The 57,671-nt window shown below is 73.5% G+C and carries 43 protein-coding genes and 1 pseudogene (1 of these 44 running past the window's edge); 17 read left to right on the top strand and 27 right to left on the bottom strand.

The window, feature by feature from the left end:
- Positions 1 to 102: the final stretch of an HAD family hydrolase gene (locus ACIBBH_RS37980; protein ID WP_399412793.1), read on the top strand. 588 nt of this gene lie to the left of the window's left edge; only the last 102 of its 690 coding nucleotides appear in the window; its start codon lies beyond the left edge, outside the window; its stop codon occupies positions 100 to 102.
- A 23-nt stretch (positions 103 to 125) separates the two neighbouring features.
- Here ACIBBH_RS37980 and ACIBBH_RS37975 read toward each other — a convergent pair whose 3' ends face one another.
- Complete coding sequence (locus tag ACIBBH_RS37975; RefSeq protein ID WP_399412791.1) at positions 126 to 374, bottom strand: DUF2630 family protein; 249 nt, start codon at positions 372 to 374, stop codon at positions 126 to 128.
- A 250-nt stretch (positions 375 to 624) separates the two neighbouring features.
- Between ACIBBH_RS37975 and ACIBBH_RS37970 the strand changes: the two genes are divergently transcribed.
- From ACIBBH_RS37970 to ACIBBH_RS37960, 3 genes are all read left to right on the top strand, one after another.
- The gene (locus tag ACIBBH_RS37970) at positions 625 to 1,344 is read left to right on the top strand and encodes a TetR/AcrR family transcriptional regulator (RefSeq protein WP_399412789.1); all 720 of its coding nucleotides are present in this window, start codon (positions 625 to 627) and stop codon (positions 1,342 to 1,344) included.
- Positions 1,345 to 1,489: 145 nt separating this feature from the next.
- On the top strand, positions 1,490 to 2,833 hold the full coding sequence (locus ACIBBH_RS37965) for an FAD-dependent oxidoreductase (protein ID WP_399412787.1): 1,344 nt from the start codon (positions 1,490 to 1,492) through the stop codon (positions 2,831 to 2,833).
- A 127-nt stretch (positions 2,834 to 2,960) separates the two neighbouring features.
- Complete coding sequence (locus ACIBBH_RS37960) at positions 2,961 to 4,352, top strand: nucleobase:cation symporter-2 family protein (RefSeq protein WP_399412785.1); 1,392 nt, start codon at positions 2,961 to 2,963, stop codon at positions 4,350 to 4,352.
- On the opposite strand, the gene ACIBBH_RS37955 is transcribed toward ACIBBH_RS37960, so the two are convergent.
- On the bottom strand, positions 4,269 to 4,625 hold the full coding sequence (locus tag ACIBBH_RS37955) for an ArsR/SmtB family transcription factor (protein ID WP_399412783.1): 357 nt from the start codon (positions 4,623 to 4,625) through the stop codon (positions 4,269 to 4,271). The genes ACIBBH_RS37960 and ACIBBH_RS37955 overlap by 84 nt on opposite strands.
- 135 nt (positions 4,626 to 4,760) lie before the next feature.
- Between ACIBBH_RS37955 and ACIBBH_RS37950 the strand changes: the two genes are divergently transcribed.
- The 3 genes and pseudogenes from ACIBBH_RS37950 to ACIBBH_RS37940 form a co-directional block, all read left to right on the top strand.
- On the top strand, positions 4,761 to 5,840 hold the full coding sequence (locus ACIBBH_RS37950) for an NADH:flavin oxidoreductase/NADH oxidase (RefSeq protein WP_399412781.1): 1,080 nt from the start codon (positions 4,761 to 4,763) through the stop codon (positions 5,838 to 5,840).
- Positions 5,841 to 6,154: 314 nt separating this feature from the next.
- Positions 6,155 to 6,313 carry a hypothetical protein gene (locus ACIBBH_RS37945; RefSeq protein WP_399412779.1) on the top strand — a complete coding sequence of 53 codons (159 nt, stop codon included), beginning with the start codon at positions 6,155 to 6,157 and terminating at the stop codon, positions 6,311 to 6,313.
- A 104-nt stretch (positions 6,314 to 6,417) separates the two neighbouring features.
- A pseudogene (locus ACIBBH_RS37940) lies at positions 6,418 to 6,711 on the top strand (pectate lyase); the annotation flags it as partial.
- A 66-nt stretch (positions 6,712 to 6,777) separates the two neighbouring features.
- On the opposite strand, the gene ACIBBH_RS37935 reads toward ACIBBH_RS37940, so the two are convergent.
- Entirely contained in the window at positions 6,778 to 7,542 is a 765-nt protein-coding gene (locus ACIBBH_RS37935) for a PaaX family transcriptional regulator C-terminal domain-containing protein (RefSeq protein ID WP_399412777.1), read from the bottom strand.
- 76 nt (positions 7,543 to 7,618) lie between these two features.
- On the opposite strand from ACIBBH_RS37935, the gene ACIBBH_RS37930 reads away from it, so the two are divergent.
- Positions 7,619 to 9,274 carry an acyl-CoA dehydrogenase family protein gene (locus ACIBBH_RS37930; RefSeq protein WP_399412775.1) on the top strand — a complete coding sequence of 552 codons (1,656 nt, stop codon included), beginning with the start codon at positions 7,619 to 7,621 and terminating at the stop codon, positions 9,272 to 9,274.
- A 170-nt stretch (positions 9,275 to 9,444) separates the two neighbouring features.
- Entirely contained in the window at positions 9,445 to 11,451 is a 2,007-nt protein-coding gene (locus ACIBBH_RS37925; protein WP_399412799.1) for a HEAT repeat domain-containing protein, read from the top strand.
- Between the two features lie 42 nt (positions 11,452 to 11,493).
- On the opposite strand, the gene ACIBBH_RS37920 is transcribed toward ACIBBH_RS37925, so the two are convergent.
- Positions 11,494 to 12,069 (bottom strand): hypothetical protein, encoded by a 576-nt coding sequence (locus ACIBBH_RS37920; protein WP_399412773.1) that lies wholly within the window; start codon positions 12,067 to 12,069, stop codon positions 11,494 to 11,496.
- A gap of 285 nt (positions 12,070 to 12,354) precedes the next feature.
- Here ACIBBH_RS37920 and ACIBBH_RS37915 point away from each other — a divergent pair, with 285 nt between their 5' ends.
- The 4 genes from ACIBBH_RS37915 to ACIBBH_RS37900 all read left to right on the top strand — a co-directional run bounded on the left by ACIBBH_RS37915 (position 12,355) and on the right by ACIBBH_RS37900 (position 16,318).
- Positions 12,355 to 13,440 (top strand): WD40/YVTN/BNR-like repeat-containing protein, encoded by a 1,086-nt coding sequence (locus ACIBBH_RS37915; RefSeq protein ID WP_399412771.1) that lies wholly within the window; start codon positions 12,355 to 12,357, stop codon positions 13,438 to 13,440.
- A gap of 123 nt (positions 13,441 to 13,563) precedes the next feature.
- A complete protein-coding gene (locus ACIBBH_RS37910; RefSeq protein ID WP_399412769.1) occupies positions 13,564 to 14,241 on the top strand; it encodes a uracil-DNA glycosylase in 678 nt (225 codons plus the stop codon).
- Complete coding sequence (locus ACIBBH_RS37905; RefSeq protein WP_399412767.1) at positions 14,238 to 15,233, top strand: N-acetylglucosamine kinase; 996 nt, start codon at positions 14,238 to 14,240, stop codon at positions 15,231 to 15,233. The genes ACIBBH_RS37910 and ACIBBH_RS37905 overlap by 4 nt, the downstream gene beginning before the upstream one ends.
- 161 nt (positions 15,234 to 15,394) lie before the next feature.
- The gene (locus tag ACIBBH_RS37900) at positions 15,395 to 16,318 is read left to right on the top strand and encodes a sirohydrochlorin chelatase (RefSeq protein WP_399412765.1); all 924 of its coding nucleotides are present in this window, start codon (positions 15,395 to 15,397) and stop codon (positions 16,316 to 16,318) included.
- Positions 16,319 to 16,417: 99 nt separating this feature from the next.
- Here ACIBBH_RS37900 and ACIBBH_RS37895 read toward each other — a convergent pair whose 3' ends face one another.
- Both ACIBBH_RS37895 and ACIBBH_RS37890 read right to left on the bottom strand, forming a co-directional pair.
- A complete protein-coding gene (locus ACIBBH_RS37895) occupies positions 16,418 to 17,452 on the bottom strand; it encodes a lactonase family protein (RefSeq protein WP_399412763.1) in 1,035 nt (344 codons plus the stop codon).
- A 520-nt stretch (positions 17,453 to 17,972) separates the two neighbouring features.
- Positions 17,973 to 19,460: an FUSC family protein gene (locus ACIBBH_RS37890; protein ID WP_399412761.1), complete on the bottom strand. Its 1,488-nt coding sequence runs from the start codon at positions 19,458 to 19,460 to the stop codon at positions 17,973 to 17,975.
- 251 nt (positions 19,461 to 19,711) lie between these two features.
- Here ACIBBH_RS37890 and ACIBBH_RS37885 point away from each other — a divergent pair, with 251 nt between their 5' ends.
- The 3 genes from ACIBBH_RS37885 (at position 19,712) to ACIBBH_RS37875 (ending at position 25,176) form a co-directional block, all read left to right on the top strand.
- Positions 19,712 to 20,188 carry an Lrp/AsnC family transcriptional regulator gene (locus ACIBBH_RS37885; RefSeq protein WP_399412759.1) on the top strand — a complete coding sequence of 159 codons (477 nt, stop codon included), beginning with the start codon at positions 19,712 to 19,714 and terminating at the stop codon, positions 20,186 to 20,188.
- A 346-nt stretch (positions 20,189 to 20,534) separates the two neighbouring features.
- Positions 20,535 to 23,675 carry a carboxyl transferase domain-containing protein gene (locus tag ACIBBH_RS37880; RefSeq protein ID WP_399412757.1) on the top strand — a complete coding sequence of 1,047 codons (3,141 nt, stop codon included), beginning with the start codon at positions 20,535 to 20,537 and terminating at the stop codon, positions 23,673 to 23,675.
- Between the two features lie 67 nt (positions 23,676 to 23,742).
- Positions 23,743 to 25,176 carry an MFS transporter gene (locus ACIBBH_RS37875; RefSeq protein ID WP_399412755.1) on the top strand — a complete coding sequence of 478 codons (1,434 nt, stop codon included), beginning with the start codon at positions 23,743 to 23,745 and terminating at the stop codon, positions 25,174 to 25,176.
- A gap of 546 nt (positions 25,177 to 25,722) precedes the next feature.
- On the opposite strand, the gene ACIBBH_RS37870 is transcribed toward ACIBBH_RS37875, so the two are convergent.
- On the bottom strand, positions 25,723 to 26,496 hold the full coding sequence (locus tag ACIBBH_RS37870) for a LysR substrate-binding domain-containing protein (protein WP_399412753.1): 774 nt from the start codon (positions 26,494 to 26,496) through the stop codon (positions 25,723 to 25,725).
- 58 nt (positions 26,497 to 26,554) lie between these two features.
- Here ACIBBH_RS37870 and ACIBBH_RS37865 point away from each other — a divergent pair, with 58 nt between their 5' ends.
- Complete coding sequence (locus ACIBBH_RS37865) at positions 26,555 to 26,950, top strand: DUF5997 family protein (RefSeq protein WP_399412751.1); 396 nt, start codon at positions 26,555 to 26,557, stop codon at positions 26,948 to 26,950.
- Between the two features lie 65 nt (positions 26,951 to 27,015).
- Here ACIBBH_RS37865 and ACIBBH_RS37860 read toward each other — a convergent pair whose 3' ends face one another.
- The 20 genes from ACIBBH_RS37860 to ACIBBH_RS37765 all read right to left on the bottom strand — a co-directional run bounded on the left by ACIBBH_RS37860 (position 27,016) and on the right by ACIBBH_RS37765 (position 57,045).
- A complete protein-coding gene (locus ACIBBH_RS37860) occupies positions 27,016 to 27,900 on the bottom strand; it encodes a peptidoglycan-binding protein (RefSeq protein WP_399412749.1) in 885 nt (294 codons plus the stop codon).
- On the bottom strand, positions 27,900 to 29,447 hold the full coding sequence (locus ACIBBH_RS37855; RefSeq protein ID WP_399412747.1) for a DUF6519 domain-containing protein: 1,548 nt from the start codon (positions 29,445 to 29,447) through the stop codon (positions 27,900 to 27,902). The genes ACIBBH_RS37860 and ACIBBH_RS37855 overlap by 1 nt, the downstream gene beginning before the upstream one ends.
- Before the next feature lie 54 nt (positions 29,448 to 29,501).
- Entirely contained in the window at positions 29,502 to 31,706 is a 2,205-nt protein-coding gene (locus tag ACIBBH_RS37850) for a hypothetical protein (protein WP_399412745.1), read from the bottom strand.
- The gene (locus ACIBBH_RS37845) at positions 31,706 to 35,521 is read right to left on the bottom strand and encodes a putative baseplate assembly protein (protein WP_399412743.1); all 3,816 of its coding nucleotides are present in this window, start codon (positions 35,519 to 35,521) and stop codon (positions 31,706 to 31,708) included. The genes ACIBBH_RS37850 and ACIBBH_RS37845 overlap by 1 nt, the downstream gene beginning before the upstream one ends.
- Positions 35,518 to 38,622 carry a putative baseplate assembly protein gene (locus tag ACIBBH_RS37840; protein WP_399412741.1) on the bottom strand — a complete coding sequence of 1,035 codons (3,105 nt, stop codon included), beginning with the start codon at positions 38,620 to 38,622 and terminating at the stop codon, positions 35,518 to 35,520. Before ACIBBH_RS37840 ends, ACIBBH_RS37845 begins: the two co-directional genes overlap by 4 nt.
- Positions 38,619 to 39,002, bottom strand: a complete 384-nt coding sequence (locus tag ACIBBH_RS37835) for a GPW/gp25 family protein (protein WP_399412739.1) — start codon at positions 39,000 to 39,002, stop codon at positions 38,619 to 38,621. Before ACIBBH_RS37835 ends, ACIBBH_RS37840 begins: the two co-directional genes overlap by 4 nt.
- 55 nt (positions 39,003 to 39,057) lie before the next feature.
- Entirely contained in the window at positions 39,058 to 39,393 is a 336-nt protein-coding gene (locus tag ACIBBH_RS37830) for a hypothetical protein (RefSeq protein ID WP_399412797.1), read from the bottom strand.
- Positions 39,394 to 39,425: 32 nt separating this feature from the next.
- The gene (locus ACIBBH_RS37825) at positions 39,426 to 39,962 is read right to left on the bottom strand and encodes a phage baseplate assembly protein V (protein WP_399412737.1); all 537 of its coding nucleotides are present in this window, start codon (positions 39,960 to 39,962) and stop codon (positions 39,426 to 39,428) included.
- A gap of 33 nt (positions 39,963 to 39,995) precedes the next feature.
- Positions 39,996 to 41,135: a hypothetical protein gene (locus ACIBBH_RS37820; protein WP_399412735.1), complete on the bottom strand. Its 1,140-nt coding sequence runs from the start codon at positions 41,133 to 41,135 to the stop codon at positions 39,996 to 39,998.
- Positions 41,128 to 41,493, bottom strand: a complete 366-nt coding sequence (locus ACIBBH_RS37815) for a hypothetical protein (RefSeq protein ID WP_399412732.1) — start codon at positions 41,491 to 41,493, stop codon at positions 41,128 to 41,130. The genes ACIBBH_RS37820 and ACIBBH_RS37815 overlap by 8 nt, the downstream gene beginning before the upstream one ends.
- Positions 41,494 to 41,500: 7 nt before the next feature.
- A complete protein-coding gene (locus ACIBBH_RS37810) occupies positions 41,501 to 42,217 on the bottom strand; it encodes a hypothetical protein (protein ID WP_399412730.1) in 717 nt (238 codons plus the stop codon).
- Entirely contained in the window at positions 42,214 to 42,915 is a 702-nt protein-coding gene (locus ACIBBH_RS37805) for a hypothetical protein (protein WP_399412728.1), read from the bottom strand. Before ACIBBH_RS37805 ends, ACIBBH_RS37810 begins: the two co-directional genes overlap by 4 nt.
- On the bottom strand, positions 42,912 to 49,874 hold the full coding sequence (locus ACIBBH_RS37800; protein ID WP_399412726.1) for a DUF4157 domain-containing protein: 6,963 nt from the start codon (positions 49,872 to 49,874) through the stop codon (positions 42,912 to 42,914). Before ACIBBH_RS37800 ends, ACIBBH_RS37805 begins: the two co-directional genes overlap by 4 nt.
- Positions 49,871 to 50,143, bottom strand: a complete 273-nt coding sequence (locus tag ACIBBH_RS37795; RefSeq protein WP_399412724.1) for a hypothetical protein — start codon at positions 50,141 to 50,143, stop codon at positions 49,871 to 49,873. Before ACIBBH_RS37795 ends, ACIBBH_RS37800 begins: the two co-directional genes overlap by 4 nt.
- Complete coding sequence (locus ACIBBH_RS37790) at positions 50,134 to 52,125, bottom strand: ATP-binding protein (protein ID WP_399412722.1); 1,992 nt, start codon at positions 52,123 to 52,125, stop codon at positions 50,134 to 50,136. Before ACIBBH_RS37790 ends, ACIBBH_RS37795 begins: the two co-directional genes overlap by 10 nt.
- Before the next feature lie 33 nt (positions 52,126 to 52,158).
- Positions 52,159 to 53,055 carry a DUF4255 domain-containing protein gene (locus tag ACIBBH_RS37785; RefSeq protein WP_399412721.1) on the bottom strand — a complete coding sequence of 299 codons (897 nt, stop codon included), beginning with the start codon at positions 53,053 to 53,055 and terminating at the stop codon, positions 52,159 to 52,161.
- A 61-nt stretch (positions 53,056 to 53,116) separates the two neighbouring features.
- Positions 53,117 to 53,872 (bottom strand): hypothetical protein, encoded by a 756-nt coding sequence (locus tag ACIBBH_RS37780; protein WP_399412719.1) that lies wholly within the window; start codon positions 53,870 to 53,872, stop codon positions 53,117 to 53,119.
- Positions 53,865 to 54,602 carry a hypothetical protein gene (locus tag ACIBBH_RS37775; protein ID WP_399412717.1) on the bottom strand — a complete coding sequence of 246 codons (738 nt, stop codon included), beginning with the start codon at positions 54,600 to 54,602 and terminating at the stop codon, positions 53,865 to 53,867. The genes ACIBBH_RS37780 and ACIBBH_RS37775 overlap by 8 nt, the downstream gene beginning before the upstream one ends.
- A 25-nt stretch (positions 54,603 to 54,627) precedes the next feature.
- Positions 54,628 to 55,152: a phage tail protein gene (locus tag ACIBBH_RS37770; protein WP_399412715.1), complete on the bottom strand. Its 525-nt coding sequence runs from the start codon at positions 55,150 to 55,152 to the stop codon at positions 54,628 to 54,630.
- A gap of 33 nt (positions 55,153 to 55,185) precedes the next feature.
- Positions 55,186 to 57,045, bottom strand: coding sequence for a phage tail sheath family protein (locus tag ACIBBH_RS37765; protein WP_399412713.1), 1,860 nt, complete (start codon positions 57,043 to 57,045; stop codon positions 55,186 to 55,188).
- Positions 57,046 to 57,671: the final 626 nt, after the last annotated feature.

Below are 57,671 nucleotides of genomic sequence, written 5' to 3'. Positions count from 1 at the left end.
GGCGGTGCGGCGGCCCTCGGGTGCCGGGTGCACTTCGTGGACCACCTGCCGGTGTCCGAGCGGCCGGACGCGCTGCTGCCGGTGCTGGACCTGGTGGGCTGAGCCCCGCCGGGCCTGCGCGCGATTCAGCCCTCGTAGCCCTCGACCTCGGACTCGGAGCGGACCCGGGCCTCGTCCGGGTTCTCCCCGAACTCGGCCTTGGCGCGGCGCTGCCGCAACAGGTCCCAGCACTGGTCGAGTTCGCGCTCCAGATGGCCGAGCCGCTGCTGTTCCGTGTCGCTGTCGATCTCTCCGGCCGCGAGCGCCTCCCGGAGCCTGTGCTCGTCCTCGACCATCTCCGCGATCCTGGCCAGGATCCGCTGGTCCTGTTCCATGTCCGCACGCTCCTTCGCTCGGCACCCGTGCCCAACTCTAGGGACGGGACGGTCGTCGTGCGACGGAAGAGGCGAGGAGGCGAGGGGTCTGTGCACGCTGGGGCACGTACCGGGCACACCGCGCCGTCCGCCTGAGACGATCCCCCGCGTCGCCCCAGACGGACGGCAGCCCTGAGCAGGCGCCGCGCGGAGCGGTGCCTGTCCGTTGAGTATAGTTGGCTGGCAGCCAGTCAACACAGGAGTTTCCAGCATGTCCCCGCGCAGCGCCTCGGTCAATGAAGAGTTGCGGCGGCGTTCCCGGGAGCGGCTGCTGCACGCCGCGGTCGAGCTGGTCGGCGAGCACGGGTACGAGGCCACGACCCTGGGCGACATCGCGGACCGGGCGGGTTCGGCGCGCGGACTGGTGTCGTACTACTTCCCCGGCAAACGCCAGCTCGTGCAGTCCGCGGTGCACCGGCTGATGCACCGCACGCTGGAGGAGGCGCTGGAGCGCGAGCCGCGTACCGACGACGGGTGCGAGCGGCTGGCGCGGGCCATCGACGCGATCCTGGGCCTGGCCCGGGACCGGCCCGTGCTGATGCGCCAGCACATGGCCGGGCTCCTGCAGGCCGAGGGCCTCGTGCAGTGCCCGGAGCAGCGGCGCCTGTCCGAGCTGCTGAGCGACACGGTCGCCCGGTACGGCTCCCCGGACGTCCGAGCCGACTATCCCCTGCTGCGCGCGCTGCTGATGGGGGCGGTGTACGCGGCGCTGGTGCCGGGGCTGGCGATGCCGATTCCGATGCTGCGGGAGGAGCTGTTCAAGCGCTACCGGCTCGACTGGGAGCTGGGCGTCCCGCCCGGGGCCGGGGCGCCGGCCGAGGGAGCGTGCGAGAAGGACCTGTCGCGGTTCTTCGCCACGGAGGAGCGGCCGTGTGCCGCGCCGCGGGCGCGGGCCGGGGAACGGGCGGACGAGGAGCCGGAGGCCCGCTAGACCGGAACGCGTCCCGCCCGGCCTCGCCTCCCGCCCGATCCCGTCGGCCGACCGGCCTCGCTGCTCGCCCGATCCCGTCCGCCGCCCTGCCGCGTCACCCTGTCGGCCTCTGTCAGAGAAGCCCCCGTGGTGCAATGCTGGAGCCATGCGTGTCGCCGTCGTCGGCTCCGGGCCGAGCGGGTGTTACACCGCCCAGAGCCTGGTCCAGCTGGATTCCGAGGTGTTCGTCGACGTCCTGGACCGGTTGCCGTGCCCGTACGGCCTGGTGCGTTACGGCGTGGCCCCGGACCACGAGAAGATCAAGTCGCTGCAGGGCAGCCTGCGCACGGTCCTGGAGCACGATCGGGTGCGGTTCCTCGGGGGTGTGCGGGTCGGCGGCCCCGGCGGGCTGCCCGTCGAGCGGCTGCGGGAGCTGTACCACGCGGTCGTGTACTGCGTGGGCGCCGCCACCGACCGGCACCTCGGCATTCCCGGCGAGGACCTGCCGGGCAGCTGGTCGGCGACCGAGTTCGTGTCCTGGTACAGCGCGCACCCGGACGCGGTCGAGGCCGGTTTCCTCACCGGCGCCCGGTCGGCCGTGGTCATCGGCGTGGGCAACGTCGCGGTGGACGTCACCCGGATGCTGGCCCGCGGCGCGGCGGAGCTGAGCCCGACCGACATGCCGCAGGCGGCGCTCACCACGCTGGCGGCGAGCGGGGTGCGGGAGGTCCAGATGGTGGGCCGGCGCGGTCCCTCGCAGGCCCGCTTCACCACCAAGGAGCTGCGCGAGCTGGGCGGCCTGCCGGGCACCGAAGTCGCCGTGGATCCGGCCGAGCTGGCGCTCGACCCGGCGTACGTCGACCCCTCCGGGCTGCCCGCGGCCCAGCGGCGCAACGTGGAGGTGCTGCGCGGCTGGGCGGCACGGCCGCCCGGGGACGCGGCCCGCCGCATCCGGCTGCGCTTCTGTCTGCGGCCCGTCGAACTCCTCGCCGAGGGAGGGCGCGTGGGCGCGGTGCGCTTCGAGCGGACCGCACCGGACGGGCAGGGCGGCGTCACGGGCACCGGCCTGTTCGAGGACGTCGAGGCGCAGTTGGTGCTGCGCTCGGTCGGGTATCGCGGGGTGCCGCTGGAGGGACTGCCGTTCGACGCGTCGAGCGGCACCGTGCCGAACATCGAGGGCCGGGTCCTGCGCGGGTCCGCCGTGTCGCCGGGCGAGTACGTGGCCGGCTGGATCAAGCGCGGCCCGACGGGCGTCATCGGCAGCAACCGCCCGTGCGCCAAGGAGACGGTGACGTCCCTGCTCGCGGACGCCCCCGTGCTCGTACACAAGGCGGTGCCGGACGATCCCGTCGCGGTGCTGCGGACGGCCGGGACCGAGCCCGTGCCGTGGGCGGGATGGCAGGCGATCGAGCGGGCCGAGGCGGAACTCGGGGCCTCGCTCGGGCGGAGTGTGGTCAAGCTGGCCGACTGGGAGTCACTGCTGGCGGCGGCGCGGACGGCGGCCCCGTAGCAGAGTCGGCGGCATCCGGGTGGGCAGGACACACACCGGCAACAGCCCGTAAATCAACAAACTGTGCAAGCCCCTTACGGTCTTGTGCTGTTCGGATGTCCTCCCCCACCGCCGCTCTGGAGTGCCCATGGCCACGACCACGCCCGTGCACCCCGTCGACGAAGTCCCACCCGCCCGGCAACTGGCCGCCCTCGGGTTGCAGCACGTCCTCGCGATGTACGCGGGCGCCGTCGCCGTGCCGCTGATCGTGGGCGGTGCGATGAAGCTGTCGCCCGCGGACCTGGCGTATCTGATCACCGCCGACCTGCTGGTGTGCGGGATCGCGACGCTCATCCAGTGCGTCGGCTTCTGGCGGTTCGGCGTGCGGCTGCCGATCATGCAGGGCTGCACGTTCGCGGCGGTGTCGCCGATGGTGCTGATCGGGACGACGGGCGGCGGGCTTCCCGCGATCTACGGTTCCGTGATCGTCGCGGGGCTGGCGATCGTGCTGCTGGCGCCGGTCTTCGGCAGGCTGCTGCGCTTCTTCCCGCCGCTGGTCACCGGCACCGTGGTCCTGATCATCGGTCTCTCACTGCTTCCGGTCGCGGGCAACTGGGCGGCGGGCGGCGCCGGCGCGAAGGATTTCGGAGAGCCGAAGAACCTCGCGCTGGCGGCCTTCGTGCTGGCAGTGGTCATCGGCGTGCAGCGGTTCGCGCCCGCGTTCCTGAGCCGGATCGCGGTGCTCATCGGCATAGCGGTGGGACTCGCGGTGGCCGTGCCGTTCGGTTTCACGGACTTCGGCGGGGTCGGGGACGCCGACTGGGCGGGCATCAGCACGCCGTGCCACTTCGGGGCGCCCGCCTTCCACGCCTCGGCGATCGCGTCCATGCTGGTGGTGGCCCTGGTGACGATGACGGAGACCACCGGTGACCTGATCGCGGTCGGTGAGCTGACCGGGCGGAGGGTCGAGCCGCGCTCGCTGGCGGACGGGCTGCGCGCCGATGGGCTGTCCACCGTCCTCGGGGGCGTGTTCAACACCTTCCCGTACACGGCGTACGCGCAGAACGTGGGCCTGGTCGGCATGACCCGGGTGCGCAGCCGCTGGGTGGTCGCGGCGGCCGGCGGCATCCTGGTGCTGCTGGGGCTGTTGCCCAAGCTGGGCGCGGTGGTCGCGGCGATACCGGCTCCGGTGCTGGGCGGCGCGGGCCTGGTGATGTTCGGCACGGTCGCCGCGAGTGGCCTGCGCACGCTGACGCAGGTCGACTTCAAGGGCAACAACAACCTGACCGTGGTGGCCGTCTCGGTCGCCGTCGGTGTGCTGCCGGTGGGGGTGCCCGCGGTGTACGCGAAGTTCCCGGACTGGTTCCAGACGGTGATGACCAGCGGCATCAGCGCGGGCTGCGTGACCGCGATCGTACTGAACCTGCTGTTCAACCACCTCCCCGCGCGGGACGGTTCAGGCGCTGTCGCCGAGGCGGACGGCCTGCCGGCCGGCGGCGGCGAGGAGGCTGTCGAGCAGCCCCGGGAAGAGGTCGTCTAGGTCGTCCTTGCGCAGGCCGTTCATCTTGGCCGTGCCCCGGTAGACCTGGCGGATCACGCCGCTCTCGCGCAGCACCCGGAAGTGGTGCGTGGTCGTGGACTTGGTGACCGGCACGTCGAAGTCCGAGCAGGAGAGTTCGTCGCCGCGGGCGGCGAGCTCGCGCACGATCTGCAGCCTCAGCGGGTCGGAGAGTGCGTGCAGCACGCCTTCGAGGCGGATCTCCTCGGGGGCCGGGTGCGGAAGGTCGCGACTGGTCGCGCTGGTGCTGGTCACGGCGGCTCCCTCTCGTCCGGCCCTCCGGGCCCGTCCAGGTTCCATTGTACGAGGTCCATCGTAATTTGACAGTTGCCGTACTACGACGCCTATCGTACGAGCAGACCACCGGTCCCGTGACGAATGGAGTCCGCCGTGAGTGCGCTCTTCGAGCCCTACACCCTGCGCGAAGTGACCATCCCGAACCGGGTCTGGATGCCCCCGATGTGCCAGTACTCGGCCGCTCCCGAGGGCCCGCTGACCGGCGCCCCGCACGACTGGCACTTCGCCCACTACGCGGCGCGCGCGACCGGCGGCACCGGACTGGTCGTCGTCGAGGCCACCGCGGTCTCGCCCGAGGGCCGGATCTCGCCGTACGACCTGGGCATCTGGAACGACACCCAGGCCGAGGCGTTCCGCCGGATCACCCGCTTCCTGGCCGCGCAGGGCACGGTGCCCGCGATCCAGCTCGCCCACGCCGGCCGCAAGGCCTCCACCGACCGGCCCTGGAAGGGCGGCGCACCCCTCGGGCCGGACGCGCGCGGCTGGCAGCCGCTGGGCCCGAGCCCGGTCGCGTTCGACGACCGCCACCCGGTGCCGCACGAGCTGACGACCGATCAGATACGTTCAGTCATCGAACAGTTCGCGACGGCGGCCGGCCGGGCCCTCGCCGCCGGTTTCGAGATCGCCGAGATCCACGGCGCCCACGGCTACCTGATCAACGAGTTCCTTTCCCCGCACTCCAACCACCGCACCGACGCCTACGGCGGTTCGTACGAGAACCGCATCCGCTTCGCCCTCGAAGTCGTCGACGCGGTACGGGAGGTGTGGCCCGAGGACAAGCCGCTGTTCTTCCGCATCTCCGCCACCGACTGGCTGGAGGACGGCGGCTGGACCCCGGACGACACGGTCCGCTTCGCCCACGAGCTGCAGGCCCACGGCGTCGACCTCCTCGACGTCTCCACCGGCGGCAACGCCTCCGGTGTCCGCATCCCCGCCGGCCCCGGATACCAGGTCCCCTTCGCCGCCCGGGTCAAGGCCGAGACCCCGCTCCCGGTCGCCGCCGTCGGCCTGATCACGGACCCGGAGCAGGCCGAGAAGATCCTGCTGAACGACGAGGCCGACGCGGTCCTGCTCGGCCGCGAGCTGCTGCGCAACCCGTCGTGGGCGCGGCACGCGGCGCGTGAACTCGGGGGCGAGGTGCGGGTGCCGGAGCAGTACCACCGGTCCGTGTGAGGCGGTGGCCGAATCCCGTCGCCGTGAGGGACGCCGGGCGCGCGGGTCTCGCCGGTCCGCCGCTTCGGTGGCTACACTCCCCACCGCACGGTCGGCAGCGCCGACTGCGACGGGAATGGGTCCGGCGTCCCTGACGGGCGTGGCCGCCGAGGTGATCGGTGGCTCGTCAATCGCGACAACTTCACACGCGGCCTGCACGCCGGCAGGGCCTCAGTTGATCACCGTTGTTCCGGGTGGTCGACCTGAGACACCTGCCATCCCGCATGCGCTCGCGCTCGGTTCGACCATCCTCGCACCCGCAGGAAGGGCCGAGTATGGAGTCGCAGATCGTCCTGGGGATCCTGAGCGCGGCGAGTATCGCGTCGGTGTTCGTCTACGTCCTGAAAGGCCTCCTGGACCAGATCCCCGACCTCATCCGGTCGTGGCGCCGGGTCGTGCGGGAAGCCCGCGGCGGCCGGCAGCCGCGCCGGTGACCGCGGGCTTCCCTCACGGTGTCCCGCTCAGCTCCTGAAACAGCCCCGTCGGCACCGCCCCGGCCGGCTTTCCGTATGGTCGATCACCGCGTCGAAGCGACCGCTTCGGCACCTTCGTCCGGTCGTGCGGCAACTGCAAGACGCAGTACAAGCGCACGATCAACCTCAGCACCATCGCGGCGACCTACGAGGGCAGCCGGCTCGTCGGCACCAACACCAACTACGGCGACAGCGCGACCCTGAAGGACATCATCACCATCGCGGGTGACACCAGCAAGAAGGTCATCCCCTGCCAGAAGTACATCGGCAACGGCACAGGCGCGGAGCCGACGACGAACGGCACGGGCGCCGGCGGCACCTGCTGCAAGTGCTCCAGCTCGGACATCACCTACAAGTAACCCTCCCCCCGACGGGGATCGTACGAGGCGCACATGACGGCGTTTCGTACGACCGCCTTCCAGCGCCTACCCGGCCCGGCCGAGCATCGCGTCCGTCAACTCCCGCTGGTGGCGGGTGTACTCGGCGCGCAGGGCCGGGCCGGGCCAGTCGGCGGGCAGGAGCCGGGGAGGCAGGACCGGGTCGGCCAGGAGGTGGCGTACGACGGCCGCGAGGGCGGTGAAGCGGTCGGCCGGGCGGTCGGTGGCGGCGACGTGGGCGAGCAGCGCCCTGGCGGTGTCCGCCCAGGCGTCCAGCGGCCACAGGGCCGCGGCCAGGTCGCCGGCGGGCTCCTCGGGACGGGCGGTGAAGTGCCGGACCACGTCGCCGAGGTCGTCGGTGCCGGTTCGGCGCAGGTTGGCGGGCCGCAGCCAGACGCCCTCGCGGAGTTCGGCGAGCCGCAGGGCGGTGAGCCGGGCGCGCAGGTCGGCGCGTTCGGCGGGGCCGCGGCCGGTCGCGGTGACGACGACCATCTCCCATTCGCCGCCCCAGGGGAGGGTCTCCGGGTGCACGGCCTCGTCCTGCCGCCGCTGGCGGCTGAGCAGGCGGTCGCTGAGCCGGTAGACGGCGTCCGTGCGCCGCAGGTCCCCGGCGGCCACCATCCGGCTGAGCGCGGCCCGCAGGGTGGACCCGCCCACGCCGAGCGGCTCGACCGCACGCACCAGGTCCTTCACCGGCAGCTCGGGCGGGTGCGTGCCCAGCAGCAGGCTCAGCACCACCGAGCGGGCGGAGAGGGGGCGCAGCTCGACCTCTCCTGAGCCGGTCCGCGCTTTCCCGCCGACGTTCCTGTGCATGGAGACGTACTGTACGGGCCGTCCGCCGGATGTTGCATCATTGCTGCGGCTGAAGAAATAGTGCAACACTGACCGTATGGCCGAGACAACCGCGCACCCGCAGCACGCCACGCACGACGTCACCAACCAGGCTCCGCCCCTGGCCCCCTACGACGCCGCCGAGGACACGGCCCTGCTGGAGGGGCTGCGCCGGGAGGGCGCGGGCTGGGCCGAGGAGGGCATCCGGCGGCTCGGGGCGCGCGCCGGCAGCGCGGAGGCGCAGGAGTGGGCCGAACTGGCCAACCGGTACGAGCCGGAGCTGCGCACGCACGACCGGTACGGCAACCGGATCGACGAGGTCGAGTTCCACCCCGGCTGGCACCATCTGATGCGGGCCGCGGTCGCCGAGGGCCTGGCGGGCGCGCCCTGGGCCGACGAGCGGCCGGGCGCTCATGTGGCCCGCAGTGCCGGCGGGCTGGTGTGGGGGCACACGGAGGCCGGGCACGGCTGTCCGACGTCGATGACGTACGCGGCCGTCCCCACGCTGCGCGCCCAGCCGGAGCTGGCGAAGGTGTACGAGCCGCTGCTGACCGGCCGGGAGTACGAGCCGGAGCTGCGGGTGCCCACCGAGAAACGCGGTCTGCTGGCCGGGATGGGCATGACCGAGAAGCAGGGCGGCTCCGACGTCCGGACGAACACCACCGCGGCCACGCCCACCGCCGAGCCCGGGGTGTACACGCTGCGCGGGCACAAGTGGTTCACGTCGGCGCCGATGTGCGACGTGTTCCTGGTGCTGGCCCAGGCACCCGGTGGTCTCTCCTGCTTCCTCGTCCCCCGCGTGCTGCCCGACGGCACCCGGAACACGTTCCGCATCCAGCGGCTGAAGGACAAGCTGGGCAACCGGTCCAACGCCTCCTCCGAGCCCGAGTTCGACGGCACCGTGGCCTGGCTGGTGGGGCCGGCGGGGCGGGGCGTGAAGACGATCATCGAGATGGTCAACTGCACCCGGCTGGACTGCGTGATGATGGCGGCGGCGCTGATGCGCAAGACGCTCGTCGAGGCCGGCCACCATGCGCGGCACCGCGGCGCGTTCGGCGCCCGGCTCGTCGACCAGCCGCTGATGCGCAACGTCCTGGCCGATCTCGCGCTGGAGTCGGAGGCTGCGACGACGCTGACGCTGCGGCTGGCGGGGGCGGCGGACCGGGCGGTGCGCGGGGACGCCGGGGAACAGGCCTTCCGGCGCATCGCCACCGCGGTCGGCAAGTACTGGGTGACCAAGCGGGGCCCGGCCTTCACCGCGGAGGCCCTGGAGTGCCTGGGCGGCAACGGTTACGTGGAGGAGTCCGGCATGCCCCGCCACTACCGCGAGGCACCGCTGCTGTCGGTCTGGGAGGGCTCGGGCAACGTCAACGCGCTCGACGTGCTGCGGGCGCTGGGACGGGAACCCGCCACCGCCGAGGCCCTCTTCGCCGAACTCGCCCTCGCGCGCGGGGCGGACGCCCGGCTGGACGCGGCCGTGGCCCGGCTCAAGGACCGCGTGGCCGGGTCCGGCCAGGCGGGCGCCCGCCGGCTGGTCGAGGAGATGGCCCTGGCGCTGCAGGCCTCCCTCCTGGTCCGGCACGCCCCGCCTGCGGTCGCCGACGCCTTCTGCGCCACCCGGCTCGGCGGCGACTGGGGACACGCCTTCGGCACGCTGCCGGGTGCCGCCGATGTCGGCTCGATCCTGACGCGGGCGCTGCCGGGCGGAAACTGATCCCTGCACTCCCGCGCACGTTCCCGGCCAGAACTGATCCCTCCGTCCCCGCACACGGTCCGTGGCCGGTCCCAACCGACGGATCGCACACAGTCGCCGCCCGATTCCGCTTCGTTGTCAGTGGCGTGGTGCAGACTCGCGACCAGGTGGCACTCGCCTGGGAGGACAACGTGTTCACGGGGATCGACGAGGTCGACTGGGCCTCGCTGCGGCATGCGTACGGCAGCGCGGCGGACGTACCCGCACTGCTGAGAGGGCTGGCGTCCGCGGACCCGGCCGAGCGGGAGGGCGCGCTGGACGGGATGTACGGCTCGGTGCACCACCAGGGGAACGTGTACGACTCGACGCTCGCCTGCGTTCCCTTCCTGTTCTCCCTCGTGACCCGTGCGGAGGTGCCGGACCGGGGCGGCATAGTCGAGCTGCTGGTGAGCATCGGCACGGAAAGCGAGGGCGCCGGGGCGGGCCGGGCGCCGGCGCATGCCGCGGTGCGCTCGGGTGCCGAGGTGTTCGCCGCCCTGGCCGCGGACCCGGACCCCTGGGTGCGGCGGGCGGCACCGGCGGCGCTGGTGCGGTTCCTGGACGATCCGGCCCGCGTACTGGGCCTGCTGCGGGAGCGGATCACGGTCGAGCGGGACGACCGGGTCCTGCTCGCCCTCACCGAGGGCCTGGGCCTCTTCGTGCGGCGGCATCCCGCGCACGCCGCCGCGGCGGTGGACCTCCTGGCCGCGCAGAGCGCCCCGCCGTACGGGCCCGGGCCGCGGCTCGCCGCCCTCGGTCAGCTCGCGCTCGGGGCACCCGACCGGCTCCCGGCCGACCTGGTGCCGACGGTGGTCCGGCTGCTCAGGGACAGGTCCGAGCAGCGGTCCGGCGGCCGTCCGGACGAGCGGGACCGCCCCGGCACGGACACCCTCGTCGGCCGGATCCGGCGGCTGCGGCCCTCGGACGAGGAGGGCTCGTACCTGCTGCGGACCCTGCACACCGCGCTGGACGACCGGGTGGCCGACCGGATCGCCCTGCTCACCGGGCAGTTGACCAGTCCGGCCCCGGTCGACCGGTGCAACGCGGTGTGGATGTCGGCGGGGCTGCTGCGGGAGTGGCGTGCCGACTACACCGGGCCTGTGGCGCTGCTCGGCGCGCAACTGGCCGAGGAGCACGACGCGTTACGGGACGCGGCGGTGTCGGTGCTGTCCGAGCTGTTCGACCTGGCTGCGCCCGCCGCCGGCCACCTCCACGCCCTCGTGACGTCCCGGCCCGACCTGTGGGTCCGCCGCTGGGAACGCGGGGCGCCCGCGCTGGGCGGTCCGGTCAAGGCCCTCGCCCGGACGGGGGACGCACGGGCGGTCCCCGTCCTCGCCCAGCTGCTGGCGGGCCCGCTCCCGCCGGACGACCTGGGGCACGCGGTCGTCCACCTGGGGAGGGCCGCGAGCCCGCTCGCCCCCGCGTTACGGCGCCGGCTCGCGCAGGTCGCCCGCGACTGGCCCGACCGCGCCGGCCGCGCCGTGCCGCTGCTGTCGGCGCTCACGGCCCTGGGCGACGCGGAGGCCGTGCCGGAGGTCCTGCGCCTGCTGCGCACCGCGCCGGACCGCCCCGGTCCCCGGGACACCGTCGTCGGGTACGCGATCCGCATGCTGGACGCCCTCGGGGCCGCAGCGTGGGAGGCGGTGCCGGTGCTGCGGGGGCTGCTGGACACCGGGTACGCGGCTGCGGCCGCCGGTGCGCTGTGGTCGGCGGGCGAGGACGTGTCCGTCGCACTCCCGGTGCTGCTGCGGGAGTTGACGCACGAACGGTCCGGCCTGCGCCGCCTGGCCGCCGGGGAGCTGGCCCGGCTGGGGCCCGCGGCCCGCCCCGCGCTTCCGGCGCTGCGCCGTATGACCGCCGCGAGCCGGGTGCGGGAGCGGACCTCGGCCGCGGCCGCGCTGTGGCGTATCGGCGGGGACCCGGAGCCCGTCCTGCCGGTGTTCCGCGCGGCCTGGGCCGAGAACCCCCACACCCGCGTCACCATCGCCGCCTGCCTCGCCGACATGGGGCCGGCGGGCACCCCGTTGCTGGACCTCGTGGCAGCGGAGATGGCCGGCGCGCGGCGCCACACCGCGCGGATGGGCGGGTACGGGAGCCATGACATACAGAACGACGAGGAGTTGCTCCGGGTGTGCGAGAGGGTGCTGGCGGGAGGATGAGGGGCCGTCCCGCCGTCTTCTCCGGAGGGACGGCCCCGCTCCTCATCCGGTCATACGTCCCCACTGCGGTCCCAACCGCGCCCACTCGGCGTCCCACTCGGCCATGCGGCGGCGCTCCAGCCGGCCACGCAGGGTCAGGCCGGTGACGAACGGGACGGCGGCGGCGCTGACGCCGACGAGGGTACCGATCAGGCCCGCGCGCAGGTGCGCCTGGGAGACGGAGGCCGGGCGGGTGACCAGGTGGCCCTGCGGGTCGGTCCACACGGTGACCGGGGTGCCCGCCTTGCTGCCGGGCGCGACGCGGGCCTGGCCGGTGTGCGAGGAGCCGTCCGCCACGGTCCAGCGCACCGTGGCCCACACCCGCTCGTCGGGGTTCGCCTTCCCCGGCATCTTCGCGGTGACCCGGGCCACGGCCGGGCGCCACTCGGCGCGCTCCCGGGCCAGCCCGTGCTCGACGGAGCCGGACGCCACGAGCCCCGACAGGACCCCGGTCAGGACGGTGAGCAGCCAGGCGCCCAGCACCAGCCAGGCCTCCATCGTGTCGGCACGGCGTCTGAGCGGGTTGCGCCGCCATCGCCACAGCCACACCTTCGGACCACGGAACGCCTTCAAAGGCATCCTCCTCACGAGCGCACGGACACACCGGCCGCCTTCCCGACCGCCTTCCCATACGGGGGATGTCCCCGTGTTGCTCACGGCGAGCCCCCGATTCGACGGTCGCACGAGAACCCCGCTTCGCGCAGGCGGGTGACGCGAAGACGTCCCACCGATCTTTGTGACGGGCCGACTCGACCCGTCTGACCTGCGGCGACGATGTTTCCAGAGGTGACTGTCAGTGCCGGGGTGCAGACTGGCCGATGTCTGAAAACTACGTGTGACGAAGACGTCCCGGAGGTGATCGGCATGGCCGAGGTACTGCTCGCCGTGGGTACCCGGAAGGGTTTGTTCATCGGGCGGCGGCGAGGTGGCGCCTGGGAGTTCGACGAAAGTCCCTACTTCAACGCGCAGGCCGTCTACTCGGTCGCCCTCGACACCCGCGGCAGCACCCCGCGGCTGCTGGCCGGCGGGGACAGCGCGCACTGGGGGCCGTCGGTGTTCCACTCCGACGACCTGGGCCGCACCTGGACCGAACCGGCGCGGCCGGCCGTCAAGTTCCCCAAGGACACCGGCGTCTCACTGGAGCGGGTGTGGCAGCTGCACCCGGCCGCGGCCGAGCCGGACGTGGTGTACGCGGGCACGGAACCGGCCGCCCTGTACCGCTCGGAGGACCGTGGGGAGAGCTTCGAGCTGGTCCGCCCGCTGTGGGAGCACCCCACCCGCTCGCAGTGGGTGCCGGGCGGCGGCGGTGAGGGCCTGCACACCGTGGTCACCGACCAGCGCGACCCGCGGGCGGTGACCGTCGCGGTCTCGACGGCCGGGGTGTTCCGCACCACGGACGGCGGCGCGAGCTGGGCGCCGTCCAACTCGGGCGTGTCCGCGGTGTTCCTGCCGGATCCGAACCCGGAGTTCGGGCAGTGCGTGCACAAGATCGCGCAGGACTCGGCGAATCCGGACCGCCTTTACCTGCAGAACCACTGGGGGGTGTACCGCAGCGACGACAGGGGCGCGCACTGGACGGACATCGGCGCGGACCTGCCGTCCACCTTCGGCTTCGCGGTCGCCGCACACCCGCGCCGGGGCGACACCGCGTACGTCTTCCCGATCAACGCCGACGCGGACCGGGTGCCCGCCGACCACCGCTGCCGGGTCTTCCGCACGCCGGACGCGGGCAAGACCTGGGAGCCGCTGACCGCCGGTCTGCCGCAGGAGGACCACTACGGCACGGTGCTGCGGGACGCGCTCTGCACGGACGACGCGGACCCGGCGGGCGTGTACTTCGGCAACCGCAACGGCGAGGTGTACGCCTCGGGCGACGACGGCGACAGCTGGCGGCTGCTGGCCTCCCATCTGCCGGACGTGCTGTGCGTGCGGGCGGCGGTCGTGGGCTGAGAACCCGAACACGAGGGACGGGAAGGGAGATTGCGGTCATCTCTGTCGACGGTTCGGTCATCCTCGGTCGGCCTCAGGCCACCGCTTGATCGCCGCACCGCGTACGGCAGTAGGGTGACGCCCGTGGCACCACGACCCTTGCATGAAATCGTCGAGCCGGGCTGGGCGAAGGCCCTGGAACCCGTGGCGGAACGGATCGCCGCGATGGGTGACTTCCTGCGCGCGGAGATCGCGGCGGGACGCACCTACCTCCCGGCCGGGCCGAACGTTCTGCGGGCCTTCCAGCAGCCCTTCGACGACGTCCGCGTCCTGATCGTCGGCCAGGACCCGTACCCGACACCGGGACACGCGGTCGGGCTGTCGTTCTCGGTCGCGCCGGACGTACGGCCGCTGCCGCCCAGCCTGATCAACATCTTCCGCGAGCTCAACGCGGATCTGGGGCTGCCCCAGCCGTCCACCGGCGACCTCACCCCGTGGACGCAGCAGGGCGTGCTGCTGCTCAACAGGGCGCTCACCACGGCCCCGCGCAGCCCCGGAGCACACCGCGGCAAGGGCTGGGAGGAGGTCACCGAGCAGGCCATACGGGCGCTGGCGGCGCGCGGCAAGCCGCTGGTGTCCGTCCTGTGGGGCCGCGACGCCCGCAGCCTCCGTCCGCTCCTTGGCGACCTGCCGTCGGTGGAGTCCGCGCACCCGTCGCCGATGTCGGCCGACCGCGGCTTCTTCGGCTCCCGCCCGTTCAGCCGGGCCAACGACCTGCTGATCCGGCAGGGGGGACAGCCGGTGGACTGGCGCCTGCCGTGACCGGCCGGGGGGCTGAGCCCGGTACGGGGGCTGAGCCCGGCTTCCTGGCCGTCGATTCGGGGGGCTCGGGTCTGCGGGTCGTCGTGGGCGTCCCCGGGCGTGGTCCGTCCGCGCGGCGGGAGTCCCGGGAGCCGGTCCGCACGGGTGCGCGGGGGATCGACCCCGGGCATCTGATGGAGCAACTGGTGCCCATGACCCGGTCGTTGGCGGCCGAGGCCGGGGTGAGCGGACTGGACACGGCCGTCGTCGGTGCCGCCGGGTTCGCCTCTCTGGGCGGCGCCCTGCGCGCCGACCTGCCGGGCGCGCTGGCCCGCGAACTCGGCGTGCGGGCCGTCGCGCTCGCCGCCGACGCCGTCACCGCCTATGTGGGCGCCCTGGGACCGCGGGCCGGTGCCGTGGTCGCCGCGGGCACCGGACTGATCGCGCTCGGCACCGATCTGACGAGCTGGCGACGGGCGGACGGCTGGGGCCATCTGCTGGGCGACTGCGGCAGCGGCGCCTGGATCGGGCGGGCGGGTCTGGAGGCCGCGCTGCGCGCCCACGACGGCCGGGACGGCGGCTCGGCCGCGCTGCTGGCGTGGGCCGAGGAGCAGTTCGGCCCGGTGCCGGGGCTGCCCGGCATGCTCTACCCGCGCGCGGACCGCCCCGCCGTCCTCGCGTCCTTCGCGCCCCGGGTGGCCGCCTGCGCCGCGAGTGACCCCGTCGCGGCCGGCATCCTGCGCGCGGCGGCCCGGCACATCGCCGAGTCCGCCGCCGCGGTCTGCCCGCCGGCCGGGCAGCCCCAAGTGTCCGTCACCGGGGGCCTGGTCAAACTGGGCGCGCCGCTCCTCGTACCCCTGGGCGAGGAGTTGGCGCGGCGGCTGCCGCACGCGCGTCACGTCCCGCCCCAAGGTGACCCGCTGCACGGCGCGGTGCGGCTGGCGACCGAGTTGGCGGGCGGGCGGCTCACTCTGCCGGGCGATGAGGCGATGTTGTACGTGGTTACCACATAAGGGGATTGTCCCGTCGGTGAAGGAAGTGTCCCGGAAGTGTCCGGAACGTGCGGGAATCACTTCTCATTCGTCCGTAACTCATCAGACAAAACCGGACGGATACCGCTCACCTGCACCCTCCCCGAACAGAGAAGCCCAGGAAACCAGTAACATGCGGCGCCATGAGCTCCCCCACTGGGCCCGCGTCCGGCCTGCCAGTACGAATGCCGCGACCCCGCCAGCCCGGACGGCACCGCCGCCCCGAACCGCTGGTGGCTCCCGAGGGCGCGCCCGCGCTCGTCCTCGCGGTGCCCGGCACGCCCAGTTCCGCCACGCGCAGCCTCGCCGAGGAGGTCGTGAGCATCGCCCGCTCCGAGCTGCCCGGCCTGGACGCCCGGATCGGGTTCCTGGACGGGGACGACGCGGAGTTCCCGGCCCTGAGGTCCGTGCTGACGCACGCCGCCGACGAGCGCACGGCCCGCTACGAGCAGGCCCGCGCCGCGGGCGTCGAGGTCAGGGAGCCCGACGGTCCGGTCGCCGTCGTCGTCCCGCTGCTGGCCGGTCCGGACAGCTCGCTGCTGCGCCAGGTCCGGCAGTCCCTCATGGACAGCCGGGTCGCCGCCGAGCTGACCGACGTCCTCGGCCCGCACCCGCTGCTCGCCGAGGCGCTGCACGTGCGCCTGTCCGAGGCGGGCCTGGCCCGCGCCGACCGGGCCCGCCTGTTCACCGTGGCGACCGCCGCGGACGGCATCATCCTGGCCTCCGTCGGCGGTGAGGAGGCCGTGCAGGCGGCCGGGATCACCGGCATGCTGCTCGCCGCGCGCCTCGCCGTGCCGGTGATGGCCGCGGCCCTGGACCAGGAGGGCTCGATCGCGTCCGTCGCCGAGCAGTTGCGTTCCGCGGGCTCCCAGCAGCTGGCCGTGGCGCCGTACCTGATCGGCCCCGAGATCGACGCGGCTCTGCTGGAGGCGGCCGCCGGCGAGGGGGGCTGTGCCATCGCGGAGCCGCTCGGCCCGTACCCGGCGATCGGCAAGCTGGCCCTGGCCAAGTACACGACGGCGCTGGGCATCGCCCCGCAGCAGCCGCAGGGCGCCCCGGTCCGCTGACGCCGCGCTGGCAGCCGTACGACCTGTGCCTGTACGGCCGAGGGCCCGCTCCTCCCCGAGGGGCGGGCCCTCGGCCATGCCGGGGCGGGGCGACGGGGTTCAGTCGAGGACCACGCAGGACGCGGCGGGCACCTCGACCGCGCCCTCGTAGCGGGGCATTCCGGTCGCCGGGTCGATCGTGAACCAGGTGACGTCTCCGGAGCGTTCGTTGGCCGCGTAGAGGACGCCCCGGGACTCGGCCAGCGCGCGCGGCCAGTGGCCGCCGCAGGGAACCGTGCCGATCAGCCGCAGCGTCTCGCCGTCGACGGCGAAGGCGGACAGGACGTCCTCGCCGCGCGTCGCGATCCACACGAAGCGGCCGTCGGGCGAGACGACGATGCCGGAGGGGTAGGCGTCGCCGGCCGGGGCGCCCGGCAGGACCGGGGTCTCGATCAGCGGCATCAGCGAGCCGCTGCCGCCCTCCCAGCGGCAGACGGTGACCGTCGGGGTGAGTTCGTTGACGATGTAGGCATACCGGCCGTCCGGGTGGAAGGCCAGGTGGCGGGGGCCGGAGCCGGGGCGCAGGGCGAACTCGCGGTGCAGTGCCGGGGTGCCCCGCCGCAGCGTGCACACCCGGACCGAGTCCGTACCGAGGTCCACGCTGACCGCCCAGCGGCCGCCGGGGTCGGGCTGCACCTGATGTGCGTGCGGTCGCCGCTGACGCCGCTCGTGCGGGCCGGAACCGGTGTGCTGGAGGTGGCCGGAGGGGGCGGCCGCGAGGGTGCCGTCGGGGCGCAGGGGGACGGCGGTGACGCTGCCCGAGCCGTAGTTGGCGGTCAGGACGTGCCCGTCGTAGAGGCTGAGGTGCGTGGGCCCGCTGCCGCGGACCGGCACCGGGGAGCCCGCGAGCTCGGGCCGCTCGCCGTGCACCCGGTACGCGGCCACCGCGCCCTCGGCCGTCTCGCTGACCGCGTAGAGCGTGTCCCCTCGCGGTGAGAGCGCCAGGTACGACGGGTCGGGAATGCCGTCGACACTGCCCAGCAGGCTCAGCGCACCGCTCTCCGGATGCACCGCCGCCGTCACGACCCCGGGCCCGCCCGCCGCCGTGAACGACCCGATGAACGCCCTCCGCCGCCCCGTGCCGCCCTCTGTCACCGCTGCCCCTCTCACCGCGCGTGCCCGTCCCGGGCCGACGGTAGCAGTCGATCACGGGCGGTCTAGACCAAGAGGGGTGGCCATGGCGCGGCGGAGCGAGGACGGGCGGGGACTTCCAGGCACGGCCATCGCCGGACAGGGCGTGCGGCAGGGTCAGCCGGGGCCGCGCCCCACGCCAGGCACTCCGGCCGGTGAGGCGGGCACACGCCCCGCACGCCGGCCCCGGCCGGAAGACGGTGGCCGGCCGTCCGCGCTCGCCGCGTGGGCGGCCCTCCCCCGGGCGCCGTGCCCGAGGCGAGGATCGCTGCGCGGCGCTGGAGCCATGGACAGGTCCGGGCGACGGGCATCGCCGGGGCAAGGATGTCCGGGCCGGGCTCAGCGCGGCCCGCCCCCGACGGCAGGCGCTCCGGCTGAGCGCGGCCGCACGCGCCGCACGCCAGGCCCGGGCCGGGAAGACGGCGGCCGGCCGTCCGCGCTCACCGCGGCTCAGGAACCAGCCAGTCGCGAGCCCAGGAGGCGCTCAGGCGACCAGCCCGGCCCCCGGAGGGGGCCGCAGGGGCTCCGCCAGGTCGGCCAGGGCGCGTTCCAGGCTGTGGAGGTGGGCCAGGGCGGGGTCGGCGGGCGGCTCGGCGGGGTGGGTGATCCGGCCGGCGCCGCCCTCGGTGAGCGCCCCGACGGCGGCCTCCACGCGCCAGCAGGCGGCGGCCAGGCGGGCGTCGTGGGAGGCCTCCGGGTCGGCGGCGACCGCGACCAGCCCGCGGATCTCACGGGCGCAGTCGTCGAGCAGGGCCAGCACCCGGCGGGCGCGCCGCTTGCGGGCGAGCACGGGATTCAGGGGGTGCACGAGCGGGGCGACCGAGAGCCGTACCCGGCCGAGCAGCTGCTCCAGTTCGGTGACGCGACGCGCGGGGTCGGCCGTCTCGTCGCCCGCGAGGCGCGCGGCGGCCTCGGCCGTGCAGGCGTGCACGCAGCGCAGCGCGCGCTGGATCCAGGCGTCGGTGGTGGTGTGCGTGGTGACGGGGAGCACGAACAGCACGGCCAGGACGGCACCCAGGGCACCGACGCCGGTCTCGGCCAGGCGCAGGGCCAGCAGGCCGGGGCTCAGGACGCCGAGAAGGCCGTAGAGGAGCTCGGCGAGCAGCGTCACCCAGAGCATCATCCAGGTGTAGGACACGGCGGCGGTGTAGAAGATGCCGAAGACCGACGCGGCGACGAGGACGGCCGTGGCGAGCGGCGCCCCGTGCAGCGGGACGGCGACCAGCAGGCCCAGGGCGATGCCGATGACCGTGCCGAGGACCCGGCGGAAGCCGCGGACCAGCGTCTCGCCGCGCGAGGCGGTGTTCACGAAGATCCACCAGGTCGCGCCGACGGCCCAGTACCAGCGCTGACCGGACACCAGCTGGCCCACGACGAGGGCGAAGGCGGAGCCGGCGGTCGCCTGGACCGCCTGCCGGGTGGTCACCCGGGCCAGGCCGGTGCCGGCGGGCGGGGTCGGCACGGCGGCCGGAGGCAGTTGCCGCTCGTAGCACCACAGCCCGAAACGCACCGCCGCCGCGGTGAGCACGGACAGCAGGACGGCGGCGCACAGCTCGGGCAGCTGCCCGGCGGTGGCGTGCAGGAACTGGGCCACGAAGAAGGTCATGAAGGCGAACACGCCGAGGCTGTGGCCGCGCGGCCCCCAGCGGCGCGCGTACACGCCCGCGCCGACCACGGCGAGGAAGGCGAGGTCCCGCGCCACCGGGTGGTGGTGCAGCCCCGCCGCCGCGGCGAGCACCGGCAGCCCCACGACGGGCAGCAGCGCCGTCGTGACCGCCTGCCCCCGCACGGTGGCGTCGGTGACGGTGAACAGCGCGAGCAGTGCGGCGAGCCCGCCGGTGACGGCACCCACGAGGGAATGGCCGGCGAGGCCGCAGACCACGACCGCCGACCCGATGCCGAGCACGGCCCGCGCGGCGAACCGCAACCGCAGCCGCCCCGGGTCCGGAGCCACGAACACCCTCTTCAGCACTGCTTTCCACCCCTTTGGAACATCTGGCACACCGGCACACAAAAGGCGCCGCGGGGATCCGCAGCGCCATCGACGTGTCCATAAGAGCATCACCGAGGTCACTGGCTCAAGTGTTGCCTCAGCCACTGGGCCATTGGCCCAGCGCCGCGTCTGCGCGGGTGTCAGCCACGAAGCCAACGGTCAAGGTCGGACGATGCCCGCGCGGCACACGCCGCCCGGGTGCCGCTGAGCCATTGGTACAGTCGTACAACATGACCGTGGACGAACTCGACACCCGCATCCTCCGGCTGCTGCTGGAGCAGCCGCGCACCAGCGTGCGTGAGTACGCCCGCATCCTCGGCATCGCCCGCGGCACGCTCCAGGCCCGTCTGGACCGCCTGGAGCGGGACGGCGTGATCACCGGTACGGGCCCCTCGCTGTCCCCCGCCGCGCTCGGCCACCCGGTGCTGGCGTTCGTGCACATCGAGGTCACCCAGGGTCACCTGGACGACGTCGGGGACGCGCTGGCCGCCGTGCCGGAGATCGTGGAGGCGTTCTCGATCACGGGTGGCGGGGATCTGCTGACCCGGGTCGTGGCACGGGACAACGAGCATCTGGAGGACGTGATCCAGAAGCTGATCAGCCTGCCGGGCGTGGTGCGCACCCGCACGGAGGTGGTCCTGCGCGAACGCGTCCCGCACCGGCTGCTGCCGCTGGTGGAGTCGGTGGGCAGGGCCGCCCGCACCTAGTGCCCCAACAGGCGACGTTCGCCCCGTCGCGACGCCCGGCACGCTCCCCCACGCTCGGCTGCGCTCGCGCGGGGGGACCCCACGACGCCACTCCTCGAGAGGCGAACGCTGCCTGCGGGGGCACCGGTGTGTGATCGCGGCCAAGCCGCCTGGCGTCACCGCTGGTGCCTGTGCTCGGCCCGCCGTTGCTTCGCGAGGCGGCGATCCCAACCGCGTTGAACACGGCCCCCACCCCATATCCACTTCACGATCGGATCGAAGACACAGACGCGGAAAAAAGCTTTCGAGCGGCTCATGTAGAACGGTATGACTGCCTGGGTTTCCGCTGTCCGACGTGGAGGGGTTCATGGGTACTGCCGCCGTGCTGGTCGCCAACCGCGGGGAGATCGCCGTACGGGTCCTGCGGGCCGCGTCGGAGGCGGGCCTGCGTACGGTGGCGGTGTACGTCGAAGGGGACGACGCGCACATACAACTGGCCGACGAAGCCGTGCCGTTGAGCGACTACCTGGACGCGGAGGCCCTGCTGGCGGCGGCCCGGCACGCCGACTGCGGGCTCGTGCACCCGGGATACGGCTTCCTGAGCGAGGACGCCGGTTTCGCCCGGCGCTGCGCCGAGGCGGGGGTGACCTTCGTCGGGCCGTCCCCCGAGGTGCTGGAGGTGTTCGGCGACAAGGCGCGGGCCCGCGAACTCGCCGTGGAGGCCGGGGTCCCCGTGCTTCCGGGGACACACGGGGCGACCACCCTGGAGCAGGCGCGGGAGTTCCTCGCCGGTGGGCCGCTGATGGTCAAGGCGGTCGGCGGGGGCGGCGGGCGCGGCATGCGGGCGGTGCGTACGGCCGGGGAGCTGGAGGCGGCCTGGGAGCGGTGCCGTTCGGAGGCGCGACAGGGCTTCACGCGCGGTGACCTGTACGTGGAGCGGCTCCTCGAAGGGGCCCGGCACATCGAGGTGCAGGTCGTCGGTGACGCGACCGGTGCCGTCACCCACCTCTGGGACCGGGACTGCAGCGCGCAGCGCCGCCACCAGAAGGTCATCGAGATCGCGCCCGCGCCCGGGCTCCCGGACACGGTACGGGAGAGGATCCTCGACAGCGCCCTGCGGCTGGCCCGCGCCGCGCGCTGCACCAGCCTGGCCACCGTCGAATTCCTCGTCCGGGGCGAGGAGTTCCACTTCATCGAGGCCAACCCCCGGCTCCAGGTGGAGCACACGGTCACCGAGGAGGTGACGGGCGTGGACCTGGTCGCCGCACAGCTGCGGCTGGCGGCCGGGGACACGCTGGCCGGGCTCGGGCTGTCCGGGCCGGCGGCCCCACCGCGCGGGTTCGCCGTCCAGGCGCGGGTGAACGCCGAGGTCACGGCCGCCGACGGGTCGGTGCGGCCGTCGGCGGGCCGTCTCACCCGGTTCGACGTGCCCACGGGACCCGGCATCCGGGTCGACACCGCGCTGCGGGCCGGGGCGGAGGTGGGCGTCCGCTACGACCCGCTCCTGGCGAAGGTGGTCGCGCACGTGCCGCACGGCGGGGTCGAGGCGGCCTGTGCGCGGGTGCGGCGGGCGCTGGGCGAGTTCGCGGTGGAGGGCGTGCGGACCGGGATCCCGTTGCTGCGGGACGTCCTGGCGCGGCCCGGCTTCTGGGCGCACACGGGGGTGGTGGAGGAGCGGGCTCGGGACTTCGCCGACGACCTCACGCCGCCCTCGGAGGACGGGACGGTGGTCGCGCCGCTGAGCGGGACCGTCGTGTCGGTGGACGTCCGCGTGGGTGATCCGGTGCGTGCGGGACAGCAGGTGCTGGTGGTCGAGGCCATGAAGATGGAGCACGTGGTCACCGCGCCCGGCGCCGGTGTCGTGGCCGGGCTGCACGCGCGCGTGGGGGCCACGGTGGGTGAGGGGCAGCCGCTGCTCACGCTGGACGGGGTGTCCGGCGGGTGCGCCGGGGAGGCGGCGCCCGAGGCGGTCGATCCCGACACCGTGCGCGCCGACCTGGCCGAGGTCGTCCGGCGGCACGCCTTCGGCCTGGACGAGAACCGGCCGGAGGCGGTGGCGAGCCGCCATGCGCTCGGGCGCCGCACCGCCCGGGAGAACATCGTGGACCTGTGCGACCCGGGCACCTTCACGGAGTTCGGTGCGCTGGCCATCGCCGCGCAGCGCCGACGGCGCTCCCTGGACGACCTGATCCGGTCGACGCCCGCGGACGGCCTGGTGACCGGCACCGGGCGTGTCGGCGGCGGGCCGTGCGTGGTGATGTCGTACGACTACACCGTCCTCGCGGGCACCCAGGGGCTGCAGAACCACCGCAAGACCGACCGGATGCTGGAGATCGCCGGGCAGCGGCGGCTGCCCGTGGTGCTGTTCGCGGAGGGCGGCGGGGGCCGGCCCGGGGACACGGACACCACAACCGTCGCGGGCCTCGACGTGACCACCTTCCACCGGATGGGCCGGCTCAGCGGCCGGGTGCCGCTGGTCGGCATCGCCTCGGGGCGGTGTTTCGCGGGCAACGCGGCGCTGCTCGGCTGCTGCGACGTGGTGATCGCCACGCCGGAGGCGACCATCGGGATGGGCGGTCCCGCGATGATCGAGGGCGGCGGGCTCGGCGTGTACCGGCCCGAGGAGGTCGGGCCGCTGTCGGTGCAGGTGCCGAACGGGGTGGTGGACATCGCGGTCGCCGACGAGGCGGAGGCCGTGCGGGTGGCGCGGCAATATCTGTCGTACTTCCGGGGCACGCACGACGACTGGGCGGCGCCGGACCAGCGGCTGCTGCGGCATGTGGTGCCGGAGAACCGGCGGCGGGCGTACGACGTACGGGCGGCGGTCGCCGGCCTCGCGGACGCGGAGTCGGTGCTGGAGCTGCGCCCGGAGTTCGGGGTCGGGGTGCTGACCTGTCTGGTCCGGGTCGAGGGCCGTCCGCTGGGCCTGATCGCGAGCAACCCGGCGCACCTGGGCGGGGCGATCGACGCGGACGCGGCCGACAAGACCGCCCGCTTCCTGCAGCTCTGCGACGCCTTCGGCCTGCCGGTCGTCTCGCTCTGCGACACCCCGGGGTTCCTGGTCGGACCGGAGGCCGAGCGGACGGCCACCGTGCGGCACTTCGCACGGCTGTTCGTCACGGGCGCGAACCTGCGCGTGCCGCTGGTGTGCCTGGTGCTGCGCAAGGCGTACGGCCTCGGGGCGATGGCCATGATGGGCGGCTCCACCCGCGCTCCCCTGGCCACGGCGGCCTGGCCGAGCGGCGAGTTCGGCGGCATGGGCCTGGAGGGGGCGGTCCGGCTCGGCTACCGCAAGGAGCTGGCGGCGATCGAGGACCCCGCGGAGCGGGGCCGGGCCTTCGACGCCCGGGTCGCCGAGCTGTACGAGCACGGGCGGGCGGTGAACGCGGCGGCCGCGCTGGAGATCGACGCGGTGATCGACCCGGCGGAGTCGCGGGGGTGGATCCTGGCCGCCCTGGACGGGTGCGGTCAGTGGCCGCAGCGGCGGGGTTTCGTCGACACGTGGTGAGTGCCGCACCGCACCACCTGGCCGCGCTCCCCGTGCGGCGGGTGGCTCGGCTGCATAGCGTGGCCGCATGACCACAGTCCAGGCACGGTCGTCCGAGCCACGCGTTGATCAACGGCGCTGGCTGGCGCTCGGGGTATGCCTCACCGCCGGGTTCATGACTCTCCTGGACACGTCGATCGTGAACGTGGCCCTGCCCTCGATGGAGCGGGGGGTGGGCGCCTCCCAGGCCGATCTGTCGTGGGTGGCCTCCGGTTACGCCCTGACGTACGGACTGATGCTGGTGCCGGCGGGCCGGCTGGGTGATCTGCGGGGCCGCAGGGAGACCTTCCTCATCGGGGTGGCGCTGTTCACGCTGGCCTCGGCGGCGTGCGGACTGGCCTCGGCCGCCGGGTGGCTGGTGGTGTTCCGGCTGCTCCAGGGCATGGCGGGGGGCATGATCGCGCCGCAGAGCTCGGGGCTGATCCAGCAGATGTTCCAGGGCGCCGAGCGGGCCCGCGCGTTCGCCATGTTCGGCAGCGTCGTCGCCGTCTCCACCGCGGTCGGCCCGCTGGCGGGCGGCCTGCTGATCCAGGCCTCCGGCGGCGACGACGGCTGGCGCTGGGTGTTCTACGTGAACCTGCCGATCGGCGTGGCGGTGTTCGCCGCGGCCCTGCGGCTACTGCCCCGGACCCCGCCGCGGGAGGGCCCGCAGGAGGGATTCGACCTGCCGGGCGTGCTGCTGCTGGGTTCCGGCGCGCTCGCGCTGATGCTGCCCCTGGTGCAGGAACAGCAGTGGCCCGGACGGCGCAAATGGGCGCTGGTTCCCGTGGCCGTGGTGCTCCTGGTGGCGTTCTGGACGTGGGAGCGGCGGCAGGGACGGCTCGGGCGGGCGCCGCTGGTGGACCTGCGGCTGTTCACCCGGCGGTCCTTCACGCTGGGGGCGCTGGTGAGCCTTCTGTACTTCGCCGGGTTCACCTCGGTCTTCTTCGTCTACACGCTGTTCCTGCAGAACAGCCTGGGCTACAGCGCGCTCGCCGCCGGGGTGGCCGCCACCCCGTTCGCGGCCGGATCGGCGGCCGCCGCCCTGGCCGGGGGCCGGCTGGTCGTCCGGTACGGCCGCAAGCTGGTGGTCTACGGGCTGTGCGGTGTGGCACTGGGCCTGCTCGGGGCCGTCATGGCCGTACAGCTCGCGCCGGGCCGGGGCGTGGCGTGGGCCGCCGCACTGCCCCTGCTCGTCGCCGGGGTCGGCTCGGGGCTGACCGTCTCCCCCAACACCACCCTCACCCTCGGCCGCGTCCCGGTCCGCCGCGCCGGGGCCGCCGGGGGCGTCCTGCAGACCGGCCAGCGCGTCGGCTCCGCCGCCGGCATCGCCGCCGTGGGAGCCGTGTACTTCGCCCAGCTCGCCGGCCACGGCCACGTCGCCGCCGCGCTGCAGCTCGGCCTGGCGACCGCACTCCTCTTCGTCCTGCTCGCGCTGGCCCTGGCGCTCGCCGACCTGCGGGAGCGCTCCGCGCGGGGGTAGGGGGCGGTCACCTTGAGGACCGCCACGGATGCGCTTCCGCGCGGGGCGGATTCACTCGCGCACGGGCGTCCTGGACGTCGGGCGTCCGTCTTGGTGCGGGGTGGGACGCCGGGTGACCGGCCACAGCTCGGCCGGCGAGCGGGGGCGCGGGCTGTGAGGTGGCCCGCTGGACCGGGGGCCGGGCGGCGCGGGCGGTGCGCGGTGGCGCGGGCGGCGCAGGCAGCGCGGGCGGCACGGACTGCACAGGCAGCACGGGCAGCACCGGCCGGCACCGGCAGCACCGGCAGCACGGGCAGCACCGGCAGCACGGTGCGGGCGGCGGTGGCTCCGCCCGGTGCGCGGTGGCGAGCAGGCAGGCCGGGCATCAGATGGCCCACCGCGCCTACCAAGGCGATGCGTCCTCTCGAGGCCGTACGGCACGGAGCAGCGTGCGGTCCGGTCCCCTGCGTCGTGGGTCAGGGGCGCGGCCGAGTGGCTGCCGCCGCATGTGGGGGCGGCGCGTGACGCGGCCGTCAGACAGCCCTCACCGGTGGGCGGTCTGCCGGGTCAGGACCGTCGGCGCGGTTTCCCCCGCTTGGGGCTCTTCGCACCACCGGAGCGGCCCCTCGGGTTGCGGCCGCTCGTCTTGCCCGGCGCGGGCTTCTGCCGGGCGGCGGGCGGGTCCGGGCGCTTGCGCTTGGGCTCGGTGTCGGGCTGCACGGCGGACGCCGCACGGCCCCGGGTGCTGTTGACCGTGCGGCCGCGGACGATGCCGATGAAGTGCTCGACCAGGTCGGTGGTGGCCTCCTCCGGCCAGGACAGGACGACGCTGGATCGGGGAGCGTCCACGACCGGCCGGTAGGTGAGGTCCCGGCGGTGGTGGAGGCGGGCCAGGGACTGGGGGACGACGACGAGGCCGACGCCGGCGGCGACGAGTTCGACGGCGTCCGCCGTCGTCGCGGGGCGCTCGAAGGCGGGCTCCCCGGGCGGGCTGTCCCAGTCGAACACGTCGTCGAGGGGGTGGAAGAGGACCTCGTCGGCGAGGTCGGCCAGGGACACCTCGTCGGCGGCCGTGATCAGATGGTCCTTGGGGACGACGACCACCGTGGTCTCGGTGTAGAGGGGGATGGCGCTGAAGAACGTACGGTCCACCGGCAGCCGTACGAACCCCGCGTCCGCCTCGCCCGCCCGCAACACATCGGATGCCTCGGCGGCCGTTACCTGGAGGAGGGTGAGCGGGATGTCGGGCAGGCGCTCGTTCCAGATCCGCACCCACTTGGCGGGCGTCACTCCGGGGACGTACGCGAGCCGGAACGACGGTGATTCCTGCGAGTCTGTCACGCCGCCAGGTTACCGGCCGTGGTCGGACGTCTCGTACGCGGCCGATACCCTTGACCTCATGAAGTCGCAGCAGACCGCCCAGACGATGAAGCCCGCCACCGCGGCGAAGAAGCTGGGTGTGTACCTCCCCGCCACCCCCGCCGAGTTCCAGGAGGGTGTCGTCTCGCGCGCCGAGTTCAACGAACTCCAGGCCAGTCCGCCGGAGTGGCTGCGGGAGCTGCGTCGCAACGGCCCGCACCCCCGCCCGGTGGTCGCGGCGAAGCTGGGCGTCTCCATCGCGGGCCTCACGCGCGGCGGGGTCACCGAGGCGCTCACCACCGAGCAGATCGAGGCGCTGAAGCAGGAAAGCCCCGAGTGGCTCGAGAAGGAGCGCGCCACGCAGGCGGAGGTCCGCAAGGAGACCGCCCGGATCAAGCAGAAGAACGCCGAAAGCGAGGAGCGCCCGCGCACCTGAGACCGGGCGCCCCGCAATCGCCGGCACGACGCCCTCGACCGGCCGTCCCGCTGGTGGCGGACGCCCTAGGAAGGCACCTTCAGCTTGTCCCAGCTGACCTTGCCGGGGATGCCGTCCGCGGCCGTGCCCTTGAAGCCGAGCTTGTGCTGCCAGGCCGCGTAGGACTTGCGGTCGGCCTCGGTCCACTCGGGGCCGGGGCCGCTCTCGTAGTGCCCGCAGCCCTCGGCGACGAGGCGGCGGCCCATGGCCGTGATCAGCGGTGACTTCTGCCCGATGTGGAAGAAGCCGCTGCCGGGGAACGGCGCGTACGCCGGCTTGGGCGCGGGCTTCGGGTCGGGGTCCTTCGTGCCGCCGCCCTTTCCGGCGAGCCGTTCGGCGATCCGCTTGCGCATCCCGTCCATGGTGAAGCCGCGCGGGTCCTGCTTGCCCGGCTGCCACTCCTTGTGGCCAATGACGGATCTCTCGCTCCAGCCGTAGTGGCGGCAGATCGCGGCGGCGACCTTCTCGATGGCCTCCTTCTGCGCCTCGGGCCAGGGGTCCTTGCCGTCGCCGAGGTTGATGCACTCGAAGCCGTAGAAGTGTCGGTTGCCGTCGGTGTCGGCCTGGTTGTCGTGCGGCAGCTTCGTCTCGCCCACGACCGCGCGCAGGACGTCGCTGTCGCCGAGGCCGGCGTGGTTGGCGCGGCCGTTGCCGACGAGGTGGACGTGGCCCTGTTTGTCGATGACGCCGTGGCACAGGGGGCCGGGCAGGCCGGGGTAGCCGTTGTAACAGATGTCGACGGAGGCGGCCGTGCCGGAGGTGACGGTGTGGTGGATCATGACGCCGTTCACCGGGCCCCAGGGGCCCTTGGTGTTGCGGTTGTGGGTGCGCCAGTTGCGCACCTCGTGGACCGTCACGCCTTCGGCACGCAGGATCTGCAGCAGTTTCGACGCGCTCAGTGGCTGGGCCATCACTGGTCTCCTTCCGCGGCGGCCTCGGCCTCGGCCGTGGTCTGCGAGCGGCCGCCGGAGGGGTCGGCCTCGGCCGCCTGCTCCTCCTGGGCGGCCTGTGCCTCGGCGGCGAGGGTCGCCTCGTCCGCCGCCGGGATGTCCCCGGCCAGCGGGGGGAAGACCCGCCGCAGGTCGACGGGGCTGCCCTCGCCCTTGATCAGGGCCAGCGGCGCGAAGTGCCGGGCGATCCCGGCGGGTGCCTGGAGCAGGGGGCGGCGCGCCGGGTCGGCGGGCCACTCGACGCTGCCGGTGGCGGTGCGGGCGGGGATGATCCAGTGGTCGCCGGTGCGGTAGGTGCCGCCCTGGGCGAAGTAGACCTCGACGCCGTCCTCCAGGGGCAGCCACTCCCCCTCCGTGACGGGCACCGCGCCGCCCTTCAGCGCCGCCGTACGGCCCTTGCGCCGGGGGCCTTCGTGGTGGTCCCAGCGGCGCAGGAACGGGTGGAGGTGCGGGAGCCGTCCGACGCGCGGGGCCGGTTCGCCGGACAGCCGGACCCGGCGGCCCGGCAGGTCGAGTTCCTCGACGCGCAGCAGCGGCAGCGGTTCGAGGCGGGAGGCGTAGGCGGTGTCGGTGAACTCCACGAGGTCGCCGACGTCCAGATCCAGTTTGTCGTCGAACCCGAGGGTCGCCAACTGCACCCAGGTGCCGTCGAGTTCGTCCACCGGGAAGACCACCGAGCCGTTCTCCCGGGACCACTTGAAGGTGGCGTCCTTCGCCTCGCCGCCGGCGTGCACCTCCACCCGGTACAACTGGTTCTCCGGGCCCCGGTAGCGGGCGTCGGGCCGCACCAGGCACGGGTCCTCGTCGGCGTGCTCGGGCCGCTCGCTGCGGGCCGCGAGCCGGGCCGAGGGCGCGGACTCACGACGGGCCCAGGTGTCGAACGCCTTGCGGACGGTGTCCGGGGACGGGTCGGCGTCCTCCACGCCCAGCTCGGCGAGGGAGAGCGACAGCACCTGCCAGACGACCTTGGCCCGGACGGAGGTGTCGGGCAGTGCCGCGCCGAGGGCGACCTCGCGCAGCGCCGGGTCCTCGGCGGCGGACACCGCCCGCTCCCACACCTTCAGGTAGACCACGAACGGTGACCGCGCGGGCGAGGGCAGCCGGTCGCCCGGCTTCTCCGGGTCACGGAATCCGTCCGGCTGGTCCCAGTACGTCCAGAACTCGGGCGGCGCCGTCTGCTGCTCCTCGCCGTCCTCGTGCGGTACGGGAGTGCCGGGCGCCGGGCGGTCGGCGTCGCACAGGATGCCGTCGACGTAGTAGCGGCCGCCCTGGATGTGCAGGGTGTCGATGTCGTGCTTGCCGCCGACGTACTCGATGTGAAAGCCGGCGGAGCCGCTCGGCCCGCCGTGCTGCCCGATCAGGTCGGCGGCGAGGGCGCGGGCCCGGTGGAGCTGGATCGCGGCCTGCTCGTTGAGGTCGGCGTCGAGCTGGACGCGGCCCTGCTGGGCGATGACCGCGGAGTAGTGCCGCTCCGGGCGGAACGTGGAGCGGGAGAGGTCAGCGTGCATGAAGAGGGTCCCCCTGGTTGAGGTGTTGTCTCGAAGTCGGCGGCGGCGTGCGGCTCACGTCACGAAGAAGATCCCGGCGTCCGTGCCCGCGGGGGTGTACTCGGCGAGCCGGGCGCGCAGTCCGTCCTCGCGCTGCGGCCGGTACAGGTCGTGGAAGGCGCCCATTTCGGCTCCGTCGTCCGCACCGCGCCGGATCTCCTCGGGGCACCGGTCCGCCAGCTGCCCGTACCAGGGCGTCCCGTAGCGTTCGGAGGAGAACAACGGCCTTGCCCCGCACGTGAGATCGGGCTGGCAGCGATACCGGCGCGGGGTGCGCGAACCCGGCGGGACGTACGAGTAGCGCAGGCAGCCGATGCCGCGCCGGGCCACGTGCAGCCTGCCGGTGAAGACCGAGTTCTCGGCGATCTCCACGGCGTGCGTGCGGACCTCGCCGATCACGGTGGTCCGGTGCAGGTGCAGCACGGCGTGCGCGTGGCGGCAGTCGGGGGCGGACAGGGCCTCGCGGTCGTCGCCGGTGGCGTCCAGGACGCTGTCGCGCAGATGGATGTCGAGCGGGTCCTCGCTCACCTCGTCGCCGATCACCTCGATGGTGCCGAGGACGCTGTGCTCGACCTGGAGGCAGGCGGTGGTGCGCTCCAGGACGATGCTGGGCTCGTCCGGCGAGTGGGGCTCGCACTCGGGTTCCAGGGACCAGCCGGGCACCAGCGTGCTGTGCCGGACGACGACGGCGCCGACGGGGCCGGTGACGTTGATCCCGCGCCCGGCGACCAGCAGCCCGTCGAGGACGACCCTGGGGCGTTCGTGCGGGGCGCACTCGCCGTTCACCGCGCGGATGTTGAGGGCGTCGGGGCGGTTGCTGTACCAGTCGAGCAGGCGGATGACCGGCCGGGTGCCCTCGGCCGCCCGCAGTTCGAGGCGGTCGCCGGGGTCGAGGTCGAAGTCGAGCTGCTCCTGGTAGGCGCCGCTGTGGGTGATCTCGATGATGCCGTCGGGTCCGGTGCGGCCGGCCCGGCGGTCGTGCTGCCAGGCCCGGTAGGCGTCCATGATCTGCCGGTACTGCCGGCCCGGCCCGACCCGGTAGAAGGCCGCCTCGGGACGGGGCTCGCGGTCCGGTCGCTCGTACTCGCCCCCTGCCATGTCGGCACCGAACGCGTAGTGATAGTCCACCCACACCCCTTGCCGGGGCGCCGACCGGGATCCGAACGCGATCCGGCCCAGTTCCGGGTCGACGGCGACCTGCCCCCGCTTCGGCCGGTAGCGCCAGTCCGAGAGGTCGGCGACCACGATGTCGGAGGGCGGTACGGGCCTGTCCTCACCGTCGCGCCGGATGACGAGGCTCTTGCCGGGGCCGTAGTAGTCGGCGAGCCGGTCGTGCAGGAGGCGGCGGGTGACGAAGGCCGGGACGTTGTCGACGGCGGCGGTGGGGGTCCCCCTGCTCGAGCGAAGGCGAGAGTGGGGGAGCGCTGGCGAGGGTTCCGGAACCGGCCTGGTCACCAGGGGCGTGTCGTTGCCGAGGATGGAGAAGGTGTACAGGTTGCGGGCCCGGTCGACGCAGTAGGCCGGGGAGGAGGTCAGCGGGTAGGCCTTCAGCCGCCAGACGAAGAGGGCGACCCCGGCGGGCGTCCAACCGCCCTGCCTGCGCGCGGAGTCGGCACGGCGTACGTCCACGGTCCGGGCCGTCGAGCCGAACGGGCCGCCGGCCAGAGCGAGTTCGGATCCGTCGCGCAGGTCGACCAGTCGGCCGCGGGACCCGCGGTGGGCGGCTGTGCTCCCGTACAGCTTCACCGGCTGCGTGTGCGCCACGTGCCGGGACAGTTCGACGGCCCGGGCCGGCCAGTGAGCGACCTGCTCGGAGAGTTCCTCCAGCAGATGCAGGGTGCCCTTGCGGCGGCGGTGGGCGACGGTGGCGGCCACGTCGGCGCGCGGGGCGATCGCCTCGGCGAGGGCGGCCCGGCCGCCGCGGTGCAGGCCGGTGGTGAGGACCCGCTCGTACCCCGGCAGGGTGCGGTAGCCCACCAGGTCACCGAGGTAGGGCAGCACCCAGGGGGCGGCCGTCTCCACGAAGAGGTCCTCGTAGCCCTGCTCCACGCCGTCGCGGACGCGGTCGAGCTGCTCGGCGATCACCGCGAGCAGGGCGCGCAGCGGCTCCCCCCGCTCGGCGTCGCGCAGCCGGTGCCAGCGGGGCAGCAGCTCGGCGAGCCCGTCGGGCTCCCTGCGGACCACCGCGGCCGGTGTCTCCAACTCGACGTCCGGGGACATTACTTGACCTCCGTCAGAATCAGGGTGTCCGCGGCCCGGGCCGACAGCAGCGCGAGCTGGGCCGGGCGGATGCCGCGGAAGACGCACACCGTCCGGCCCTTCGGCAGGCGCCGGGTGTCGGTGATGTCGGGGTTGAGGCGAAGGAGTTCGGCGAGCGGGATGCCGTACCGGGCGCAGACGGACGACAGGGTCTCGCCGTCCTGGGCGCGGACGGTGTGGGTCCGCTCGTCGTACGCCGCCGGGTGGGCCGGCACGGACGCCTTCGGCCGGCCGGTGCCGGTGAACAGGACGGTGAGCTGCTCGGGGGTGGCGGAGGCGGGCACTCCGGTGAAGACGTCGACGTCCACGTAGTCGACGCCGGGCACGGAGTGGGCCGTGGCCAGGGCCTCGGAGAGGCGGGCGGGCTGCCCCAGCTCCCGTCCCGCGTAGCCGAGTCGGCTCAGCAGGGCCTGCCGCAACCGTGGTTCGACCGTCTCCCAGGCGTGGTCCGGGGCCACCTTCACCTTGGCGGCGATCAGCAGCAGGACCAGTTCCCGGACGTCCACGCGTACCGGGAGGTTCGCGTCGCCGTACTCGGTGAGGGCGCCGCGCAGGGAACGCAGGACGTCCGAGTCCTGATCGAGGGGTACGTCGTCGGTGCCGGCGACCGTCACGTGCAGCACGCGCCGCCGACCGTCGAAGAGTTCGCGCGCGGCGGCCCGGCCGATGCCGGCGCGGGAGCGGGCGAAGTCCTCGTAGTCGGCCGCCGAGACCAACCGGTCCAGGGCGGACACGGCGAGGGGGACGGTACGGCGGGTGAGGCCGGGGCCGTCCGCGTCGGCACCGCCGGTGGCCGGACGGGGGTTGGTCACGGCCGTGACGCCGAGCGGACGGGTGAGGGGCTGGGTGATCCGGTCGGCGGGCACGTTGGCGGCCCGGCCGGTGCCGAACCGGTAGCGGGCCCGGACGTTCTCGTGGCCGCTGGGCAGCCGGGCGCCGTGCACGCCGTCGCCGAAGGTCACGGTCGTGCGTCCGTTCGCGGCGGTGCCGGTGATGTACACCCGCTCGGTCGGGCCGCGTCCGGCGAGGCTGTCGACCTCGTGCCACAGCACGCCGTCCACCCGGATCTCCAGCACCGGGGTCGCGCCGAGCGGCGTGGCGTCGGCGAGCCAGGTCAGCGGGGACTGCCAGAGCGCGAAGGTCTGGTTGACGCGGTCGGAGTCCCCGCTGCCGATCGCCTCCTCGCGGCTCTCGCCGTGGGTGGCCTCCACGACGTTGCCGAGGATGCGGACGCTCGCGCGGTGGTAGCGGTGGACGAGTTCGGCGGTGAGGGTCAGCCGGGTGTGCACGTGATCGCCGGGCAGCTGTGGGTCGACGGCCGGATCGGCGGCGGCGACGGTGACCACCTCGGTGGCGGTGACGCCGGCCGCGCCCGGGATGTCGGAGCGTTCCCCGGTCACGATCAGGGTGCGGTCGGGCCGCAACCCGTCGTACAGCTCGGCGAGTTCGATCTCGTTGCCGTGCACGTCCTCGCCGAGCGGCTCGTCCGCCGGGCGCAGCGGCTCGCCCGCCGCGTGCACGGTGGTGTCGCGGATGTGCGACAGCAGTACGTCGAACTCGTCCAGCCAGGGGTCGGCGAGGGTGAGTTCGGTGCCGCGTCCGGTGATGCCGTAGTTGGAGTAGGCCGCCGTACGGGCGGCCGTCACCCGCGTGGTGACGAAGGCCAGTGCGGCGTCGCCGGGGACGCCGCCCCGGGCGCCCTTGGCGGGCCGCTGGATCGCCACCCAGCTGCCGGCGGTGATGCCGTCGTGCACCGAGTCGAGTTGCAGGACACGGCGGTTGACGGGTTCCGGCTTGCTGGCGATGACGATCTCGACGTTGGGCTCGGTGCTGCCCACGGTGTACCGCAGGCTGATCTCGTACTCGCCGTGGGTGAGGTGGTCGGGGACGCCCGGATGCAGGATGATCGTCGAAGGCTCGCCGTTGTCGACGCCGACGTGGACCAGACCGTCGTCGTCCGGAGCCGACACGATCAGGGTGCGCTCGGGCAGGCCGTCGTACAGACGGGCCGACACGCCGGACGGCGCGCCTTCGGCGAAGTGGCGGGCGAACCGGTTGGCGTCGCGTTCCTGGTCGGCGGACGACAGGTTCTTCAGGTCGACCTTGCCCGGTCCGAGGGGGAAGGTGACCGGCTGGGCGACGGGCAGGTTCTCGGCCCGCTGGTCGGAGGTGCTGCCCTCGACGTACTGGAACTCCGCGCGGACCGGAACCTTGCCCGCGGTGTCGTACACCACGCGCATGCCGGCCAGCACCGCGCCGGTCAGCGGCCAGTCCACGGTCCGGATCACCCGCCCCCGGTCGTCCTGCACCGGCTTGAGCGGGGCCGTGGCGCCGAAGGGGGCCGCGGTGACGCGCATCGCGAGGAGCTCGCGCAGCAGTTGCGGGGTGCCCGGGGCGGCGGCGGTGCGCCAGGCCGGGTAGAGGCTGCCGAGGGCGGGATCGAGGGCGGTCAGGAGGCGGGCGGTGTCGCCGCCGGGACGTGGCGCGCGGGCGCCTCCCCGCCGGGCCGGCGCGGGGGCTGAGGTGCGCAGGGCCGGGAGGACGTGGCCCAGGGCCTGGAGGGCGGCGGTACGGGGGTCGGGGGTGGTGGCGGTCGCCTTGGCGGCCAGGGTGGCCGCGGGCCGCACGGCCTGCGGACGCCGGGCCGCCGGGGCGGCGGTGCCGACGGGCTGCGCGGGCGCCAGCTCCCGTGCTCGTTCGGCGACTTCCGCGAGCACTGCCGCCAGCTGCTCGAACCACGCCGCCACGTCCTCGTACGGCTCGGCCAGCACCTGCGCCTCCGCCAGGCGGGCGACGGGTTCCGCCAGGCGGGCCGCGAGGCGCTCCGGGGTCTCGATGCCGTCGAGGTCGGCCCGCAGCGGTTCCAGAACCTGGTCGTCGAAGTCCTCGATCAGGCGGCTGACCGGACGCGGTCCCGGCACCTCGCCCGTCGGGGGCTCGTCACCGGGTTCGCCGGGAGCCGCGGGTTCGGTGGTCCAGCACCGTACGTCGTCGACGAGCTCCTTCAGCGTGGGCGGGGCCGAGGTGGGCAGGGAGATCGCCGTGATCTCGTCGTCGCGGTCGATCCGGACACCGGCGACGGGGAGCAACAGCCGCTGTCCGCCTGCCTGTTCACCGAAGACGAAGAGCAGCTGGTCGCCCGTCGCGAGTGAATTCGCCGTCCCCTCGACGAAGAGCTCGGAGCGGCGGTCCAGGTCCTCGGGGGTGATGAGGGAGGGCCGGCGGCGCCGTACCTTCAGCTCGTTCCAGTCCCAGCGCGCCGTGAGGTCCCTGCTGGTCTCGAAGGTCAGGGACTCCTCGTCGGCGGAGGCGGGCACGCTGTGGCTGCGGGCCCCGCGCGGGATCAGCACGGGCAGGGTCTCGGCGCGCGGGTCGCGTTCGAGGGTGTACGCGAGATGGGTGCCGGCCGCGACGCCGGGACGCGGGCGGTGGCCGACGAGCCGGCCGAGCAGCACCAGCGAGCGGTGGTCGTGGGCGGTGCGCAGGTAGGCCTCGTCGGCGATCCGTTCGGAGTGGAAGGTGAGCAGGTCGCCGAGGACGGCGGCGGCGTCGAGCAGGCCGATCGCCGGGTCGTCCGGGGTGCGCACGGTCAGCCCGTTCAGGGCCGGGTACGCGGGTGAGGCGAGCCGGTCGAGGAGGGCGGCGAGGAAGGAGCCGTACTCACCGACGCGGTAGTCCAGCGCGGTGCGGCCGGGCGGGTTGTGGACCGGGGCGGGGGCGAGCCGCTCGTCGTGGCCGCCCCGGCAGGCGCCGCCGCAGGTGCAGTGCGCGGTCATCGGGCGCCTCCCAGGGATATCGCCAGCCGTCCGTTCTCCGGCCGGTCCGGGTCGTTGTCGCAGGTGGCGATCTCCAGCGGGCCGAGCCGCAGCACGCCGTCCTCCCTCTCTCCTCGGTCCTCCGCGAACAGCCGCCGCAACCGGGTCACATGGACGCTCTCCACCCCGGGGACGGCAGCCGCGGCGGCGACCAGGCGGCTGAGCCGGACCGGTTCGCCGAAGGTCAGCGCGTCCGGGTGGAAGAAGCCCAGCCGTCCGCCCGGCAGGCGTCCGCTGCCGAGGACGCGGTACAGCTCGGCGAGGATCTGCCCGTGCTGGTGGCCGGGCCGGACGCACACGGTGAGCGCGATGTCGAGTGGCACCAGCTTGGCCGGGCCCACCACCAGGTCGTGGCCGATACGCCGGTGTGCCTCGAGCGCCTGGGCCACCGAGGCGAGCAGCTCCTCGGTCGGGGCGTCGGCGCCGAGCGCGTCGACCGCGATGTGCGCCTCCTGGACGCTGCCGGTCCAGCGGAGGTCGGCGGCGGCCCGCTGCACCCCCGGCAGGGCCGAGGCGAGGGCCGCGTAGTCGTCGGCGGTGACCGCGCGCAGCCGGGTGCGGCGCAGGTCGAGGGGGGCCAGCTGCCTCACCTGCTCGATGGGTTCGGGCTCGGTGCCGCCGACGGCGGGCAGCGGATTGCGGACCGTGGCCACGGGCGCCTCGCACCCGCCGCGGACGACGAGGTGGTTGATGGCCTCCGCGCCGACGTTGCCCGCGAGGCCGCCGCCGAGCCGGTAGTGCGCGGACTGCCGGGAGCCCGGGGTGGGCCGTGCTCCGTGGCGTCCGTCGCCGAAGCGCAGGGCGAGGCGTCCGTCGTCCTCCAGCTCGCCGACGAAGTGCCGGTCCCTGGGTCCGCTGCCGAGCAGGTCGCGGCGCGGCTCCCACAGCGCGTGGGTGTCGTCGATGCGTACGGCGGGCAGGGCCCGGCGCGGATCCTGGGCCAGGGCGGCGGTCGCGGAGCCGCGCAGCGCCGGCTCCTCGGGATGCAGCCCGGCCGCGTACGCGGGACCCCAACTGTGCGCGATCTCCCAGGCGACGTGCCCGTCCAGGACCGTCCCCGCCCGGGCCCGCGCCGCGAGAACTTCGACGCGGCGCAGCTTGGCGTCGAGCAACCGGTCGCTGCGGTACAGCAGTTCACGCAGCGCCCGGACCGGATGCCGGCGCAGCTCCAGCCGCTCCAGCACCTTCAGGCCGTAGACGATGGCGAGTTCGGCGATCTCCTCCTCACCGAGGCCGTCCCGGTCACGGGCGCTGCGCCACAACTCGACGAGCCGCTGCCGGACCCGCCCGGGAATGGCGGCGATCCGCGCCGCCTGCCCGGTGGCGACGGTGGCCGGGTCGGGGAAGGGCACTGCCTGGGTGACAGGCGTACGTCCGAGGACCGGACGGAAGCGGGGCTCGATGCCCGGGTAGACGGACTGCGCGAGCAGGGTCCGCAGCGCGGCGGCCTGGGCGTACGCGGTGCCCGGGACGACACGCTCGTGCCGCTGCCCGGCGCGTTCCAGTGCGATGCCCGCACGCGTCACCGCGGTCTCCCCGACGACGTCGAACAGCTCGCGCACGTCGTCGGGGACGAGGACGTCGCCGCTCTGCGCCCTGTCCGTCAGGGAGTTGACGAGCCGGGCGGGTGCGTTGCCCTCGGTGCGGTCGTAGCAGCCGAAGGCGGGCGGGTCGCAGGGGGCCACCACGGCCGGTACGGGCGGCACCGTCACCGTCTCGCACAGACCCGAGCGGCCGTGGTCGACCAGGACGACGTTGCCGCGGGCGAGCGTCACGTCCTCGACGGGCAGGCAGTCGCGTCCGCCGCGTGTGGTCAGGCACAGCGGGAAGCGCAGGGCGTCCTCGGCGGCCCAGGTGACCTCCAGGACGGGCTGGTCCTCGATCCGGTCCAGGCCGGGCGTGACGGAGGTGAGGCGCACGGCCTGCCGGTGGGCGGGGTCGGCGTCTGCGGGGGTGCCGGTGCGCGCACCCTTGACCTCCTCCAGGACGAGCACGTCACCGGCCCGCAGACCGAGTTGGCGGTCCCGGCAGGTCTCCCGGTCCACCCACTCGTCGCGCAGGGTGGCGGAGGTGGCCCCCTTCGGCAGGGTGCACACCTCGCCGCCCCAGGTCCACAGGCGGATCGCGTTGTGCGCGGCCCGCAGCTCCAACGGCTCGGCGGCGACGACCGGTTCGAAGACCTCGACCGAGCCGCGCTCGTCGAGGTCGCCGAGATCGCCCTCGTCGATGACCGTGCCCGGCGCGGGCCGGTCGTGCGCGTCGAGGGTGCGCACGTCGACGGAGGCGAAGCGGTAGGTGCCCGGCGCGAGGGTGTGGTCGCCGGCGGTCTCCACGGTGACGTACGCGCGGGCGTTGCAGCCGTCGTGCATCGCGTAGTCGATGAGCCGGACGTGCCGGCGCACCGAGACGCGGCGGCGCGCGGTGTCGAGGTAGGCCTCGGTGGCGACGGCGTCCTGCTGGTAGCTGATCTGGTCGCCGGTGTACGCGAGGAGCTCGACGAGGGTGGTGCCCAGGTCGGCCGGGTTGCGTTCGATCCAGTCGGGGGTGGTCAGCGCGAGCCGGTCGAGCAGGAGCTTGCGGATGGTGTCGTAGTCGCGGGCGGTGTAGTCGATGACGGGCGCGGACGGGAAGACGGGCTCCGGCTCCTGCTCGTCGGCGCAGTCGAACGGGGTCGGGCAGTCGGGCCGGAAGGCGAACTCGGCGCTGTGGTAGCGCTGGTCGAAGCCGCGGTACGGCTCGGTGCCGGGCCGCCCGTACGGGTCGGTCTCGACGAGGGAGAGCCGGTAGCGGGAGGTGTCCCCGGCCTTGTCGAGGGTGACGTGGAGCCGGTCGTCGAGCTCCGGATCCTCCTCGCGCTCGACGCTGACGTCCATGGCGGTGATCCCGGTGATCCGCCGCCCGCCGTCGATCCGGACGTTCTGCGGGCCGAGACCGTGCGGGGCCTTGCCGAGGAAGGTGACGGTGAGCAGCAGCCCGTCGTCGCTCACCTCGACGGCGTCGATCCCGCCCAGCTGGGCGGCCCGTACCTTGGCGCGGCGGGACGCGGTGGTGCCGGAGGTCATGCGGACCTCCCCACGAATTCGTCGTCGTACCGGATGCCGGTGGCGCGGACGACGTACGACAGCTCCACCCGTACGACGTCGTCCTCGCCGTACACGTCCAGGGCCAGCACGTCGATGAGGTCGCCGAGCCAGCGCTGCAGCGAGGCCTGGACGGAGAGTTCGAGGGTGCTGACCAGCTCGGGGCTGTTGGGCGCGAAGACGAGGTCGAGCAGCCCGCAGCCGAAGTCGGGGCGCATCACGCGTTCGCCGGGGCTGGTGAACAGCAGTTGCTCGATCAGGTCGTGGACGTGGGCGTCCGGGCGGGCGTGGGCGGTGCGGCCACGGCGGTCCGGGTGGAAGGGGAAGGCGATGTCGGTGCGGGGGCGGGTGCGGGGGCTCATCGGCGGCTCATCCGGGGGCTCGTGTGGCGGCAGGGGTGATGGCTGATCCGGCGGCTCATCGGACGGTGACCTTTCGCTGCGCGGCCTGGACGACGGGCGGTCCCTGCGGGACGAGGGCCGCGGTGACGCACTGGGCGGCGGACGTGTCGAGCAGCACGGGCGCGCCGTCGACCATGACGCCGGTGCCGTCCGCGGTCCAGCGGACCGAGACGCAGGGCGAGGGCACACGGTCGACGGTGTGCGGGCAGCCGGTGACGACGTATGTGTGGGCGGCCGTGGCGACGGCGGCGCCCCCGATCCGAATGCCGCCGGAGGGTGTGGTGGCGGGCGTGACGCGGCCGCCGTGCGGGCAGCCGATCACGGCCCCGGCGTCGAGCAGATTCCCGGACAACTTCCTTCGTCCCCCGTCCTTCGAGATGGCTTTCATCGCTTGGAGTGCACGGTCAACTGACCCTGGTTGACGGTCACGTGGTCGCCGCGCAGGACGATCTCGGCGCCCGCGCCGGTGGCGATGACCACGGCTTCCTTGGTGATGCGGATGTAGGCGCCGCCCTGGGCCTGGAGCAGGATTCCCTGCTCGGCGCCGGCGGTGTCGTTCAGCACGATTTTGTGTTCCCGCACGGTCTGCACGACGACGGGCTTGTCGGGCGAGCCCGCCCTCAGTTCGCGCTGCGCGTCCGGCGGCAGTTCCTCGGCGGAGCCGTACCAGCAGCCGGTCCACACCGGGAAGCTGGGGTCCCCCTGCTCGAACTCCACCCACACGCCCGCGCCGGGCGGCGGCACCACGAACTGCCCGGTCTGCGGCCCGGTGAACGGCAGGCAGGGCAGCGCCCAGGTGGACGGCTCGTCGCCGAGGACGTCCGGGACCTCGACGGTGATGCGGCCGATCCGCAGCGGGTCGTCGTTGCTGACGACCCGGCCGCGGAACTTGCCGAGGTAGCGATTGCTGGGTGCCGCCATGCTGAACTGCTCCTGGTGGTTGGTGACTCGGCCCTAAGGGCGGACGTAGTCGCTGCGGGCTTCGAGACCCTCGCGGGAGAGGGTGAAGTTCTGCTGGAACGAGCCCGGCCGCAGGTTGTGCGTCACGGACTTGACGTAGTAGTCGCCGTCGTAGGCGCGTCCGGCGCCGCGGACGCCGACGAGCTGACGCGGCTGGAGGATGTAGCCGTGCCGGTTGACGTCGAGGGAGCCGGAGCCGGAGACGACGTCGGCGGACACGGCCGCGCGGGCCAGCAGTTCCGCCTCGGCCTGCTCGCGCTGCTGCTTGGCGGTGCCGGACAGCGTGCGGCGCTTGAGCGCCGGGGTGGGCCGTCTGCCCAGCGGCGGGCGCAGCGGGCTGATCGGCGGCTGCGGCAGCAGGGTGGCCTGCCGGGTGCCGGGGTCCTGCCAGCGGGCCTGCGGTTCCTCGCGGGCGGTGCCGTCGTAGGCGAACGTCAGCTGGTCGACGGTGGAGCCCGCGTCCATGTTGACGTTGAGGGCGTGCTGGCGGACGCCGAGCCGGACTTCCGGTCCCCAACGGGCGGAGGACTGACCGGGATTGGGCCCCGGCTCGAGGTAGAAGGTGTAGCCGTTGGTCCGGGCGAGCTCGGTGACGTACTGCAGGTCGGTGCCGGTCTGGTAGTGCACGCGGAGGTCCTGGTGCGGCGGCTGGGCGACCTTCTCCCGGTAGACGTCGGGCCGGATGCCGTAGTCGGAGTAGCGGCGCAGGATCGTGAGGACGCGCTCGGAGGGCGGCAGGTTGGGGTAGCGGGCGGTGCGCTCCTCCAGGTCCATCAGGAGGGTGAGGTCCTCGCCGGTGACGGTGAGCGTGGAGTGGCCGGGCTGGTTGCTGGCGCCGACCTCCTGCCGTACGACCAGGCCGTCGAAGAGCACGTCGGGGGTGCCTTTGACGCTGACGGTGACGATGAGGCGCGTCTTGGGATCGAAGAACCCCTCGGGCAGCAGCCGCCTGCTGATCAGCCCGTTCTTGGTGAGGTCGAAGGCGAGCTGGAAGCCGCTCCGCTCCCCCGCCGTGGCGGTGATCTGGGCGGAGAGCAGGGCCTCGGTGACCTCGGCGGGCACGGGGCGGGCGAGCTTGGGCCCCATGAGGAGGGTGATGTGGACGGGGCCCTGCCCCACGGGCAGATCAAACACGCCGGTCCCCCCGCGGGAACCCGCCGGCGGCGGGGACGGCGATGACACGCCCGGCTTCCTCGGTCAACTCGCGTGGATCGAGCACGGGGTTGGCGTCGGCGATCTGCCACCACTGGCCGGGGTCGCCGAAATAGTGCTGGGCGAGCAGATCGGGCCGCTCACCGGCGCCGACGGTGTGGTCCTGCGTCTCCTGCTCGCCCACCGGGGGCAGCAACCGCCTTTTGGCGTAACGCACTTCGGTCCCGTCGGGCAGCCGGTGGAGGCCGATCTCGGCGTCGTGGTAGCGGCTGGTGCGCGGGTAGGGGTGGGCGCCGGGGACGGAGTCCAGGGCGCTCTCGTAGGGTTCGATGTCGGCCATGGTCGGCTCAGGCCCTCCTGAACGATGTGCCGGGTGCCGCCGCGGTGCCGCCGAACCCGCCGATGCCTCCGAGGCCGAGGGAGCCGGTGCCGCCGTGCCGTGCGGCGGCGGCGAGCCGCTCCTTCTGCGCGAGGTGCGCCATGTACAGGTCGGCGCCGCGGTGCCCGGCGGGCAGGTCGCTGACGGTGAGGATCTTCATGCCGATGCTGAGGGACGCGCGGATCGGGTTGAGGTTGACGTCGAAGGCGGACTCGTTGACGGACAGCTCGGTCAGCCGCACCGGCATGACGCGCTTGCTGCCCCAGGTAAACAGGGTGAGCGGCATCTCGATCGGGCTGATCTCGATGGCGCCCTGCTTGGACAGCCGCATGGACTCGCGCAGTTGGGCGGTGGTGGGCTGCACGAGCATCTCGAGGGTGGCGAGCTGCGGGTGGATCCCGTCGGGGGCGGCGACCTCCAACTGGTCGGTCGCGTCGATCTCGGCGGTGAACTTCCAGGTCTCCTGGGCGGGCCCCTTGAGGCGGAGGGCCTCGTTGCGATCACCGCTGCCGGCCCCACCGCCTCCCGCGTCTCCACTGTCGCCGGCCGACTGCGGGGACACGCTCCGCTCCAGGGTGTCCGGGTTGAACTGCAGCACGATGACGCGCTGCGGGGCGCCGGTGTCGGGGGCGACGACGACTATGCCGGAGCGGATGGGTTTGGGGATGTCGGGGTAGCGGGTCACAGGCGTGCCTCCAGCCGGGCGCGCAGGTCGGTGTAGTCGTGGTCGGGGAAGAGGCGGGGGAAGACGTCGAGCATTTCCTTCAGTCCGTCCACCAGCGGGATGAACCCCATGCCGCAGTCCTCGGGCGCGCAGTACAGGTACTGCCAGCCGATGACGCCCTTGGTGACGAGCAGGGTCTCCAGGTAGGCCGGGTAGTCCAGCTCCATGCGCACGGCGCCCTGACGCATGTCGAAGAACCACACCTGGGGGTCGGTGGCTCCGGGGGTTGCACGCAGCAGGGCCATGCGGCCGGAGCCGGTCTGGGGGGTGTCGTCGACGATCCGGAGGTCGTTGTACAGGGCGCGCTCCGCGTCGTCCTCGCCCCTCCAGAATTTCGTCATGCGCTTGCCGGCGACCGCGCTCATGATGTGGTGGAGCTTGAACTCGCCGACGAGTGCCGTGTCGGGACGCCGGGACCGCCAGGCCGCCTCGACCGCGCCGTAGCGGAAGAAGTACTCCTGGACCCGGCGGCTCAGCGGCAGGTCTTCTTCCTCCGCGAGTTCCTCGAAGACCGTCTCGGCAACGTCGAGGGCCCAGACGATCTCATCCAGTTGCGCCAGATGCACCTCGAATTCGGTGGTCTCCCTGATCTCCTGGAGAACCTTGGCACAGCGCTCTTCGAACGGGTACCGGAATTCTTCTTCGTTGTTCGCCGTCATGACACAGTCCAGCTCACTTCGTTCTCGTCAATCAACTGTTCGTACTTGGCCACCATGACATCCAGGCCTTCCAGGGAGATATTGGTTCCCCGGGCGTAGTCCTTCACCACCCGCCTCAGCTGGGGCCCTCCGCCTGCCTTCGTCAGCCTGCGGCCCGAGGCGAGCAGCTTGTTGCGAGCCTTGACGAAGTGATCCGCGAGGCGCGGGTGATTGCCGCCGAGCAGCCTGACCTGGACGGTGGGGGCGCCGACGGCGTTGATGGACAGGCGCGTCTTCTCGTTCGCGGCGATCGGATCGGGGCTCTGGTCCCAGGGTGTCGTCAGGCCCTTCTCCCGCCAGTCCTCCCAGCGCTTGCCGGTTCCGCCGACCTTTTCGTAGCCGCCGTACTTCGCATAGATGTAGCTCGGCAGATGAGGCCAGTCGGGATGGTTGAATTTCGCGCCGGAGTGGTACCAGATAAGGGTCTCCGTGTCCCCGATCGCGTTGTACGCCTCATCCTCGATTCCTCGCAGGGCGTTCAGGTTCGTCTCCTGGCCACGTGCCGGCACCAGGTTGTTCCCCGTGGCCCTGCCGCCGATCCGCTCCGGCAGCAGGTGCATACGGACCCAGCGGGATCCTTCGCTCAGGCCGCGGTTCACGACATCGGTCCAGCCGGGTGGCTGTCCCAAGGGGGCTCGGTTGGCGTCCTCACCGCCGCCTCCGAAGACCGTCTTCGACGGGGTGCCGATGAACTTGGATTCATGGTCCTCGTCCGGTCGCCGCTGCTGGGGACCGAGCGAGAGGTGGGCGAAGGTCTGGAGTCGCTCTTCGGGAATGTCGAAGTAGAGCCGATTGCGGGCCTCGTTGGCGAATTTTTTCATCTGCCGCGCCAGCTCCCTCTTGTTCTTCTCGGCCTCCCGCTTCTTCTTCTCCTTGTCCGTCTCCACCGGGATCCGGGCCTGGATCTTCAACGCTTCCTGGTACTCGTTCTCGGCCGCGTCCACGTACCCCTGCTGCTTCGCCCTGTCCTTCTCGGCCTCCGGCCTCCCCAGGTCTTTGCGCCAGTCCGCCATGAACGGCGGGACCTCCTGCGGCGTGCTGTGGATGTACATGGGCGCCCGTGGGCCCCTGCCGTGGAACATCAGCGTGTGCCGCTCACCGTCGTCGGCGTCGGCGAACCGCACCTTCGGCAGGTCCACCGGCTCCGTGTTGTCGTCACGCCGGTCACGGCGGCGGTCCCGGCCCGGGCGGCGGCGGGAGTGGTCGTCGCGCGTGCGGTCCCTGCGGCGGCGCCACAGGTCACGCAGACGCCGCAGGCGGTCGTTCAAGCGGCGGCCGAGGCGGCGGCGGGCCTTGCCGTAGAGCTTGCGGGCCGCACGACGGGCTCGGCGGGCAGCCGCCTTCACTGTCTGGCGGGCACGCCGGATCCGGCCGGGGCGGCGGTCCTTGTCGGGGTCCCGGTCCCGGCCCTTGTCGTGGTCCCGGTCCTTGTCGTGGCGTCGGTCGTCCTTGCGGTCGTTGTCCGTGCGGCGCTCGGCGTCGGGGCCGTGGCTGTCGTCCGTACGCCGGTCCCCGGGCCGCGTGTCCTTGGGATCGCGGTCCCGGTCGTCCGTGCCGGGGCGGCGCCCGTCCTTGCGGAGCGTGTCACGGGCCGGGCCGCGGCGGGCGGGGCCGCCGGTTCGGCCGTCCCGGTCCTCGTCGCGCGTCCTGCGTTCCGCGTCCCGCGCCCGACGCCGCGCGGCGTTGACGTCGCGGCCTTCTTCACGTCGTTCATCGTCGTCACGGCGCTTCCTCGGCCTGGTGGTGTGGCCGGGGCGCGGCTTCTTCTCCGGGGAAGGGCGCTTGCCCGGGCGGGGCTTGGACGCGGGGCGGGACGCCTTGTCCGGGGACGGCTTGCGGGGGGCCGGGCGGTCGTCCCGGCCGTCGCCGCGCTCGTCGTCCTTCGGCCTGTCGTCCCTCGGTTCGTCGTCCTTGGGCTTGTCCGCCTTCGGCTTGCCGGGGGCGCCCGGCTGGTCCGGTGCGTCCGCACCGCCCGGCTTGTTCTTCTTTCCGCGGATCTTCTTCAGCAGGTCACCGATCCGGTCGGCGACCTTGCCCATGAAGCGGCTGACGCCCTCGATGAGGAACTGGTAGACGAGCTCCAGCAGGGCGACGACGCCGGCGGCGACCGCCTTCGCGAACGGCAGGGCGCCGTTGCCGCTCTTGACCGACTTCAGGAAGTCCATGAACAGGCCGAAGGCGGCCAGGATTTCACTGAGCGCGCCCCAGGCGGTCTGGAGGGCGTCGATGACGGCCATGACCCAGCCGGCGCCGGGGATCAGCTTGGCGACGACCTTCTCGACGACCATCACGCCGATGATGACGGGGAGTTGTGGCAGCGCCGCGTCCCAGGCCATCTGGCCCATCTCCTCCGCGGAGACGCCGCCGTCCAGCAGTTCCTGGAAGTCCTCGGGCGGGATGCCGATGATCTCCTGGACCTTCTGGTTGAACCAGGCCTTGACCGCGGTTTTGATCTCGTCGAACAGGTGCTCCTTGGCGCCGGTCTCGGCGGCAGCCCCGGCCTTGCTGATCCAGTCGCCCGGGTCGGAGACGATGTCGTTGAAGATGGCCGCCCACTCACCGAGCGCGGCGACGGCGGCGGCGCCGAACTCCAGCGCGCCGACGGTGACCGTTTCGGCGATGTCGACCGCTGCCAGCAGGCCGCCCTCCAGGGCGTCCAGGCCGGCCAGGAGTGCGCCGCACAGGCCGTCGAGGAGCTTGCCCGCGACCTCCTTCAGTGCGTCCGCGGCCTCGTTCACCTTCTGGACCGCCCAGTCCCGCGCGCCGTCGATGGTGTCGCGCCACTTGTCGCGCATCGCCGGGTAGTCGGCGAGGAGTTCGTCGCCGAGGGCGATCAGCGCGTCCGCGAACTTGTTGATCTGATCGATGACCCAGTTGCGGGCGTCGTCGATGAGCTTGAAGACCTGCTGCTTGAACTTGTCGATGAGGTCGGTGACCGCCTGGCGGGCCTTCTCGAAGACGCTCTTGATGGCGTTCTTCAGTTCCTCGAAGAACTGCTTCAGCTTCTCGATGGCCTCTTCGAGCCAGTTGTCGGCGTCGTTCCTGCCCTCCTCCTGCTTCCGCTCCGCCTCGCGCTCGGCGTTGGTCTCCTCGTCCTCGATCTTCTTGTTGTCGTCCTCGGTCCGCTTGTCGACGTCCTTCTCGGTCTTTTCGTCCTTGTCCTTGATGTCCTTGCGGACCTGGTCGTACTTCTTGCCCTTCTTTCCGTCGATCTCCGCGACCTTGTCGTCCTGCTCCTTGCGCCACTTGTCGCGGGAGTCGGCGATGTCGGAGCGGCCCTTGTCACGGGCGTCGGCCTGCTTCCTGCCGCTGGCGGACACCTCGCGCTGGAGGTCCTGGTCGTGCTTGTCGCGGTCCTGCGCGGCCTTCTTGTCCTTGGCCTGGCGCTCCTGGGTCATCTTCTGCCGGCCCTGCGCGAAGCCCGCCCGGATCTGCGGGCCGCGGTCGTGCTCGGCCACGGCGGACGCGGACTCGATCGGCACCCCGCCGCCGGACACCGACTTGGTGCCGCCGGCGCCCGCGGACTTCTTCCCGCCGGGCACCTTGCCGGTCAGGGTCTCCTTGGGCACGTCCGGGTAGATCTGGTCCTCGCCCATCGGACGGGCGGCGTCCTCGCGTCCGGAGCGGTGGAGCTCGTTCTTGCGCTCGTCGAGCTTCTGGCCCTGCTCGTCGGTGCGTTGCGGATCCGAGTCGTTCTCCAGCGGCAGCCTCGGGGCGTCGCCGACGCGGGCGTTCTTCAGCCCTTCGTCCTTGGTCGGGAGTCCCAGGATCGAGTCGATCAGGTCGTCGAGCGGAAGGATCTCCTTGAGCAGCTTGCCGAACAGCTGGGCGCCGATCGTGACGGCGATGTCCCACCAGCTCGGCTCGGGCACGTTCGCACCGGGCACGTCGCCTTCCGGCTTCTGCTCGCCGGTGATCTCGGGGGTCTTGCCCGGGGCCGCCTGGGTGCGGGCGACCTTGGCGTCGGTGTAGGTGCCGGGGGCCGCCGCCTTCGGACCGCCGGGGACGGTGCGGGGTGAGCCGGACGGCCGCTGCGTCCTCGGCGGGGCCTTGCGCAGGGCCGAGCGTTCCTTGTCGACGGAGCGGCCGACCGCGCCGTCGACACCCTTCAGGGTGTCCAGGGCCTGGTGGGGCTTGAGCGATCCGGCCGTGGCCAGGCCGGACTCGGGCGTGGCGTTGGAGACGTCCGGGGCCGGGGCCTCCTTCTTGGGCTTGGAGCCGGCGGCCGGTGCGGGGCGGCCGCCGCGGCCTCCGGACCGCACGGGGGCGGGTGCGGACGCCGTACGGCCGCCTCCTCCCCCGCCGCGGCGGGTGTTCCGCGTGGCCTGCCGTGCCGCCTGACGTGCCTTGGGCGTGGGCCGGGGCTTCGCGCCCTTGGACCCGCCGGACCCCGCGGCCTCCGTGGGCCTGGGGGTGTTGGTCTTCGGCTCGGGGCCCGCGGACATGGGCGAAGGGCCGTTCCCCGAGGCCAGTTTCGGGGCGGCGGCGGGTCCCGGGGTGGAGACCTTGTCAGGACCGGTCGCGGGGCCGGGGCTCGTGGCGGGGCCCGCGCCCTCGGTCATGTCCCGGCCGCCGCTGCCGGGCGTCGTCGGTGCGGTGTCGGCACCGCCCTGCTCCTGGTCCTGCTCCGCGCCGTCCCTGCCCCGGTCCGTGCCGCTTCCGTCCCGGCCCGTCGCGTTTCCGTCCCGGCCCGGGCCGCGCTGGGACTGATCCGGGCCCCGCTGAGACTGGTCCGTGCTCCTGCCCGGCTGCTGGTCGGATTCCTTGCCGGCTCCGGCCTCCGTCCGGCCACGGCCGGACGTGCCCGACTCCCCTGCCCGGTCCGCTCCTCCGCTGTCCGCCGCGCCCTTGGCGCCCGACGCCGAACCGACCGACTGCCGGCGGGCGTCCTCGTCCGCCTTGGCCAACTGCTCGGGCCCGGCCGCATCGCCGGGACCGGGAACGGTATCCCGCCCGGCACCGTCGGCGGTGCGCGCCTCCTCCTCGCGGCGCGCCGCCTCGGCGTCCTCCTGGCGCTCCTCCGCCCGCTGCTTCTCCGCGTCCTTCCCGGCGACCGACGCGGATGTACCCAGCGGCCCAGAAACCGACGCGCCCGAGGCCGCGCCGTCACCGTCGCCGTCACCGGCGGAGTCCGGGTCCGTCGCCATGACGTCCCACATCTCCTGGACGGTGCGGTCCTCGGAGTCGTCCTCGTCGGTGCGCTCGGGGACGTCCGATCCGGCCTCGGCTTCCGCCGTGTCCTGCGCCTCGTCCGGGGCCGTCGGACCGCCGGAAAAGGACAGCGCCGGGGCGCGGAGCGCTCCCCGCCTGCGCCGCTCGAACAACCGCGGATCGTCTGCCGCGTCCTCACCGGACGGGGCGGTGTCGGCGTCGGATGCGCCGGCGCCTTCCCCGTCGGCGCCGGGTTCCTGCTCGACGTCTTCCTCCGCGGATTCGGGCTCCAGGCCCAACGGCTCGTCGTCGGCGTCCTGTTCGTTCTCCGGATCGCCGACGGCTCGCGACGCGGCCGGGCCGACGCCGGTACGGGACCTCTCGCCCGGCTCGGCGCCGCTGCGGTCCACGGCCGTCGGTGCCTGGGCCGCCCGACGGCCGGACACCTCCCCTCCCGTGCCCTCCGACGGACGCTGCTCCTGTTCGCCACCCTGCTTGTCGGCCTCCTGCGCGGCCTCGTCCTGCGGGCCGCCCGCCTCTTCCTGGGCGTCCCGCTCGTCCTGCGCGTCCTGGTTCTGCTGGGCCTGCCGACCCTCCTGCTCGCCCTTGCGCTCGTCGGCGGCGTCCTGCTGAGCCTCCCGGCCGGAGTCGTCCTTCTCGGCCCGCTGCTCCTGCGTGCGCTCCTGCTGCGACTGTGACTGGTCCTGCTGGTCCCTGCCCCGCTGCTCGCGGGAAGCCGACCCAGGCCCGGTTCCGGTACCGCCCGGGGCGTCCCCGCGGTCGCCGGACGCGGGCTCCTCGCGGTCGGGCTTCTCGCCCTGCGGACCCTCGTTCGATCCCTTGTCGCCCTTGCCTGCCTCGGCGCCCTCTCGCCCGTCGTGTCCCGCCGGGGTCTCCCCGGCCCGGTCCGCGGCTGCCTCGCGTTCTTCCGCGATCTCCTCCCCCGCACCCGGCACCGCGTGCGGAGCCGCGGCGGCGTCCAGCGGCAGCGGGCCCGCTACCTGCGTCTCCTCCACCAGTTCCAGCAGGTGGTCCAGAGCCGGCGCCGGGAGTCGTACTTCCAGTCGGTCCAGGACGCTGTCCTGCACCTGCGGGGCCATCCGGGCCAGTTGGAGCCTGACGCGGCCCGAGCGGTCCTCCGGGTCGCCGCGCAGCGAGCGCAGGAGGCCGTTGGCCAGGCGGTCGACCAGCGTCGCGGGGTCCAGTTGCTCCATGCGGCGGCGGTCGGCGTCGACGGTGGCGTACCGCAGCCAGCCGGGTGTGGCCTGGTCACCTTCCACGTCCGCCGTGCCGGCGTCGGGCTGCTGTTCCCGTGCGACGTCCTGTGCCGCCGTCTCCGCCTCCCGCTCGATCGACTGCTGCGGCAGGCTGACCGCGCCCAGTTCGCGGCCCGCGCGCAGGGTGCCGAGGCCGTGCGGGTTCTGGACGGTGTGCAGGAGTTCGTGGGCGAGGAGGCGGCGGCCCTCGTCCGTGCCCGGCACGTACGCGCCCTCGCCGAAGAAGATGTCCTGGCCGACGGCGACCGCGTCGGCGCCGAGCATGTCGGTCAGATGCCCGGCGTCCCGGTCGGTGTGCAGCCGCACGCGGCTCAGGTCGTGACCGAGGCGTTCCTCCAACTCCCTGCGCACGCCGGGGTCGAGGGGCTGTCCGGCGCCGCTGACGATGTTCTTCGGCTCGGGAGCGCGGGACTTGGCGGCGCGCTCCTTGCGCTTGCGGCGGCGCTGTTCGGCGGAATGCTCCGAACTGTCCTGCTGTTGACGTGTGTTCACCGGGTCACCTCCCCCTTGCCGCTGAGGCCCGCGTGCACCGCGCGCGCCAGTTCCTGGCCGAGCCGGCGGGCGGACAGCCCGGCGGGCAGCGGCGGCAGCCCGGACAGCACGTCGGCCGTCCAGGGGCCCTCCACGGGCATGCCGTGTTCGGTCACCAGCCGGGTGAGCTCGCTTTCGAAGGCCGCCGACACCCGGTCGGGGTCGGCGCGGAACCCGCTCAGGGCCAACTCGCCTATCTCAATGCGGACTTCCTTCAGTGTCACACCCATCCGCGGACCTCCGTCGGCGTCAAGGAGCGCTCCAGCTTGAGGTATTCGGTGCGGGCAGCCGCGAGCATGTGGCGCATCTGCAGCGCCTCGCCCTCCTCGGCGGCCAGGAACGCCCCGGACAGGGCGATGTTGCGGATCGAGCCGCCCGCCACGGTGAGCCGGGCGAGCAGCGCCGGGTCGAGATCCTTGACCGGGGCCTGCGGCGGCAGCACGCGACGCCAGATCTCGGCGCGCTCGTGCTCGGCCGGGAACGGGAAGTCGACGACGAAGCGGATGCGCCGCAGGAACGCGTTGTCCAGGGCCTTCTTCATGTTGGTGGTGAGGATGGCGAGTCCCCGGTAGGCCTCCATCCGCATGAGGAGGTAGCTGACCTCCAGGTTGGCGTACCGGTCGTGGCTGTCCTTGACCTCACTGCGCTTGCCGAACAGGGCGTCGGCCTCGTCGAACAGCAGCAGCGCGCCGCCCGCCTCGGCGGCGTCGAAGACGCGGCGGAGGTTCTTCTCGGTCTCGCCGATGTACTTGCTGACCACCTGCGAGAGGTCGATGACGAACAGGTCCAGCCCGAGTTCCTTCGCCATGACCTCGGCGGCCAGCGTCTTGCCGGTGCCGGAGCCGCCCGCGAACAGGGCGGTGACGCCGAGGCCGCGGCGCAGGGTCGCGGCGAAGCCCCACTCCTGGTGGACGACGGCCCGCTGCCGTACGTGCGCGACGATCTCCCGCAGCACGTTCGTCTGCCTCTCGTGCAGGACGAGGTCGTCCCAGCCGGCCTGCGGTTCGATGCGCCTGCCGAGTTCGTCCATGCCGATGCGGGCCTCGTCGAGCCCGGCCCGCCAGGCGAGCCGTACGGCGTCCAGCTCACTCTCACCGGGCAGTTCACGCCGTACGGTCGCCGCGGCGGAGCGCACGACGTGCGGCGGAAGCTGGAACTGCGCGACCAGCGACCTCAGTTCGCCCTCGCCGAGTCCTGCGACGTCACGGAACGCGTCCGCCCACAGGCCGAGTTGCTCCTCGTCGTCCAGCCGGGGCACGGACACGCGTGTGCCGTGCGGCCGGTCGGTGCGGCGCGGGCCGGCACTCGACACGACGACGGGTACGGCGGCGCCGGCGAGGAAGGCCTCCGTCGCCGCCTGCTGCTCGCGGTCCAGCTCACCGGCCTCGACGAGCAGCGCGGCGGGCAGCAGGATCGCCTCGCGCTGCCACAGCCGGGCGAACCGGTCGCGTTCGGCCGGGTCGGCGGGGATGTCCTCGGCGCCCATCGCGTACAGGCCGAGCCCGGTGCGGGCCGCCGCGGCGGCGGCGATGTCGGCGCGGCTGCGCGGATCGCCGCCGACCAGTTCGACGAGCAGCGGCGCGTCCGGGCGCGCGCCGTCCGACCAGCCCGCCACCACCCCGCTGACGGCCTGGTCGTACGACGGTGGCAGCCGGTCCGGGACCGGGGTGGGGCGCAGCCGGCCGTGCAGCCGGGTGTCCAGGTAGGGCGAGCCGAGCAGGAAGTGCAGGAGGCGTTCGTCGAGCCGGAGCCGGGACGTCGTGAGCCGTGTCTCGTCGTCGAGTTCGACGATCCGCCAGCGGCGCAGCGGCGACACGGGCGTGAGCGCGCTCCAGTGCGGTGCGTCGAGCGCGGCCAGCGCCAGCGAGAACGTGGGGTACGTCCGCTCGGGGTCCCCGCTCGCGGCGGCGCACCGGGCGCCGCTCGTGGGGTCCAGCTCGGGAGCGGCGGCGAGCAGGGCGACGTCCCGCTCGAAGGCGGTTAGCCCGAAGCAGGCGACGAGCGCGTCGAGGGGGACGACGCCGGTGGCGGAGAGGTCGCCGGTGGCCTCCGGGTCGGCGTCGACGTCGACGTCTGTGCGGTCCCGTCGGCCGGCGTTCGCCGCGTGGGTGTCGATCCGGGTCATGACGCGCCGTATTTCCGCGCCGAGGGCAGGGGCGTGCTCGCCCGTGCCGGTCGCGTCCCGCACCGGTGTTGCCCCGTCCGTCCCCATGTCCTCACCTGCCCCCGTCGTTCCCATGTGGTCTCAGTTCTCGGTGTTCCTGCCGCCGTCCGCGCTCTCCCCGGACTGGGCGGTCCGCGCCGTCTTCGCCGCCCTGCGGCCGCGGGCGGGTGACTCGGCGGCGGCTCCCGCGCTCTTCGCGGCGGCCGCCCTGGCCGGGGCCTTGACCGCCGCTTCGGCCGGCGCCTTGGCCGGTGCCTCGACGGGTGCCTTGGCGGGCGCCTTGCCGGCGGCCCGAGCAGGTTCCCTGCCACCGCCGGGCTCGCTCGCGGGCGCCTGCCCGGCGGGACCCGGCGGTACCGGCGCCCCCGGCGCCCCGAACGGCAGCACCCGTACGTTCGGCCGCTCCACCGGCTTGCCCGGCGTGGGCGTCCCGCGACCGTCGATGAAGACCAGGGCGGCCTGGTAGACGACGGACAGCGAGTACGGCGTCTGGTGGAGCATCCCCCAGAGTTTGGACGTCTCGTCGACGTCCATCACCGTCGGCGTGAACCGCACCCGCTGCGCCGCATCGGCGAGGTCGCTGCCGCTCAAGTACGGCCGTTCACCGGCGAGTTCGATGACGTCCTTCGGCAGCACGGGGATCTCGTGCAGGGTTCGTACGACCGAGCCGATGAGCCGCTGGCCGACGAGTTCGGTCTCCTCGCCGTACGCGCTGATGAGGTAGTGCAGGTCGAGCGCGGCAGCGGGCCGCCGGACGAGCGTGCCGTCGGCGGCGCGCGTCGGCAGATCGTTGTTCCGCTGCGAGGTATTGGGTGTGACCTGGTACAGGAACACGTTGATGGTCGGTTCGGCCGGCGCATCGGCCGGCGGCTTGCGCGCCTCGACCTTGACGGCCATGTCGATGTCGGGCGGCAGGTTCGTCTCGATGAGCAGGGCGAGGGCCTGGGTGACGTGGGCGATGGCAAGTGCGTTGCTCATGGCGTCGGTTCCTCGGTCCCTGTAGTCCTGCTCGGCCGCTGTGCGCGGCCGGTCGTGCCGGTCATTCGCGTCCCCCGGCCAGGTAGTCGGCGAGGCTCACCGTGGCCCGCGGGCGTCCCGTGTCGCGGGGCCGCGGCCGTCCGCCGCCGCGGGGCGGCTCGGCGGCCGTGACCTCCAGGCGCCCGATCTGCACCTGCACCACCTGCTCGGTGCCGCGTCCGGTGCGCCGGGCCGCTGCCTGGCGCACGGCGTCGCGCGCGGCGGCCGTGTCGGCGGCGCTCGGCCGAGGGGCGGTGGGCCCGGTGGCGCGGGGAGCGGTGTCCGTACCCGGGGGGGTCGGTACGGACACCGCGCTCTGGGTGAGTGCTGCTTCCGTACCGCCGCGTCCCGTCGTGCGCCGGCCGGCGTCGGGCGCCGGTCGCGGGCCGGGCGTGAGCGACGTGACGGGCCGCAGCAGCGGTGCCTCGGCCGTGGGCGGTGCGGCCGGGCGAGGTGCGGGGGCGTCCGGCGCCGGTGCCTGCTCGGTCCGTACGACCGTCCGCTCCCGTTCCGTGCGGAGCACCTCGCGGGCCGCCGGGCGTGGCGCGTCCTCGCGCCGCTCGGCGAGCGGCGCGGTGACCGGCCACAACGCTTCCGTGCCGGCCCGGTCGGCGTCCCGGCCCCGTACCGCCTCGATCCGCTCGAACGGTCCGGGCAGCCTCGGCCGTAACCGCACCACGTCGGGGCGCGGCGCGGCGGCCGGGGTGTGCCGGGCGAGCAGCCGGTCGAGGAAGTCGGGCGACGGCCGGTCCGGCCGGCCCGCGGTGGGGTCAGACATCCGCACACAGCTCCAGGTAGTAGCGGCGCCGCAGCGGGCTGAGCGCCAGGATCTCCGGCTCGGTCCAGCCGTAGGCGGTGGCGAGCAGGTGGACGTCGAGAAGCAGGTCCCGGGCCCAGGCGTCCAGTTCGGTCCACAGGTAGGAGGCGATGTCCAGCTCGGCCCGGGTGGCCTCGCCGCAGTCGGGGCAGGCGACGTTGAGTGCCACGTCGGCGGCCGGGTCCGCGGCCTCGGCCGCCTCGGCGATCCGGCGCTGCACCTCGGCGGGCAGGTCGTACGCCGGGACGGGCTCCCCGTTCCGTACGGCCGACACGACACACCGCGCGAGCAGCGCCCGGCGGGGGTCGGCGTCCCGGGCCGCCGCCGTCAGGTCGGCGACGGCCGGCACCCGGAACTCGACCTCCCAGCCGTTCTCCGCGACGCGCACGAGCGGGTCGCGGCCGCTGTCGGCCAGTGACCGCGCGAACTCCCCGGCGTCCAGCTCGAACTCCATGTCCTCGCCGCACGCCCGGCACGCCAGCCGCACCTGCATCCGGTCGCCGAACAGCGCCCGGCGCAGGCTGAACAGATCCGCCTCGCGCTCACCGACGGGCAGCGCGAGCAGGGCCTGCGTGTCGCCTGCCAGGTCCGGGCGCGCCGCGTGGTGCAGCAGCAGAGCGCGCCCGGCCGGCGCGCGGCCGGCCCCGGCCTCCCAGGCGGCCAGGCAGTCGGCCGCCCCGGTCATCACCATCGTCTCCCCCCGTGCTTCCCCCGGATCAGGCCGGGTTGAGGAAGGACGGCTCCTCGGGCTCCGGCACCTCGTAGTCCCGCTCCCAGCCCTCGCACTCGAGCTTCAGCGACTGGATGGCCACCGCGTTGGCGTTGGCGTCCAGTTCGCCGAGCACCTGGTACTCGCTGGGCCAGGTCCGGTAGAGCTTGTGCGAGACGGCGACCTGGCCGGCCTCGTTGAGGACCTGGATGACTATGTCCTTGCGGAAGTCGGCGAGGGACACCTCCGAGCCGAGCCCGGCGCCGACCTGCCAGACCTTGTTGGCCCAGCGGTCGAACTCGGGGTCGTGGGTGACGCCCCGCTCCAGGGTGATGCCCTCGAACTCGGAGCGGCCGGGCGACTTGCGCGGTGACGACGGATCGCCGCCGTGCCGGTGCTTGACGACCTCCGTGGTCCGCTTCAGGGGACTGATCTTGCTGATGCCCGCGACCGTCCGACCGTCCCACAGGACCAGGAACTTGAAGTTCTTGTAGGGGTCGAAGCGATGGGCGTTGATCGTGAACTCTGCCATCGGATTCCTTCAGTTCTCCACGATTCCCCGCGCCTAGAGCGCGAACTGCCCGGACGTCTGCTGGATTTTGACGATCACGAACTCCGCCGGGCGGACCGGTGCGATGCCGACCAGGACGTTCACGATGCCGTTCTCGATGTCCTCGGCGGTCGTCGTGTCGCTGTCGCACTTGACGAAGTAGGCCTCGCGCGGGGTGCCGCCCTTGAAGGCGCCCTGGCGGAACAGGGTGTGCAGGTACGAGGAGGCGGCGAGCCGGATCTGCTGCCACAGGTTCTCGTCGTTGGGCTCGAAGACCACCCACTGCAGGCCGCGTTGCAGGCTCTCCTCGACGTGCAGGGCGAGCCGGCGCACCGGCACGTACTTCCACTCGCTGTCGAGCGCGTCGGAGCCCTCCAGCGTGCGCGCGCCCCACACCACCGGGCCGGTCACCGGGTAGGTGCGCAGGCAGTTCACGCCGAGCGGGTTGAGCAGCCCGGTCTCGCGGTCGGTGAGGTTGACGGTGAGGGAGTGCACGCCCGCGAGCCGCGCCTCGGTGCCGGCCGGCGCCTTCCACACGCCGCGCTCGGAGTCGGTACGGGCGATGACGCCCGCGACCGCGCCGGACGGCGGGAAGGAGCGCAGCCGGCCGGTGAGCGGGTCGGTGAGCTGCAGGTGCGGGAAATACAGGGCGGCGTGGTTGCCGCGTACGGCGTCGAAGGCGGCGAGTCCGGCGCGGGCGGTGTCCACGCTGACCCAGGTGCCGGGCGCGTCGACGAGCAGGAAGATCCGCCGTTCCTCGCACAGCCGCTGGGCCGCCGAGACGACCGTGATCGCGTCCTCGGTCTTCTCGTACGCGGCCGGCTCGGGCAGCACCAGGAGGTTGACGTCGGCCACGCCGCGCAGCGCCTGGATGCCGGTCTTGTCGGCCTCGGAGCCGATGAGGTCGCGCGGTCCGGGCGCCTGGCCGTCCTCGCCGCCCTCGAGCGGGAACACGGGCGGGTTGACGGAGGCCTCCAGACCGAGGTCATTGGCGCACTCGCCGACGAAGCGGACGACGTCCCCGGGGTCGGTGGAGCCGGCGACCACCTGCAGGCGCCGGCCGAAGGCGGTGACCTCGGCGCCGGCGAAGGCGTGCTTGCCGGGGGCGTCGGGCAGGGCCCGCAGCTTGCGTTCGAGGAGCAGCGCCAACTCGGCGACCGAGGACGGCGACCCGCCGTCGCAGTCGGGATCGTAGAGCGTGAACTCGCGCTCCACGTCACCGATCTTGACGGTCAGGTCCACGTTCAGGTCGGGCAGTTCGTGGCCGAACGGCTTGGAGACGGTGCCGGAGGGGTCGGGGCGGCCCTCGCCGACCACCTCGACGCGGATCAGCCGGGAGCCCGCATTGATCACGGTCTGCGCGTAGCGGCCGTTGTCGGAGTCCATGGACAGGCCGGTGAAGCTCTCCCGGGCCGCGCCGCGGGCGTCGTACACGCGCAGGTTGAAGGTCTCGTCGGGGCAGGGCGTGTCGTGGTCGACGGCGACGCGCAGCCCGTTGCCCCACACGCCGGGCTCCTTGGCGCGCACCTCGAGGACCCGGCTCTCGCTGTGGCCCTCGGTGGACTCCAGGGTGACGCCGGCGGCCTTGCCGCTGCCGGCCTTGGTGACGCGGACGACGACGGCGACGGAGCCGCCGTTGCCGAAGAACTGGTGGACCGCGTAGCCCACGGCGCTCTTCGCGCTCAGGCCGCCGAAGCGGCGCTCGAACTCCGCGAAGCTGGTGACGCGTACCGGTTCGTTCAGCGGACCACGTCGGGTGTGGCCCACGAACGCGGTCACCGATGTGGTCAGGGTCGAGATGGTGCGGGTGCTGCTGGGAAGCTCTTCGACGTAGACACCGGGATACGTCGGCTTGGCGGCGCTCGGCGCGCTCATCGGCTTTCCCCCTCCTATCCCTGTCTCGGGCACCGGACGAAGGCACCAAGAGACAGCTAGCGGAGGGACATGTTCCGGATCGGTGCGGCAGACGGTCCGCGCATGGACGGCGGCGGCCGAGCGCACCGCATCAGTTCCCCCGTCAGTGCCCGGACACGGTGGAGCGGCCGGGTCAAGCAGCGTGCTTGTGACTCCTGATGCGCTGGTGCTCAAACAACCTTGCGGTGCCGGGAGTTGACGAAACAAGGCGCCTTCTGGCCACCCCGGGAAAAGGTTCCGTGAAAGTCGACTCCCGGCATTCGCACATCGCGACCGCGCGCCGTCACCAGGTGGTCCACAGCTTCCGCACACGTGGTGTCGACGCAGGAGGGAGAACGTGCCCCGGGCCCGCCGCAACCGGTGTGACAGTACGACACGCACCCCCACGGCGCCCCCCGCGCACACCCGGGGCCCCCTCAAGTCGTACACAATCCGCCGTGGCCGGTTCCGCCGGGGCGGCCCGTGCCGGCCTCTGTCCCAGGGCCCGCGGAGCGTTGATGCTCCTATTGCTGTCAAGCGGCTTGAAGCCAGTCGCGGTAGGCGTGAGTGAGGTCGTCGTCCCTGCTGAGTCCTCTTTCGAGTCTGGA

Source organism: Streptomyces sp. NPDC051636 (assembly GCF_044453765.1).
In the GTDB taxonomy this organism is placed as follows: Bacteria; Actinomycetota; Actinomycetes; order Streptomycetales; family Streptomycetaceae; genus Streptomyces.
The sequence above is the reverse complement of the archived record's forward strand: the minus strand, read 5'-3'. Positions and strand labels throughout refer to the sequence as shown.

Coding starts and splice junctions, on each gene's coding strand:
- ACIBBH_RS37935 (WP_399412777.1), bottom strand. CDS start 7,542: ATGCACAGGAACGTCGGCGGGAAAGCGCGGACCGGCTCAGGAGAGGTC.
- ACIBBH_RS37770 (WP_399412715.1), bottom strand. CDS start 55,152: ATGGCAGAGTTCACGATCAACGCCCATCGCTTCGACCCCTACAAGAAC.
- ACIBBH_RS37795 (WP_399412724.1), bottom strand. CDS start 50,143: ATGGGTGTGACACTGAAGGAAGTCCGCATTGAGATAGGCGAGTTGGCC.
- ACIBBH_RS37815 (WP_399412732.1), bottom strand. CDS start 41,493: ATGGCCGACATCGAACCCTACGAGAGCGCCCTGGACTCCGTCCCCGGC.
- ACIBBH_RS37880 (WP_399412757.1), top strand. CDS start 20,535: ATGGGTACTGCCGCCGTGCTGGTCGCCAACCGCGGGGAGATCGCCGTA.
- ACIBBH_RS37835 (WP_399412739.1), bottom strand. CDS start 39,002: ATGAGCCCCCGCACCCGCCCCCGCACCGACATCGCCTTCCCCTTCCAC.
- ACIBBH_RS37965 (WP_399412787.1), top strand. CDS start 1,490: ATGCGTGTCGCCGTCGTCGGCTCCGGGCCGAGCGGGTGTTACACCGCC.
- ACIBBH_RS37860 (WP_399412749.1), bottom strand. CDS start 27,900: ATGGCCCAGCCACTGAGCGCGTCGAAACTGCTGCAGATCCTGCGTGCC.
- ACIBBH_RS37775 (WP_399412717.1), bottom strand. CDS start 54,602: ATGGTGATGACCGGGGCGGCCGACTGCCTGGCCGCCTGGGAGGCCGGG.
- ACIBBH_RS37900 (WP_399412765.1), top strand. CDS start 15,395: ATGAGCTCCCCCACTGGGCCCGCGTCCGGCCTGCCAGTACGAATGCCG.
- ACIBBH_RS37885 (WP_399412759.1), top strand. CDS start 19,712: ATGACCGTGGACGAACTCGACACCCGCATCCTCCGGCTGCTGCTGGAG.
- ACIBBH_RS37975 (WP_399412791.1), bottom strand. CDS start 374: ATGGAACAGGACCAGCGGATCCTGGCCAGGATCGCGGAGATGGTCGAG.
- ACIBBH_RS37930 (WP_399412775.1), top strand. CDS start 7,619: ATGGCCGAGACAACCGCGCACCCGCAGCACGCCACGCACGACGTCACC.
- ACIBBH_RS37765 (WP_399412713.1), bottom strand. CDS start 57,045: ATGAGCGCGCCGAGCGCCGCCAAGCCGACGTATCCCGGTGTCTACGTC.
- ACIBBH_RS37850 (WP_399412745.1), bottom strand. CDS start 31,706: ATGTCCCCGGACGTCGAGTTGGAGACACCGGCCGCGGTGGTCCGCAGG.
- ACIBBH_RS37875 (WP_399412755.1), top strand. CDS start 23,743: ATGACCACAGTCCAGGCACGGTCGTCCGAGCCACGCGTTGATCAACGG.
- ACIBBH_RS37825 (WP_399412737.1), bottom strand. CDS start 39,962: ATGGCGGCACCCAGCAATCGCTACCTCGGCAAGTTCCGCGGCCGGGTC.
- ACIBBH_RS37915 (WP_399412771.1), top strand. CDS start 12,355: ATGGCCGAGGTACTGCTCGCCGTGGGTACCCGGAAGGGTTTGTTCATC.
- ACIBBH_RS37920 (WP_399412773.1), bottom strand. CDS start 12,069: ATGCCTTTGAAGGCGTTCCGTGGTCCGAAGGTGTGGCTGTGGCGATGG.
- ACIBBH_RS37960 (WP_399412785.1), top strand. CDS start 2,961: ATGGCCACGACCACGCCCGTGCACCCCGTCGACGAAGTCCCACCCGCC.
- ACIBBH_RS37855 (WP_399412747.1), bottom strand. CDS start 29,447: ATGCACGCTGACCTCTCCCGCTCCACGTTCCGCCCGGAGCGGCACTAC.
- ACIBBH_RS37805 (WP_399412728.1), bottom strand. CDS start 42,915: ATGACGGCGAACAACGAAGAAGAATTCCGGTACCCGTTCGAAGAGCGC.
- ACIBBH_RS37785 (WP_399412721.1), bottom strand. CDS start 53,055: ATGAGCAACGCACTTGCCATCGCCCACGTCACCCAGGCCCTCGCCCTG.
- ACIBBH_RS37845 (WP_399412743.1), bottom strand. CDS start 35,521: ATGACCGCGCACTGCACCTGCGGCGGCGCCTGCCGGGGCGGCCACGAC.
- ACIBBH_RS37840 (WP_399412741.1), bottom strand. CDS start 38,622: ATGACCTCCGGCACCACCGCGTCCCGCCGCGCCAAGGTACGGGCCGCC.
- ACIBBH_RS37780 (WP_399412719.1), bottom strand. CDS start 53,872: ATGTCTGACCCCACCGCGGGCCGGCCGGACCGGCCGTCGCCCGACTTC.
- ACIBBH_RS37945 (WP_399412779.1), top strand. CDS start 6,155: ATGGAGTCGCAGATCGTCCTGGGGATCCTGAGCGCGGCGAGTATCGCG.
- ACIBBH_RS37865 (WP_399412751.1), top strand. CDS start 26,555: ATGAAGTCGCAGCAGACCGCCCAGACGATGAAGCCCGCCACCGCGGCG.
- ACIBBH_RS37970 (WP_399412789.1), top strand. CDS start 625: ATGTCCCCGCGCAGCGCCTCGGTCAATGAAGAGTTGCGGCGGCGTTCC.
- ACIBBH_RS37790 (WP_399412722.1), bottom strand. CDS start 52,125: ATGGGGACGGACGGGGCAACACCGGTGCGGGACGCGACCGGCACGGGC.